Source organism: Citrobacter sp. Awk 4, assembly GCF_028069725.1.
Classification (GTDB): Bacteria; Pseudomonadota; Gammaproteobacteria; order Enterobacterales; family Enterobacteriaceae; genus Citrobacter_D.
Map to the genome: position 1 here is coordinate 1 of NZ_JANEWG010000013.1, position 57,671 is coordinate 57,671.

Annotated in this window: 50 protein-coding genes and 1 pseudogene (1 of these 51 running past the window's edge); 12 read left to right on the top strand and 39 right to left on the bottom strand. The window is 52.7% G+C overall.

All coding sequences use genetic code 11. From position 1 onward, the window contains the following. Positions 1-180: 180 nt before the first annotated feature. The gene (locus tag NNO04_RS07520; protein WP_271444129.1) at positions 181-351 is read right to left on the bottom strand and encodes a hypothetical protein; all 171 of its coding nucleotides are present in this window, start codon (positions 349-351) and stop codon (positions 181-183) included. A 144-nt stretch (positions 352-495) separates the two neighbouring features. Between NNO04_RS07520 and mutS the strand changes: the two genes are divergently transcribed. Next, positions 496-3,057 carry a DNA mismatch repair protein MutS gene (gene mutS / locus NNO04_RS07525; protein ID WP_271444130.1) on the top strand — a complete coding sequence of 854 codons (2,562 nt, stop codon included), beginning with the start codon at positions 496-498 and terminating at the stop codon, positions 3,055-3,057. A gap of 112 nt (positions 3,058-3,169) precedes the next feature. Here mutS and rpoS read toward each other — a convergent pair whose 3' ends face one another. The 13 genes from rpoS to cysG all read right to left on the bottom strand — a co-directional run bounded on the left by rpoS (position 3,170) and on the right by cysG (position 14,313). Beyond that, the gene (gene rpoS, locus NNO04_RS07530; protein ID WP_000081498.1) at positions 3,170-4,162 is read right to left on the bottom strand and encodes an RNA polymerase sigma factor RpoS; all 993 of its coding nucleotides are present in this window, start codon (positions 4,160-4,162) and stop codon (positions 3,170-3,172) included. A gap of 62 nt (positions 4,163-4,224) precedes the next feature. After that, positions 4,225-5,358 carry a murein hydrolase activator NlpD gene (gene nlpD / locus NNO04_RS07535; protein WP_271444131.1) on the bottom strand — a complete coding sequence of 378 codons (1,134 nt, stop codon included), beginning with the start codon at positions 5,356-5,358 and terminating at the stop codon, positions 4,225-4,227. A 140-nt stretch (positions 5,359-5,498) separates the two neighbouring features. Then, positions 5,499-6,125 carry a protein-L-isoaspartate(D-aspartate) O-methyltransferase gene (locus NNO04_RS07540; protein ID WP_192613265.1) on the bottom strand — a complete coding sequence of 209 codons (627 nt, stop codon included), beginning with the start codon at positions 6,123-6,125 and terminating at the stop codon, positions 5,499-5,501. After that, positions 6,119-6,880 carry a 5'/3'-nucleotidase SurE gene (surE, locus tag NNO04_RS07545; RefSeq protein WP_271444132.1) on the bottom strand — a complete coding sequence of 254 codons (762 nt, stop codon included), beginning with the start codon at positions 6,878-6,880 and terminating at the stop codon, positions 6,119-6,121. The genes NNO04_RS07540 and surE overlap by 7 nt, the downstream gene beginning before the upstream one ends. Further along, positions 6,861-7,910, bottom strand: a complete 1,050-nt coding sequence (gene truD / locus NNO04_RS07550) for a tRNA pseudouridine(13) synthase TruD (protein WP_271444133.1) — start codon at positions 7,908-7,910, stop codon at positions 6,861-6,863. The genes surE and truD overlap by 20 nt, the downstream gene beginning before the upstream one ends. Then, positions 7,907-8,386, bottom strand: coding sequence for a 2-C-methyl-D-erythritol 2,4-cyclodiphosphate synthase (gene ispF / locus NNO04_RS07555; protein WP_003034167.1), 480 nt, complete (start codon positions 8,384-8,386; stop codon positions 7,907-7,909). Before ispF ends, truD begins: the two co-directional genes overlap by 4 nt. Beyond that, positions 8,386-9,096 (bottom strand): 2-C-methyl-D-erythritol 4-phosphate cytidylyltransferase, encoded by a 711-nt coding sequence (gene ispD / locus NNO04_RS07560; RefSeq protein WP_271444134.1) that lies wholly within the window; start codon positions 9,094-9,096, stop codon positions 8,386-8,388. Before ispD ends, ispF begins: the two co-directional genes overlap by 1 nt. Before the next feature lie 17 nt (positions 9,097-9,113). Then, positions 9,114-9,425, bottom strand: coding sequence for a cell division protein FtsB (ftsB, locus tag NNO04_RS07565; RefSeq protein ID WP_271444135.1), 312 nt, complete (start codon positions 9,423-9,425; stop codon positions 9,114-9,116). A 205-nt stretch (positions 9,426-9,630) separates the two neighbouring features. Continuing rightward, complete coding sequence (locus NNO04_RS07570; protein ID WP_271444136.1) at positions 9,631-9,954, bottom strand: DUF3561 family protein; 324 nt, start codon at positions 9,952-9,954, stop codon at positions 9,631-9,633. Positions 9,955-10,003: 49 nt separating this feature from the next. Next, a complete protein-coding gene (gene cysC, locus NNO04_RS07575) occupies positions 10,004-10,609 on the bottom strand; it encodes an adenylyl-sulfate kinase (RefSeq protein WP_271444137.1) in 606 nt (201 codons plus the stop codon). Next, complete coding sequence (gene cysN, locus NNO04_RS07580) at positions 10,609-12,036, bottom strand: sulfate adenylyltransferase subunit CysN (RefSeq protein ID WP_271444138.1); 1,428 nt, start codon at positions 12,034-12,036, stop codon at positions 10,609-10,611. Before cysN ends, cysC begins: the two co-directional genes overlap by 1 nt. A gap of 9 nt (positions 12,037-12,045) precedes the next feature. Continuing rightward, positions 12,046-12,954 carry a sulfate adenylyltransferase subunit CysD gene (cysD, locus tag NNO04_RS07585; RefSeq protein WP_271444139.1) on the bottom strand — a complete coding sequence of 303 codons (909 nt, stop codon included), beginning with the start codon at positions 12,952-12,954 and terminating at the stop codon, positions 12,046-12,048. Between the two features lie 9 nt (positions 12,955-12,963). Then, positions 12,964-14,313 (bottom strand): siroheme synthase CysG, encoded by a 1,350-nt coding sequence (gene cysG, locus NNO04_RS07590; protein WP_271444200.1) that lies wholly within the window; start codon positions 14,311-14,313, stop codon positions 12,964-12,966. 247 nt (positions 14,314-14,560) lie between these two features. Between cysG and NNO04_RS07595 the strand changes: the two genes are divergently transcribed. Beyond that, positions 14,561-15,604, top strand: a complete 1,044-nt coding sequence (locus tag NNO04_RS07595; RefSeq protein WP_271444140.1) for an aminopeptidase — start codon at positions 14,561-14,563, stop codon at positions 15,602-15,604. A gap of 136 nt (positions 15,605-15,740) precedes the next feature. Here the strand turns inward: NNO04_RS07595 and NNO04_RS07600 are convergent, their stop codons facing one another. Then, positions 15,741-16,319: a DUF3828 domain-containing protein gene (locus tag NNO04_RS07600; RefSeq protein WP_271444141.1), complete on the bottom strand. Its 579-nt coding sequence runs from the start codon at positions 16,317-16,319 to the stop codon at positions 15,741-15,743. A gap of 394 nt (positions 16,320-16,713) precedes the next feature. Between NNO04_RS07600 and NNO04_RS07605 the strand changes: the two genes are divergently transcribed. Continuing rightward, a complete protein-coding gene (locus NNO04_RS07605) occupies positions 16,714-16,959 on the top strand; it encodes a hypothetical protein (RefSeq protein WP_271444142.1) in 246 nt (81 codons plus the stop codon). 82 nt (positions 16,960-17,041) lie between these two features. Here the strand turns inward: NNO04_RS07605 and cysH are convergent, their stop codons facing one another. The 3 genes from cysH to cysJ all read right to left on the bottom strand — a co-directional run bounded on the left by cysH (position 17,042) and on the right by cysJ (position 21,387). Beyond that, positions 17,042-17,776 (bottom strand): phosphoadenosine phosphosulfate reductase, encoded by a 735-nt coding sequence (gene cysH / locus NNO04_RS07610; RefSeq protein ID WP_271444143.1) that lies wholly within the window; start codon positions 17,774-17,776, stop codon positions 17,042-17,044. A gap of 99 nt (positions 17,777-17,875) precedes the next feature. Beyond that, on the bottom strand, positions 17,876-19,588 hold the full coding sequence (gene cysI, locus NNO04_RS07615; protein ID WP_271444144.1) for an assimilatory sulfite reductase (NADPH) hemoprotein subunit: 1,713 nt from the start codon (positions 19,586-19,588) through the stop codon (positions 17,876-17,878). Continuing rightward, complete coding sequence (cysJ, locus tag NNO04_RS07620; protein ID WP_271444145.1) at positions 19,588-21,387, bottom strand: NADPH-dependent assimilatory sulfite reductase flavoprotein subunit; 1,800 nt, start codon at positions 21,385-21,387, stop codon at positions 19,588-19,590. Before cysJ ends, cysI begins: the two co-directional genes overlap by 1 nt. A 305-nt stretch (positions 21,388-21,692) precedes the next feature. Here cysJ and queD point away from each other — a divergent pair, with 305 nt between their 5' ends. Next, complete coding sequence (queD, locus tag NNO04_RS07625) at positions 21,693-22,055, top strand: 6-carboxytetrahydropterin synthase QueD (RefSeq protein ID WP_203360183.1); 363 nt, start codon at positions 21,693-21,695, stop codon at positions 22,053-22,055. 96 nt (positions 22,056-22,151) lie between these two features. On the opposite strand, the gene queE is transcribed toward queD, so the two are convergent. The 3 genes from queE to NNO04_RS07640 form a co-directional block, all read right to left on the bottom strand. Next, a complete protein-coding gene (gene queE, locus NNO04_RS07630) occupies positions 22,152-22,823 on the bottom strand; it encodes a 7-carboxy-7-deazaguanine synthase QueE (RefSeq protein ID WP_271444146.1) in 672 nt (223 codons plus the stop codon). Positions 22,824-22,894: 71 nt separating this feature from the next. Continuing rightward, positions 22,895-23,584, bottom strand: coding sequence for an N-acetylmannosamine-6-phosphate 2-epimerase (locus tag NNO04_RS07635; RefSeq protein ID WP_271444147.1), 690 nt, complete (start codon positions 23,582-23,584; stop codon positions 22,895-22,897). Continuing rightward, a complete protein-coding gene (locus NNO04_RS07640) occupies positions 23,581-25,140 on the bottom strand; it encodes a PTS transporter subunit EIIC (protein WP_271444148.1) in 1,560 nt (519 codons plus the stop codon). Before NNO04_RS07640 ends, NNO04_RS07635 begins: the two co-directional genes overlap by 4 nt. A 165-nt stretch (positions 25,141-25,305) precedes the next feature. Between NNO04_RS07640 and NNO04_RS07645 the strand changes: the two genes are divergently transcribed. Further along, entirely contained in the window at positions 25,306-26,130 is an 825-nt protein-coding gene (locus tag NNO04_RS07645) for a MurR/RpiR family transcriptional regulator (RefSeq protein WP_271444149.1), read from the top strand. Between the two features lie 56 nt (positions 26,131-26,186). On the opposite strand, the gene eno is transcribed toward NNO04_RS07645, so the two are convergent. From eno to rlmD, 5 genes are all read right to left on the bottom strand, one after another. After that, positions 26,187-27,482, bottom strand: coding sequence for a phosphopyruvate hydratase (gene eno / locus NNO04_RS07650; RefSeq protein WP_271444150.1), 1,296 nt, complete (start codon positions 27,480-27,482; stop codon positions 26,187-26,189). 87 nt (positions 27,483-27,569) lie between these two features. Further along, positions 27,570-29,207 carry a glutamine hydrolyzing CTP synthase gene (pyrG, locus tag NNO04_RS07655; protein WP_271444151.1) on the bottom strand — a complete coding sequence of 546 codons (1,638 nt, stop codon included), beginning with the start codon at positions 29,205-29,207 and terminating at the stop codon, positions 27,570-27,572. A gap of 227 nt (positions 29,208-29,434) precedes the next feature. Beyond that, complete coding sequence (gene mazG / locus NNO04_RS07660; RefSeq protein WP_271444152.1) at positions 29,435-30,226, bottom strand: nucleoside triphosphate pyrophosphohydrolase; 792 nt, start codon at positions 30,224-30,226, stop codon at positions 29,435-29,437. Positions 30,227-30,338: 112 nt separating this feature from the next. After that, positions 30,339-32,576 (bottom strand): GTP diphosphokinase, encoded by a 2,238-nt coding sequence (gene relA, locus NNO04_RS07665; protein WP_271444153.1) that lies wholly within the window; start codon positions 32,574-32,576, stop codon positions 30,339-30,341. A gap of 50 nt (positions 32,577-32,626) precedes the next feature. Then, complete coding sequence (rlmD, locus tag NNO04_RS07670) at positions 32,627-33,925, bottom strand: 23S rRNA (uracil(1939)-C(5))-methyltransferase RlmD (protein ID WP_271444154.1); 1,299 nt, start codon at positions 33,923-33,925, stop codon at positions 32,627-32,629. Positions 33,926-33,982: 57 nt separating this feature from the next. On the opposite strand from rlmD, the gene barA reads away from it, so the two are divergent. After that, on the top strand, positions 33,983-36,739 hold the full coding sequence (barA, locus tag NNO04_RS07675; RefSeq protein WP_271444155.1) for a two-component sensor histidine kinase BarA: 2,757 nt from the start codon (positions 33,983-33,985) through the stop codon (positions 36,737-36,739). 83 nt (positions 36,740-36,822) lie between these two features. Here barA and NNO04_RS07680 read toward each other — a convergent pair whose 3' ends face one another. The 6 genes and pseudogenes from NNO04_RS07680 to syd all read right to left on the bottom strand — a co-directional run bounded on the left by NNO04_RS07680 (position 36,823) and on the right by syd (position 41,019). Then, positions 36,823-37,965 carry a glycerate kinase gene (locus NNO04_RS07680; protein WP_271444156.1) on the bottom strand — a complete coding sequence of 381 codons (1,143 nt, stop codon included), beginning with the start codon at positions 37,963-37,965 and terminating at the stop codon, positions 36,823-36,825. 89 nt (positions 37,966-38,054) lie between these two features. Beyond that, positions 38,055-38,150: pseudogene (locus tag NNO04_RS07685) on the bottom strand (hypothetical protein); the annotation flags it as partial. A gap of 110 nt (positions 38,151-38,260) precedes the next feature. Continuing rightward, positions 38,261-38,710: a flavodoxin gene (locus NNO04_RS07690; protein WP_271444157.1), complete on the bottom strand. Its 450-nt coding sequence runs from the start codon at positions 38,708-38,710 to the stop codon at positions 38,261-38,263. A gap of 18 nt (positions 38,711-38,728) precedes the next feature. Beyond that, positions 38,729-39,511 carry a tRNA pseudouridine(65) synthase TruC gene (gene truC / locus NNO04_RS07695; RefSeq protein ID WP_271444158.1) on the bottom strand — a complete coding sequence of 261 codons (783 nt, stop codon included), beginning with the start codon at positions 39,509-39,511 and terminating at the stop codon, positions 38,729-38,731. Beyond that, positions 39,511-39,840 carry a YqcC family protein gene (locus NNO04_RS07700; RefSeq protein ID WP_271444159.1) on the bottom strand — a complete coding sequence of 110 codons (330 nt, stop codon included), beginning with the start codon at positions 39,838-39,840 and terminating at the stop codon, positions 39,511-39,513. The genes truC and NNO04_RS07700 overlap by 1 nt, the downstream gene beginning before the upstream one ends. Positions 39,841-40,473: 633 nt before the next feature. After that, a complete protein-coding gene (gene syd, locus NNO04_RS07705) occupies positions 40,474-41,019 on the bottom strand; it encodes a SecY-interacting protein (protein ID WP_271444160.1) in 546 nt (181 codons plus the stop codon). A 68-nt stretch (positions 41,020-41,087) separates the two neighbouring features. Here syd and queF point away from each other — a divergent pair, with 68 nt between their 5' ends. From queF to xni, 5 genes are all read left to right on the top strand, one after another. After that, positions 41,088-41,936 carry an NADPH-dependent 7-cyano-7-deazaguanine reductase QueF gene (queF, locus tag NNO04_RS07710; RefSeq protein ID WP_271444161.1) on the top strand — a complete coding sequence of 283 codons (849 nt, stop codon included), beginning with the start codon at positions 41,088-41,090 and terminating at the stop codon, positions 41,934-41,936. Between the two features lie 114 nt (positions 41,937-42,050). Next, complete coding sequence (gene ppnN, locus NNO04_RS07715) at positions 42,051-43,415, top strand: nucleotide 5'-monophosphate nucleosidase PpnN (RefSeq protein WP_271444162.1); 1,365 nt, start codon at positions 42,051-42,053, stop codon at positions 43,413-43,415. A 537-nt stretch (positions 43,416-43,952) separates the two neighbouring features. Next, the gene (locus NNO04_RS07720) at positions 43,953-45,242 is read left to right on the top strand and encodes an HAAAP family serine/threonine permease (protein WP_271444163.1); all 1,290 of its coding nucleotides are present in this window, start codon (positions 43,953-43,955) and stop codon (positions 45,240-45,242) included. 59 nt (positions 45,243-45,301) lie between these two features. Then, complete coding sequence (gene sdaB, locus NNO04_RS07725; RefSeq protein ID WP_271444164.1) at positions 45,302-46,669, top strand: L-serine ammonia-lyase II; 1,368 nt, start codon at positions 45,302-45,304, stop codon at positions 46,667-46,669. Between the two features lie 118 nt (positions 46,670-46,787). After that, positions 46,788-47,543, top strand: a complete 756-nt coding sequence (xni, locus tag NNO04_RS07730; protein ID WP_271444165.1) for a flap endonuclease Xni — start codon at positions 46,788-46,790, stop codon at positions 47,541-47,543. A 105-nt stretch (positions 47,544-47,648) separates the two neighbouring features. Here the strand turns inward: xni and fucO are convergent, their stop codons facing one another. The 7 genes from fucO to NNO04_RS07765 all read right to left on the bottom strand — a co-directional run bounded on the left by fucO (position 47,649) and on the right by NNO04_RS07765 (position 55,829). After that, on the bottom strand, positions 47,649-48,797 hold the full coding sequence (gene fucO, locus NNO04_RS07735; RefSeq protein ID WP_271444166.1) for a lactaldehyde reductase: 1,149 nt from the start codon (positions 48,795-48,797) through the stop codon (positions 47,649-47,651). Between the two features lie 27 nt (positions 48,798-48,824). Next, positions 48,825-49,472, bottom strand: coding sequence for an L-fuculose-phosphate aldolase (gene fucA, locus NNO04_RS07740; RefSeq protein ID WP_271444167.1), 648 nt, complete (start codon positions 49,470-49,472; stop codon positions 48,825-48,827). Positions 49,473-49,618: 146 nt separating this feature from the next. Further along, the gene (locus NNO04_RS07745; protein WP_271444168.1) at positions 49,619-50,617 is read right to left on the bottom strand and encodes a LacI family DNA-binding transcriptional regulator; all 999 of its coding nucleotides are present in this window, start codon (positions 50,615-50,617) and stop codon (positions 49,619-49,621) included. Between the two features lie 64 nt (positions 50,618-50,681). Then, positions 50,682-52,262, bottom strand: coding sequence for an FGGY-family carbohydrate kinase (locus NNO04_RS07750; RefSeq protein WP_271444169.1), 1,581 nt, complete (start codon positions 52,260-52,262; stop codon positions 50,682-50,684). 56 nt (positions 52,263-52,318) lie between these two features. Then, positions 52,319-53,269 (bottom strand): ABC transporter substrate-binding protein, encoded by a 951-nt coding sequence (locus NNO04_RS07755; protein ID WP_271444170.1) that lies wholly within the window; start codon positions 53,267-53,269, stop codon positions 52,319-52,321. Between the two features lie 73 nt (positions 53,270-53,342). Then, the gene (locus NNO04_RS07760; protein ID WP_271444171.1) at positions 53,343-54,326 is read right to left on the bottom strand and encodes an ABC transporter permease; all 984 of its coding nucleotides are present in this window, start codon (positions 54,324-54,326) and stop codon (positions 53,343-53,345) included. Between the two features lie 3 nt (positions 54,327-54,329). Beyond that, a complete protein-coding gene (locus tag NNO04_RS07765; RefSeq protein WP_271444172.1) occupies positions 54,330-55,829 on the bottom strand; it encodes a sugar ABC transporter ATP-binding protein in 1,500 nt (499 codons plus the stop codon). 451 nt (positions 55,830-56,280) lie between these two features. On the opposite strand from NNO04_RS07765, the gene fucI reads away from it, so the two are divergent. Further along, positions 56,281-57,671, top strand: partial view of an L-fucose isomerase gene (gene fucI / locus NNO04_RS07770; RefSeq protein ID WP_271444173.1) — the 5' portion only. It continues 385 nt past the right edge of the window; 1,391 of the gene's 1,776 nt are visible here — the first part of the coding sequence; it begins with the start codon at positions 56,281-56,283; the stop codon falls past the right edge of the window.

Below are 57,671 nucleotides of genomic sequence, written 5' to 3' on the forward strand. Positions count from 1 at the left end.
CATGAACATTTTGTTGCATTTTAACGGCATGTTTAATTTATGTTTCATTAGCTATTAGACACAATTAAAACCAATGATTAGCGACATTAAATTTACGGACTGAAATTATATTACACAGTGGCAAAATGATTCCCCGCGCAGCGGATATATCATGCCAGACAGATTATTCATCCGGACAAGTTAACCAGTCAGTGGGAGTGTATAACGGTAAAAGAAAGGCGCCATGTTGGTTGTATCACGAGACATATGCCAGCGCCGATTTTCGCTCACCGCAACGTTACGCTTATCCTCTGACGTCATCATTTCTGCCGTTTTAAGCGACACAGACTCTGCCTCTTGTTTTCCTGCCATAAAGAGTCCGCTATCATGCTCTCTATGTAGCCATGAACAGATAATGTAGATGTTCATGAGATCCAATGAGACGCCGTGAAACTTAATGAGAACAACAAAAATCACTCACTCATTAAAATTAAAGAAAATGGACATCACAAACCAATGACTTCAATAGCAAATTTAGATTCCCATACCCCCATGATGCAGCAGTATCTCAAGCTGAAAGCACAGCATCCGGAGATCCTGCTGTTTTATCGTATGGGCGATTTTTACGAACTGTTTTATGACGATGCCAAGCGTGCGTCTCAACTGCTCGACATCTCACTGACCAAACGCGGCGCCTCGGCAGGCGAACCGATCCCGATGGCAGGCATCCCGCATCATGCGGTAGAAAACTACCTCGCCAAATTGGTCAATCAGGGCGAGTCCGTGGCGATTTGCGAACAGATTGGCGATCCGGCGACCAGCAAAGGTCCGGTTGAGCGTAAGGTCGTACGCATTGTGACGCCTGGCACCATCAGTGATGAAGCGTTATTGCAGGAACGTCAGGACAACCTGTTGGCCGCTATCTGGCAAGACAGTAAAGGCTACGGCTACGCCACGCTGGATATCAGTTCCGGGCGTTTTCGCGTAAGTGAGCCCGCTGACCGTGAAACGATGGCGGCTGAGTTGCAACGTACCAACCCCGCCGAACTGCTCTACGCGGAAGATTTCGCTGAAACGGCGCTGATCGAAGGTCGTCGCGGGTTGCGTCGCCGTCCGCTGTGGGAATTTGAAATCGATACCGCTCGCCAGCAGCTAAACCTGCAATTTGGCACGCGGGATCTGGTCGGTTTTGGCGTGGAGAACGCCCCGCGCGGCTTATGCGCTGCGGGCTGTCTGTTGCAGTATGTAAAAGATACCCAGCGTACTTCGCTACCGCATATTCGTTCTATCACCATGGAACGCCAGCAGGACAGCATCATCATGGATGCGGCCACACGCCGCAACCTGGAGATCACGCAAAATCTGGCAGGGGGCGTGGAGAATACACTGGCTTCCGTGCTTGATTGCACCGTCACCCCGATGGGCAGCCGAATGCTCAAACGCTGGCTGCATATGCCGGTGCGCGACACCAAAATTCTGACCGAACGCCAGCAAACCATTGGCGCATTGCAGGATGCCACCAGCGAACTGCAACCAGTACTGCGCCAGGTGGGCGATCTGGAACGTATTCTCGCTCGTCTGGCGCTACGCACCGCCCGCCCACGCGATCTCGCCCGTATGCGTCACGCCTTCCAGCAATTGCCGGAGCTGCGCACTCAACTGGCAACGGTGAACAGCCATCCCGTACAGATGCTGCGTGAAAAAATGGGGGAGTTTACGGAGCTGCGCGAATTGCTGGAGCGAGCGGTTGTCGATGCGCCGCCAGTGCTGGTTCGCGACGGTGGCGTCATTGCTCCGGGTTACAATGAAGAACTGGACGAATGGCGTGCGCTGGCAGATGGCGCAACCGACTATCTCGACCGTCTGGAAATTCGCGAGCGTGAACGGACAGGGCTGGACACCCTGAAAGTGGGCTATAACGCGGTACACGGTTATTACATTCAGATCAGCCGTGGGCAGAGCCATCTTGCGCCAATCAACTATGTGCGCCGCCAGACGCTGAAGAACGCCGAGCGCTACATTATCCCTGAATTGAAAGAGTACGAGGACAAAGTTCTCACCTCGAAAGGCAAAGCACTGGCACTGGAAAAACAGCTGTATGACGAGCTGTTTGACCTGCTGTTGCCACACCTGGCAGACCTGCAACAGAGCGCGGCTGCGCTGGCTGAGCTGGACGTACTGATCAATCTCGCCGAACGCGCGTACACGCTGAATTACACCTGCCCAACCTTCACGGATAAACCGGGCATTCGGATTATCGAAGGTCGCCATCCGGTGGTGGAACAGGTGCTCAGCGAGCCGTTTATCGCCAACCCGCTAACGCTCTCTCCGCAGCGTCGGATGTTGATCATTACCGGCCCCAATATGGGCGGTAAAAGTACCTATATGCGCCAAACTGCGTTGATTACGCTGCTGGCCTACATCGGCAGCTATGTACCAGCGCAAAGCGTGGAGATCGGTCCTGTCGACCGTATTTTCACCCGCGTCGGCGCGGCGGACGATCTGGCTTCCGGTCGTTCAACCTTTATGGTGGAGATGACCGAAACCGCCAATATCCTGCACAACGCCACCGAAAATAGCCTAGTGTTAATGGATGAGATTGGCCGCGGCACCTCTACCTACGACGGCTTGTCGCTGGCATGGGCGTGCGCGGAAAATCTGGCAAACAAGATCAAAGCGTTGACGTTGTTTGCCACCCACTACTTCGAACTGACGCAACTGCCGGAGAAAATGGAGGGTGTTGCCAACGTCCATCTGGATGCGCTGGAGCACGGTGAAACTATCGCGTTTATGCACAGCGTGCAGGATGGCGCAGCCAGCAAGAGCTACGGCCTGGCGGTTGCCGCGCTTGCCGGAGTGCCAAAAGAGGTGATTAAACGCGCGCGCCAGAAGCTGCGTGAACTGGAAAGTATTTCACCGAATGCCGCCGCCACGCAGGTAGACGGTACACAGATGTCTCTGCTGTCGGTCCCGGAAGAGACCTCCCCTGCTGTTGAAGCGTTGGAAAATCTGGATCCGGATTCCCTGACCCCGCGTCAGGCGCTGGAGTGGATTTATCGGTTGAAGAGTTTGGTGTAAGACGTATTGCCTGATGGCGCTGCGCTTATCAGGCCCACAACTCTTCAGGACGGGTTACGCAAAAGAAAAAGGCCAGCCTCATTGAGGCTGGCCTTTCTTGATATAACTTTGCTTACTCGCGGAACAGCGCTTCGATATTCAGCCCCTGAGTCTGCAGGATTTCACGCAGACGACGCAGGCCTTCAACCTGAATCTGGCGAACACGTTCACGTGTAAGACCGATTTCACGGCCCACATCTTCCAGTGTCGCAGCTTCATATCCCAGCAGACCGAAACGACGTGCCAGCACTTCACGCTGTTTGGCGTTCAGTTCGAACAGCCATTTGACGATACTTTGTTTCATATCATCATCTTGCGTGGTGTCTTCCGGACCGTTTTCCTTTTCATCGGCCAGGATATCCAGCAACGCTTTTTCGGAATCGCCACCCAGCGGGGTGTCTACCGAGGTAATGCGCTCGTTAAGACGAAGCATACGGCTAACGTCATCAACCGGTTTATCCAGTTGCTCTGCAATCTCTTCCGCACTCGGTTCGTGGTCCAGTTTATGCGACAACTCACGCGCAGTACGCAGATAGACGTTCAGCTCTTTAACAATGTGAATCGGCAGTCGAATCGTACGGGTTTGGTTCATAATCGCCCGTTCAATCGTCTGGCGAATCCACCAGGTTGCGTATGTTGAAAAGCGGAACCCACGCTCAGGGTCAAACTTCTCGACGGCACGGATAAGCCCCAGATTGCCCTCTTCAATCAGATCCAGCAATGCCAGACCACGATTGCCATAACGGCGGGCAATTTTCACCACCAGACGCAGGTTACTTTCAATCATCCGACGGCGAGAAGCGACATCTCCACGCAGTGCGCGACGCGCAAAATAAACTTCTTCTTCGGCCGTTAGCAGTGGTGAATAACCAATCTCACCAAGGTAAAGCTGAGTCGCGTCCAACACACGCTGGGTGGCACCCTGCGATAACAGCTCTTCTTCAGCCAGGTCGTTATCACTGGGTTCCTCTTCACTCAAGGCTTTTTCATCAAAAGCCTCTACTCCGTTCTCATCAAATTCCGCGTCTTCATTTAAATCATGAACTTTCAGCGTATTCTGACTCATAAGGTGGCTCCTACCCGTGATCCCTTGACGGAACTAGCAAGTGAAAGCCTGGTTCCGACGCTTTATCGCTGCGGCAAATATTGCAGCGGGTTTACGGATTTCCCCTTGTAACGAATTTCAAAATGCAAGCGTGTTGAACTGGTTCCGGTGCTACCCATGGTAGCGATTTTTTGCCCCGCCTTGATGTCTTGTTGTTCCCGGACCAGCATCGTATCGTTATGGGCGTAGGCACTCAGGTAATCATCATTGTGTTTGATGATAATTAAATTACCGTAACCGCGCAGCGCATTACCGGCATATACAACGCGTCCATCTCCGGTCGCGACGATTGCCTGTCCTTTACTGCCTGCAATGTCGATGCCTTTATTGCCACCCTCGGTAGCCGCGAAGTTTTCGATCACTTTGCCGTCCGTCGGCCAGAGCCATTTAGAGATTGGCGCACTGGTAGACATACTGCTTGCAGTCGGTTGGGTTGTGCTCGTTGTTGATGCCGTTACAGGGGCTGTGACAACCGTCCCAGCTGGCTTGTTGTTCGGCAACATTTTATTAGCACTCTGTTCACCTGAGTCCTCAGAATACGTAATTGTCGGTTTGGACGCAACAGCAACGGTGGAATTTTGTGCAGGGTTGGTCACAACTCCTTGCTGTGCTGCATCCGCCTGGGTGATGGCATTTCCACCCGTAATTGGCGCACCGGATGCATTACCTACCTGAAGTGTTTGTCCTACGTTCAATGCGTAGGGAGCTGCAACATTGTTGCGCTGAGCAAGGTCACGGAAGTCGTTACCGGTGATCCAGGCAATATAGAAAAGAGTGTCGCCTTTCTTAACGGTGTAAGTGCTGCCGCCAGTGTAGCTGCCTTTCGGAATGTCCCCGTATTTTCGGTTGTATACAATACGGCCGTTTTCCGTCTGCACGGGCTGTTGCGCGACAGGCTGGATTTGCGCAGGTTGGGTGATCTGGGGCTGCTGCTGCACGGGCTGAATTTGCGGCGTTGATTGCGCCGTCGCCGTTGTCCCCATTTTTGGCGGAGGCGTGATCAGCATGCCTGAGTTGGTGCTCGATGGTGCGCTGCCATCAACAGAGTTGACGGGTGCAGGCGGATTAGACGTGTTGGAACAACCTGCCAGCCACAGCGAAACCAGTGACAATGCCGCAATGCGGCTAACGGTGAATTTTGGGCTTCCCGCGCTCATTTATCCCCCAGGAAAATTTTGGTTAATAACCAGTGACGTAATAACCGTGCAAAGCATCAGGCTGAACACTGGAAAACGTGTTCACCATACGCTTACCCATTGCAAAATAACCAGGAAAAATCCAGGTATTCAGGAATGCGCTACGCCAGTTCACCTTTAACTAAAGGAACAAAGCGAACGGCTTCCACGGTATCGATAATAAATTCGCCTCCCCGACGACGCACCCGTTTCAAATACTGATGCTCATCTCCCACAGGCAAGACGAGAATACCGCCTTCATCCAACTGTGCCATTAACGCAGTAGGAATTTCTGGCGGCGCAGCCGTCACAATGATGGCATCAAACGGGGCACGAGCTTGCCAGCCTTGCCAGCCATCGCCATGACGGGTCGAAACATTGTGTAAGTCGAGCTGCTTGAGGCGGCGACGCGCCTGCCATTGCAGCCCTTTGATACGCTCGACGGAACAGACATGATGCACCAAATGCGCCAGTATCGCCGTCTGGTATCCCGAACCTGTCCCTATTTCCAGCACCCGGGATTGCGGCGTCAGTTCCAGTAACTCCGTCATTCGCGCCACCATATAAGGCTGCGAAATCGTCTGTCCCTGGCCAATCGGCAGTGCAATGTTTTCCCAGGCTTTGTGTTCAAACGCTTCATCAATGAATTTTTCGCGCGGGACCGCAGCAAGTGCGTTCAGCACCAGCTCATCGCGGATCCCCTGAGCGCGCAATTGTTCAAGAAGGGTGTGTACGCGTCTGCTTACCATTGCGTGTCAACTCCCACGCTCTCTAACCATGTTGAAACAACATCATGCGCGTTGTATGCGGTTAAATCCACATGCAGGGGCGTAACGGAGACATAGCCTTCATCTACCGCAGCAAAATCGGTGTCCGGCCCGGCGTCGCATTTATCGCCCGGCGGGCCAATCCAGTACAACGTATTGCCACGGGGATCTTGTTGCGGAATCACTTTATCCGCCGGATGGCGGCTTCCGCAACGCGTCACACGAATGCCTTTGATTCTTTCCAACGGAAGATCCGGTACGTTGATATTCAGAATGCGGCCAGTTCGCAGAGGTTCACGACGTAGAGCACGTAAAAGAGTGCAGGTGATCGCAGCGGCGGTATCGTAATGTTTATGACCATCCAGTGAGACCGCCAGCGCAGGATAACCGAGGTGACGCCCTTCCATCGCTGCTGCGACGGTGCCGGAATAGATGACATCATCACCCAGATTAGGGCCAGCGTTAATCCCTGACACCACAATGTCCGGACGCGGACGCATCAATGCGTTGACCCCGAGATAGACGCAATCCGTTGGCGTGCCCATTTGGACGGCGATATCACCGTTATCAAAGGTAAAAGTGCGAAGCGAAGATTCCAGCGTCAACGAGTTAGACGCACCGCTGCGGTTACGATCGGGGGCAACCACCTGTACGTCAGCAAACTCACGCAGGGCATTTGCCAGCGTTTGTATACCAGGCGCGTGAACCCCATCATCGTTACTCAGCAATATGCGCATAATCACCCAATGTGTTGATAAGTTCCCTTACAACACTGGTGGCAAAACTCCCTGCCGGTAGCCAAAAGCTTAACTCGACGGTTACGTCATCCCACCAGTTCCAGCTTAATTGTTGCGGATACAACAACATAGCGCGGCGTGAAGCCTCCACCTTTTCCCGCAACAACAGCGATTGCAGCTCCGTTTCACTGGCGATGGCGGCTTCTTCAAACGCCAGCGCTTCACGCTGGGTTCCCCACTCACCGCTGCCAGGTAACGCAGCTGTAATCATTAACTCTTTATCATCGACGCGGCGTTGTAATTCGGCCTGTTCTTCCGTTGTGGCGACAAACCAGCTGCCGCGCCCCGCTAATTGTAGCGCATCGCCGTCAACAACTTGATTAAAGTCTGTTTTTTTCAAACGTTCATCGACAATTTGATTAAACAACGCACTGCGGGCTGCCGACAACCAAAAACTGCGTTTATTGCGATCGCGTACCGGTGCATCGCTTTGCGCCCAACGCAGCGCTCCCTGCAGGTTACTGCCGCCAATGCCGAAGCGCTGGGCGCCAAAATAGTTCGGTACACCCCGTTCGCTAATCACCTGCAGACGCGCTTCAACGTCATCACGGTGGCTCACTTCGCGCAAAACCAGCGTAAATGCGTTGCCTTTCAGGGCCCCTAACCGCAGCTTACGCTTGTGGCGGGCGTATTCCAGTACTTTACAACCTTCTAACTGAAATGCGCTCAGATCGGGCAGATCTTTGCCCGGCACGCGCGCGCACAGCCACTGTTCCGTGACCGCATGTTTGTCTTTCTGCCCGGCAAAGCTGACTTCACGGACATGAATTTTAAGGAATTTTGCCAGCGCGTCAGCGACAAAACGGGTGTTGCAGCCGTTTTTCAGAATACGCACCAGAATATGCTCACCTTCCCCGTCGGGCTCGAAGCCTAAATCTTCGATAACCACAAAGTCTTCCGGGTTTGCCTTCAACAAACCGCTCCCTTGTGGTTTCCCGTGGAGGTAAGTCAGGTTTTCAAACTGTGTCATTTCGTTGCCTTAATGAGGAGCGCCACCGCTTCACAGGCAATCCCTTCCCCACGTCCGGTAAAACCGAGTTTTTCCGTGGTGGTCGCTTTTACGTTAACGTCATCCATATGGCAGCCGAGATCTTCGGCAATGAACACGCGCATTTGCGGAATATGCGGCAACATCTTCGGCGCCTGGGCAATGATGGTTACATCAACGTTACCCAGGGTGTAGCCTTTGGCCTGAATACGACGCCAGGCTTCACGCAGCAGTTCGCGGCTGTCTGCCCCTTTAAAAGCCGGATCGGTGTCAGGGAAAAGCTTACCGATATCCCCCAGCGCCGCTGCGCCTAGCAACGCGTCGGTTAACGCATGCAGCGCGACATCGCCATCCGAATGCGCCAGTAACCCTTTTTCATACGGTATACGTACGCCACCAATGATAATTGGGCCTACGCCACCAAAGGCGTGTACGTCAAAACCGTGTCCAATTCGCATTATGCATTCTCCTGGTGGATGGTTCGGGTCAAGTAGAATTCAGCCAGTGCCAAATCTTCCGGACGGGTCACTTTAATATTATCAGCGCGTCCTTCAACAAGCGCAGGATGATAGCCACAATATTCCAGCGCTGAGGCCTCATCGGTGATCGTCGCGCCTTCATTGAGCGCGCGGGTCAGGCAATCATGTAGCAACTCGCGAGGGAAAAATTGCGGGGTGAGCGCATGCCATAAATCGGTACGCTCCACGGTATGCGCAATGGCGGTTTTACCCGGCTCGGCGCGTTTCATCGTGTCGCGTACTGGCGCGGCAAGGATGCCGCCCGTACGGCTGGTTTCACTGAGAGCCAGCAGGCGGGCAAGATCATCCTGATGCAGACAGGGTCTGGCGGCGTCATGTACCAGCACCCACTCGGCGCCGCCGACGGCCTGCAGCCCGGCGAGTACAGAGTCGGCGCGCTCATTACCGCCATCAACGACCATAATCTGTGGGTGTTGCGCCAGAGGCAGTTGTGCAAAGCGGCTGTCGCCGGGACTGATTGCAATGACAACACGCGTCACCCGGGGATGCGCCAATAACGCATGAACCGAGTGTTCAAGAATGGTTTTATCACCGATTGAGAGGTACTGCTTAGGACATTCCGTTTGCATCCGACGGCCAAATCCAGCAGCCGGCACCACGGCGCAAACGTCCAAATAAGTGGCTGCCATGTTAAATCCTTGGCTGTTTATCGATTATTTTGCCCCGCCGTCTGAGCGCGCTTAGAGGCGTCAGGCACCAGACGGAAAAATGTTTCGCCTGGTTTAGTCATACTCAATTCGTTGCGAGCACGCTCTTCAATGGCTTCCTGACCGCCATTAAGATCGTCAATTTCGGCAAAAAGCTGATCGTTACGCGCTTTAAGCTTCGCATTTGTCTCTTGCTGCGCGGTGACGTCATCATTGACGCGGCTATAGTCATGTAAGCCGTTCTTACCGAACCACAGTGAATACTGCAGCCAGACCAGTAAAGCCAGCAACAGCAGCGTTAGTTTACCCATCCTGCCCCCTGAAAAACGGCGCCATCATCCCATAACTTCCTCTGAGACTCTACTCAGAGGGCGGGAATGCCGCGACAACGCGGGCAAATGTATCACATTTATCCACCGATCCGCACACCTCGAACAGGGAGAACATAATCTAATTGTTGGTTACGGTTTGAATTATGACCACCCACAGCAGTCATCAAAAAAGAGGAAAAGCGACCTACCCCAGCAACCACAAGAACAAGGCGCCAAACATGGTGCCAACGGTTAACAAGGTTGAAATAACACTGAACAGCAGTTTGCCTTTCATCAGCGAATGCAGGGCGATCCCAACCACTACGGCAACAGGTATGAGCGCCAGAAAAAAGGGCCAGGTATAAAGAAAGAAAAACAACGTGTTAGAGCCATAAATGAGGAAAGGAAAACCCAACGCCAGCAACCACGACACGAAACCAACCACGGCCCCTGATAGCGACCAGGTGGTTTCGTCTTCGGCAGTGAACGTATCTGACGTTGTGATAGTAATGTTATGGCTGTTCCGCATATAAAATCCTGTGACCTTGACGAGCCAGGCATACAAGCCCGGTAGTGTCTCAGGATCTGATCATATCGCCCTCTCTCAGTAGATCTAATAATTGGCGGACTAAATTTGTTACTAATTGTTCACCATCCAGGTGAATTTCTGGTGATTCAGGCGCTTCGTAAACCGAGTCAATGCCGGTGAAATTACGTAACTCACCCGCCCGTGCTTTTTTGTACAAGCCTTTCGGATCGCGCGCTTCACAGGTGGTCAGCGGGGTATCCACGAAGACTTCAATAAAGCGTCCCTTGCCTACCCGATCACGCACCATCTGGCGTTCCGCACGATGCGGGGAAATAAACGCCGTCAGCACCACCAGTCCGGCATCGACCATCAGATTGGCGACCTCCCCCACCCGACGGATGTTCTCTTTACGATCGGCTTCGCTAAACCCGAGATCGCTGCACAACCCGTGACGTACATTGTCGCCATCCAACAGGTAGGTGCTCACACCGCGTTGATGCAGCGCTTCTTCCAGCGCCCCCGCCACCGTAGATTTACCCGAGCCGGAAAGCCCGGTAAACCACAGAACAACACCACGGTGGCCGTGGTGTTGCTCGCGCTGCTGCGGTGTCACAGGATGCGCATGCCAGACGACGTTTTCGTCGTGCAGCGCCATTATTGGCCTCCCAGCAAATCACGCGCACCCCAGTGCGGGAAGTGACGGCGCACCAGCGCATTCAGTTCCAGCTCAAACGCGCTGAATTCGGACGGTGTTGAGACAGATTCCGCGAGCGGTTGGCGTACCATACCTGCTCCAACGGTCACATTACTCAGGCGATCAATAATGATAAGCCCACCGGTCACCGGGTTTTGCTGATAGCTATCCAGCGCCAACGGTTCATCAAAGGTAAAATTCACCAGGCCAATGCCATTCAATGGCAGATTTTCAACCTCACGCTGGGTCAGATTATTGATATCCACCTGATATTGCACGTTATCCACGCGGGCGCGGGTCTTTTTCCCGGCAATCTTAATATCATAACTCTGCCCCGCCGACAGCGGTTGTTCCGCCATCCAGACCACGTCAATGGCGGCGCGCTGTACCGCAGGCAATGCTTCGCTGGCGTCAAGCAGCAGGTCGCCACGGCTAATGTCGATCTCATCCTTTAGCACCAGAGTGATGGCTTCACCCGCATGCGCTTGTGGTAAGTCTCCGTCAAAGGTCACAATGCGCGCCACGCTGGATTCAACGCCGGAGGGCAGCACTTTGATTCGCTGACCCACCTTCACGGTGCCAGACGCGAGCGTTCCGGCGTAACCGCGAAAATCCAGATTCGGGCGGTTCACATACTGCACCGGGAAACGCATCGGCTGGGTATCGACCACACGCTGGATGTCGACAGTTTCCAGCACTTCCAGCAGCGTCGGGCCGCTGTACCATCGCATATTCGCGCTCTGAGACGCCACGTTATCGCCTTCCAGCGCAGAGAGCGGAACAAAGCGAATATCCAGATTCCCCGGCAACTGTTCGGCAAACGTCAGGTAATCTTCGCGAATACGGACAAATGTCTCTTCGCTGAAATCCACCAGATCCATTTTGTTGATCGCGACCACCAGGTGTTTGATCCCCAGCAGCGTAGAGATGAAACTGTGGCGACGAGTTTGATCCAATACCCCTTTACGGGCATCGATCAGTAAGATCGCCAGATCGCAGGTTGAGGCGCCTGTCGCCATATTACGGGTGTACTGCTCATGCCCTGGGGTATCGGCAATGATAAATTTGCGTTTCTCGGTAGAGAAATAACGATAGGCCACGTCAATTGTGATCCCCTGCTCGCGCTCGGCCTGGAGACCATCCACCAGCAATGCAAGATCGAGCTTCTCGCCCTGCGTACCGTGACGTTTGCTGTCATTATGCAGCGAAGAAAGCTGATCTTCGTAAATCTGGCGCGTATCGTGCAGCAAGCGGCCAATCAGCGTACTTTTGCCGTCGTCCACGCTGCCGCAGGTTAAAAAGCGCAGCAGACTTTTATGTTGTTGGGCGACCATCCAGGCTTCGACGCCGCCTTCATTAGCGATTTGTTGGGCAAGTGCGATGTTCATAGCGGCTCCTTAGAAATACCCCTGACGTTTCTTCAGCTCCATGGAGCCCGCCTGGTCGCGGTCGATCACGCGCCCCTGACGTTCACTGGTGGTTGAAACCAGCATCTCTTCGATGATCTCCGGCAGCGTTTGCGCATTCGACTCCACCGCGCCCGTCAGTGGCCAGCAGCCCAGCGTACGGAAGCGCACCATCCGTTTTTTGATCATTTCGCCAGGTTGCAGATCGATCCGATTGTCATCGATCATCATCAGCATACCGTCGCGCTCCAGCACCGGGCGTTCAGCCGCCAGATACAGCGGGACGATCTCAATATTTTCCAGCCAGATGTACTGCCAGATATCCTGTTCGGTCCAGTTGGAGAGCGGGAAGACACGAATACTTTCACCTTTGTTTATCTGCCCGTTGTAGTTGTGCCACAGTTCCGGGCGCTGGTTCTTCGGGTCCCAGCGATGAAAACGGTCGCGGAAGGAATAGATCCGTTCTTTGGCGCGGGATTTCTCTTCATCGCGACGCGCGCCGCCAAACGCAGCATCAAAACCGTATTTATTCAGCGCCTGTTTCAGCCCTTCGGTCTTCATGATGTCGGTATGTTTCGCGCTACCGTGGACGAAGGGGTTAATCCCCATTGCCACCCCTTCCGGGTTTTTATGCACCAGCAATTCGCAACCGTAGGTTTTGGCAGTGCGATCACGGAATTCATACATCTCGCGGAATTTCCAGCCGGTATCAACATGCAGCAGCGGGAACGGCAGCGAGCCTGGATAAAACGCTTTACGCGCCAGATGCAGCATCACGCTGGAATCTTTACCGATGGAATACATCATCACCGGATTAGAGAATTCGGCGGCCACCTCGCGAATGATATGGATGCTTTCCGCTTCCAGTTGCCGCAGGTGGGTGAGTCGTTTTTGGTCCATAACCGTTCCTTAAGCCAGATTGATTACAGAAGAACCGAAGCCTTCTGTGTCTGTGGTGTGTTGAAACCAGGCGAGCGTGTCGTGAAGTTGTACGACTTCCCCCACGACAATCAGAGTGGGCATAGGGGCGTCTTTCGCAAGGATTGCAAGGTTGTGTAATGTGCCGGTAGCGACATGCTGATCGACGCGCGTTCCGCGAGAAATCACCGCCACCGGCGTTGTCGCATCGCGACCGTGTTGAATGAGTTGTTCGCTGATTTCCGCCGCTTTCATCGTGCCCATATAGATGGCAAGCGTCTGTCGGCTCTGGGCCAGATGCGCCCAATCAAACGGGAGGCTGTCAGCCTTGTAGTGCCCCGTCACAAACGTCACGCTCTGGGCGTAATCGCGATGGGTGAGCGGAATACCGGCATATGCGGTGACGGCGGATGCCGCCGTGATCCCCGGCACCACCTGGAACGGCACACCCGCTTCGGCGGCCGCCTGAAGTTCTTCGCCACCGCGACCAAAGATGAACGGATCGCCCCCTTTGAGGCGAACAACGGTTTTGCCTGCTTTTGCTGCCGCAATCAGCATCTGATTAGTTTCGTGCTGCGGCACGGAGTGTTCACCCGCCCGTTTGCCCACGCAGATCTGTTCCGCATCGCGACGAATCAACTCTCGCACGCCGTCGCTCACCAGATGGTCATAGAACACCACGTCGGCATCCTGCAGCACCTGCAGGCCGCGCAGGGTCAGCAACCCGGCATCTCCCGGCCCGGCGCCTACCAGAATCAGTTCCCCGGCGCTACTGCCTGGGTTATCCAACTCATCTTCCAGAATCTGCTGTGCGGCAGACTCGTTACCGGCATGCATCAGGCTGGCAAAACGGCCACGGAAAACGCGCTCCCAGAAACGACGGCGTTCGGTCACGCTGGTCAGCCTCGTTTTCAGATGGTTACGCCAGTAGCTGGCTTTTTCCGCCATGCGCCCCAGGCTCGTCGGCAGCAACGCTTCGATTTTTTCCCGCAGTACGCGCGTCAGAACCGGCGCGGTCCCACCGGAGGAGATCGCCACCAACAACGGTGAACGATCGACAATCGACGGGAAGATAAACGAGCAGTGCGGCGGATCGTCCACCACGTTGACCAGGCGATGGCGAGCTTGTGCGGCCATCGAGATCCGTTGGTTGAGTTCACGGTCACGGGTGGCGGCGACGACCAGCACCACGCTGTCGATTTGCGATTCCACAAAATCCGCGTCGCTGACTACCTGCACCTGCGCACCCGCACGCTGCAAGAATGCGACGTTGCGATCGGCAATCTCACCCGTACCGACAACCAGGACGGGTCTCTCTTTTATCGCAACAAATAAGGGCAAATAGTTCACAAGTTACAACTCGCTAGCAATCAGGAATAGAGTGACTATAGGGAGCGCGGGGGAACGAATGAAATTACGAATTGGAATGAGTAGTTCCTCAAAAGAATAACGATTTGAGAAAGCAAATATCAAAAAGTGCTTAACCCGCAGAAATTCGGGCATTTCGGAGCAAATGAAATTGTTTTACCCCTGTCACGGTTTCATACTAGGTGGGTAAAAATTTCTGCTTTGCATTTAAGGACTCACTATGTTTTCCGCATTGCGCCACCGTACCGCTGCCCTGGCGCTCGGCGTATGCTTTATCCTTCCCGCACACGCGACGTCGCCGAACACTGGCACTATTGCAAATACCCAGGCTCGACATATTGCGACCTTTTTTCCAGGACGAATGACCGGTTCACCCGCGGAAATGCTGTCGGCCGATTATCTTCGTCAGCAATTTGAACAGATGGGATATCGCAGTAATATTCGGACGTTTAACAGTCGTTATATTTATACCGCCAGGGATAATCGCAAAAACTGGCATAACATTACGGGAAGCACGGTTATTGCCGCGCATGAAGGTAAAGTGCCACAGCAGATTATTATTATGGCGCACCTGGATACCTACGCGCCGCAAAGCGATACGGACTCTGATGCCAATCTTGGCGGACTGACGTTACAAGGCATTGACGATAACGCCGCAGGTTTGGGCGTTATGCTGGAACTGGCGGAAAGACTGAAAGATGTTCCTACCGAATACAGTATCCGCTTTATCGCCACCAGCGGCGAAGAAGAGGGAAAACTGGGTGCCGAAAACCTGCTTAAGCGGATGAGCGCCACCGAGAAGAAAAATACGCTGCTGGTGATCAATCTCGATAATCTGATCGTCGGCGACAAGCTCTACTTTAATAGCGGGCAAAAAACCCCGGAAGCGGTGCGTAAACTGACGCGCGATCGCGCCCTGACCATCGCCCGCCATTACGGTATTGCCGCCAGTTCCAACCCCGGTTTTAACAAAAACTATCCAAAAGGAACGGGATGCTGCAACGATGCAGAGGTTTTCGATAAAGCGGGGATTGCCGTGCTCTCTGTTGAAGCCACTAACTGGAATCTGGGTAAAAAAGACGGTTATCAGCAACGCGCAAAAACCGCTTCCTTCCCTGCCGGAACCAGCTGGCACAATGTGCGACTGGATAACCAGCAGCATATCGACAAGGCGCTGCCTGGACGCATTGAGCATCGTAGCCGCGACGTGGTTCGCATCATGCTGCCGCTGGTGAAAGAGCTGGCAAAAGCCGAGAAAATATAGCGGTTATTCGTGTGACCTGACCGTTTCGCCTTTTATTATCGGTGTTCTCTTCTTATGTGGGGAACACCGGGGAGTCAGATGTACTCACGAGTTGCACTGCATCAGTGCCCTGCCCTCTCGTCTGTTACCCTAACAGTCAGTAAAAATCTCGGGCTGCGACGGATTGCACTTTCCAGATGCCGTCTTCTTTGACCATGCAGTCAATAACGGTGTGTTCTTTCTTCTTGCCAAACGCGATATAGACGTTCATGCAAACCGGATCGGTATCGCCAGCAACGACTGCAACAAAGTCGGCCCAGTCCTCGCCGATGTAGTTCGACTTTGTAAACATGTCTGCATCATAAAATTTTTCGTCAGCAAATTTTGGATCTTGTGCGTGGCGTAACTTTTTCAGTGTCTCAGCAGTGACGTATTCATCAATTTCATGGCCATCAGTTATGGGATAGCGATCCGCGTTAATCTGATTTATGTACCATTTATTGAACTCAACCGCCCGGAACTCAGGCTCGCTTGTGCCCGCCATAACGGTTACGGAAAAAAATAGTAATACAAAAAGAGACCTCATATTAGTTATGCCTGTAATAAACGACTCTCGGTTGTATTGTCCTGTAGCGCGGACCGGGGTACATGCCATGTTGAATAAAATCCGAATACCAGTTTCCTGCACCATCATAGATACAGGCATGGCCGTATTGACCGGTGCCAGGAAGCGCATCAATCACTGCTATATCCCCCTCAATTAGAGGGCCATGAACCAAGGTGAACCCGGCTCTTTCAAGCGATCTTCCAAGGTCTTTTGCGTTTGCGCCTTCGACTCTTACGCCCCCGGCACGGATGGCTGCTGCGACTGCGCGAGCGCAATAGTGTGTGGTTTGCATGCGTGCGTGGAGACGGGCGTAAGAAACAGCCTCATGGGGTTTCCATGACATGTTTTATGTCCTTATCAATTGACCGAATAATAAAGAATATTTTGCACCTGTTTTTGATGAATTTTTGTAATTGATAATGCAGCAATATTAACTACTATCCACGATAACCATATAAAGAAAATTAGATATTTACAGGTTAAATGTCTGCCAATTGAGCTGACTTTTTTACGAACTGAGGGAATGATGGAAAAGGCAAAAAAAACAGCAATTTTAGGGTTTTCTTCAGCAGTAAGGGGAGAAGATCGGATTGATCCTGATCGCTATCGTTGCAGCTGTCAGCTGCGCTATCTACCCAGAAACACAATACAGGGTGATATCAACCTGCGCCTATTTGCCGCTAAAGTACACGGAACAATTTTTGCCAATAAAATCGTGGGTATACCAGTTAACTCCGATGGTTTATCCCTGCTCACGCGGGAAACATAAAGGAAATCCCCACACGCCCTGCCAAATTGACCAGACAAGGTTCTGTTTTTTGCCAGACATGTGGGGATTAGCGGATGGTGGATTACCCTTCGTGCAGTCCGCACTCGCGTTTAAGTCCGAAGAAACGGGTTTCCTCTTCGGCCATTCCGGGTTCCCATTTGCGGGTTGTATGAGTATCGCCGACCGACAGATATCCCTGATCCCACAACGGATGATAGTTCAGGCCATGTTTTTGCAGGTACTGATAAACCGTACGGTTGTCCCAGTCGATAATCGGCAGCACTTTAAAAACCCCTCTCTGGATCGCGAGCACCGGCAAATGTGCGCGACTGCCCGACTGCTCGCGACGCAGACCGGCAAACCAGGTTTGCGCGTTAAGTTCTTTTAACGCCCGACTCATCGGTTCCACCTTGTTGATTTCATTGTATTTTTCAATGCCTTCAACGCCCTGCTCCCACAATTTACCGTAGCGTGCTTCCTGCCACGCGGCGCTTTCCGTTGCACGATAGACCTTCAGGTTCAGCCTGAGCTTGTCAGCTAACTCATCGATAAACTGGTAGGTTTCCGGGAACAGATAGCCGGTATCGGTGAGGATCACCGGGATATCCGGGCGGATCTGATTGACCAGATGCAGGCTGACAGCCGCCTGGATGCCAAAGCTGGAAGAGAGCACGTATTCGCCGGGCAGATTTTCCAGCGCCCAGGCCACGCGCCCTTCAGCGTCGAGCTTTTCCAGCTGGCTGTTGATTTGCGCCAGCGCCATCACCCGCTCAACTTTCGGCAGTTCGTTAAGCATGTTTAGATCAGGTTTAGACATCGTTACCTCACTGTTCGCCATGCCTGATGGCGCTACGCTTATCAGGCCTACACAATCCGTAGGCCCGGTAAGCGCAGCGCCACCGGGCAACAAACCGCACTATTCCCAGAAATCTCTCGCCGGATCGAGCACCGGACGAATGATGCCGGCACGTACGGTAAAATCACCGAAGCCTTCACCCGCTTCACGCTCTTTCACCCAGCGCCCAATCAGTTCATCAAGAGAGGCCAGAATCTCCGGCTCGGTGATATTCTCTTTGAACATCCGCGGGATGCGCGTTCCGATGCGATTACCGCCCAGGTGCAGGTTGTAACGCCCCGGCGCTTTCCCGACCAGGCCGACTTCTGCCAGCATGGCGCGACCGCAACCGTTCGGACACCCCGTCACACGCATCACAATATGTTCGTCGCTGACGCCGTGCTTCGCCATCAGCGTGTCGATATTATCGATAAACGTCGGCAGGAAACGTTCTGCTTCCGCCATCGCCAGTGGACAGGTCGGGAACGACACGCAGGCCATTGAGTTTTCGCGCTGCGGCGTGACTGAGTCCATCAGACCGCTGTCGCGCGCCAGTTTTTCGATCTTCGCTTTCTGGCTCTCAGGCACCCCGGCGATGATCAGATTCTGGTTGGCGGTGATACGAAACTCGCCTTTGTGGATCTTAGAAATCTCCAGCAGACCCGTTTTCAACGGACGCCCCGGATAATCCAGAATACGGCCGTTCTCAATAAACAGCGTCAGATGCCATTTATTGTCGATGCCTTTCACCCAACCGATACGATCGCCTCGTCCGGTAAACTCATACGGGCGGATCGGCGCGAATTTAATGCCTGCGCGGCGTTCCACTTCCGCTTTGAACGTCTCAACGCCTACACGTTCCAGCGTGTATTTGGTTTTCGCGTTTTTACGGTCGGTACGGTTGCCCCAGTCGCGCTGGGTCGTGACCACCGCTTCCGCCACCGCCAGCGTATGCTCCAGTGGAATATAGCCAAACTCGCTCGCCGTACGGGCGTAAGTTTTTTTGTTGCCGTGTTCGATGGAAAGCCCACCGCCGACCAGCAGGTTAAAGCCCACCAGCTTGCCGTTTTCGGCAATCGCCACGAAATTCATGTCGTTGGCGTGCAGATCGATATCGTTCTGCGGCGGGATCACAACCGTAGTTTTGAACTTACGCGGCAGATAGGTCTGACCGAGGATCGGTTCTTCATCGGTGGTCGCAACCTTCTCCTGATCAAGCCAGATCTCCGCGTAGGCGCGGGTGCGCGGCAGCAGATGCTCAGAGATCTTTTTCGCCCATTCGTAGGCTTCGGCGTGCAGTTCGGACTCATACGGGTTCGACGTGCAAAGCACATTACGGTTCATGTCGTTGGCGGTTGCCAGCGCGTCCAGCCCCACCGAGTGCAGCATTTGATGCACTGGCTTCACGTTCTTCTTCAAGATGCCGTGGAACTGGAAGGTCTGACGGTTGGTCAGACGGATGCTGCCGTAGATCGTATTGTCATGAGCGAATTTATCAATGGCCTGCCACTGTTTGGTGGTGATTACCCCACCCGGCAGACGGCAGCGCAGCAGCATCGCATGACGCGGCTCCAGCTTCTGTTCGGCACGCTCGGCGCGGATATCGCGGTCATCCTGCTGATACATGCCATGGAAGCGGATCAGCAGGAAGTTATCACCAGTGAAACCGCCGGTAAGCTCGTCTTTCAAATCCTCGGCAATGGTGCCGCGCAGATAGTTGCTTTGAAGCTTCATGCGCTCGGCATCAGTCAGTTTGCCTTCGACCACTAAAGGTCCTGGGTGTTTTTCGCTCATTAGTAGACATCTCGCTGATAACGGCGCTCTACGCGCAGCTCACTTAAAAATTCATCCGCTGCTTCGGCGTCCATACCACCGAATTCAGCAATCACATCCAGCAGAGCCTGTTCAACGTCTTTCGCCATGCGATTAGCGTCGCCGCAGACATAAAGGTGGGCACCGTCATTGATCCAGCGCCACAGCTCTGCGCCCTGTTCGCGCAGTTTGTCTTGTACGTATATTTTTTGTTTTTGGTCGCGGGACCAGGCCAGATCGATGCGACTCAGCACACCCTCTTTGACGTAACGCTGCCACTCCACCTGGTAGAGGAAATCTTCCGTAAAGTGCGGATTACCAAAGAACAGCCAGTTTTTGCCCGGCGCTTCATCCGCCGCACGCTGCTGCATAAAGGCACGGAACGGCGCGATACCGGTGCCCGGACCAATCATGATTATCGGCGTTTCCGGGTTGGCAGGCAGACGGAAGTTGTCGTTGTGTTCGATGAACACGCGCACTTCACCCTCTTCTTCGACGCGATCGGCGAGGAAGCTTGACGCCCCACCCGCGCGGGCACGCCCCTCGATGTCATAACGCACCGCACCGACCGTGATATGGACTTCGCTCTCCACCTCCGCCTGCGACGACGCGATGGAATAGAGGCGCGGCGTCAACGGACGCAGCAGGCCGATTAACACCCCGGCATCCAGTTGCGCTGGCGCGAAACGCACCATGTCCACAATCGGAGTCGTCGCGGCGTAATGCTGTAATTTGGCTTTATCACCCACCAGCGGCAGCAACGATTCGCTGCGCGTTAACGTGGCATAGTTTTCAACGATATTGGCGGTGTTGACCGTCAGTTCAAAATGCCACGCCAGTGCGTCTGAAAGCGGCAGAATTTTGCCTTCGACGGTGACGGGTTCATCCCCTTTCAGCCACAGCAGCTCAACAATCTCTTTGACCAGTTCAGGATCGTTTTGATACCAGACGCCCAGCGCATCGCCAGGCTGATAACGCAGGCCGGAATCGCCTAAATCGATTTCGATATGACGCACGTCTTTTTCGGAATCGCGGCCAGTAATTTTCTGATTAACGGAAAGGCTCGCGGAAAGTGGCGCTTCTTTGGTGTACGGGCTGGTATGAATGTCATTGACCGCCCCCGTCGCGACCGACACTGAAGGTGCGGCAACAGGCGCCCGCGCTTTCAGCACCTCGACCACCCGTGCGCGCCACTCGCTTGCGGCTGGCTGGTATTCCACATCGGCATCAACGCGGTCGAGCAGACGTTCGCCGCCGAGCTCCGCCAGTTTACTGTCAAAATCTTTCCCGGACTGGCAGAAAAACTCATAGGAGGTATCGCCGAGGCCAAATACGGCGAAAGCGGTGCCGTCGAGTTTTGGCGCTTTTTTCGAGAACAGGAATTTATGCAGTGCGACAGCTTCTTCTGCTGGCTCCCCTTCCCCCTGCGTCGACGCAACAACGATCAGCAGTTTTTCATTGGCGATCTGTTTGAATTTGTAGTCGCCCGCGTTGACCAACGTGACACGGAGTTTTGCCGCCAGCAGATCGTCGCGCAGAGCTTCGGCCACGCGGCGCGCATTGCCCGTCTGCGAGGCACAAATCAGCGTGATGCCCGGCATTTCAGCCGCAGGTGCGGGTGCCGTCGCCGTTGAACCGGGTTGCTGATTCAGCATGCCCCAGAAATAGCCGGAAACCCACGCAAGTTGCGTAGGCGTGAGATCGGTCGCGGCCGCCTGAAGGCGGGCCAGTTGCTCCGGGTTCAGCGGAAGCAAAGCGGAAGGTGGGGCCTGTGTCGTCATGCGTCGTTATGTTCCAGTAAGCGATGCGGATTTAAGCAATAAAACCCAAACTGATGATAAGGTTAACGGCGGGGATAGTAACAATTAAAGAAGGGATGGAAATAACAAATAACCAAATGGACTAACCTGTTTTAACTATACTTATTAACAGCAAAACCGATTATCTAATCACATGAAATTAAACATAATAAAAAAGTTAAGCGGGATAAATAACCTAATCAGTGGCTGAGCGCCGTTTTAGTTAATGATAAAAAATGTACTTTCCGGTACCCTACGGCGGTTTTTCGTATCATTGAGAGCTAATCATGACCACCACCCTGTTTAAAGATTTCACCTTCGAAGCCGCCCACCGCCTGCCGCATGTACCTGCCGGGCATAAATGTGGCCGTCTGCACGGTCATTCGTTCATGGTGCGCCTCGAAATTACCGGTGAAGTCGATCCACATACAGGTTGGATCATCGATTTCGCCGAACTCAAAGCGGCGTTCAAACCGACATATGATCGTCTGGATCACTACTACCTGAACGATATTCCAGGTCTGGAGAATCCGACCAGCGAGGTGCTGGCGCACTGGATTTGGGACCAGGTTAAACCTGTCGTCCCTCTGCTAAGCGCGGTGATGGTGAAAGAAACCTGCACGGCAGGCTGCATTTATCGCGGCGAGTGATTTTCGCTTTTTGCCGGGTGGCGGCTTCGCCTTACCCGGCCTACAAACTCGTCGCCCTTGTAGGCCGGATAAGCGCAGCGCCATCCGGCTTTTAAGTCACGCGATATTCAGATATTTGTGCGTCTGCATAGAGAGACGCCAGTTGCGGGCGATACAGGTTTCAATGCACAGACGCGTTGCGTCTTCTTTCTGACTGATAGGCTGCAGCGCAATGATACGCGGTTTATCATCGGTCAATGTGGCCAGCAGTTCATCCAGCGCTTCAATATCACGAACCCGCCCAACCGGATGTTTGATTTCATTGGCACGCTCCAGCGCCTGTGAAAGCACGTCATAGCCACCGCGCATATTCACTTTCGGAGAGACCGTCACCCAGGTATTGGGCGTACAACGGACTTCGTGGGTGCCGCTGGTCTCAATCTGGCAGCTGAAACCGTTCTTTTCCAGCAACTCGGTAAGCGGCGTCAAATCATGAATGCAGGGTTCACCGCCGGTAATCACCACATGACGCGCGGTATAACCCTGTCTGCCAATCACTGCCAGCAGATCTTCACTGCTCGCCGCGCCCCATTTGTCGCTCTCTTTGGTTTTTGCCAGGATGCTATACAGGGAAACTTCCCGATCCTCAAGCTTATCCCAGGTGTGTTTGGTATCGCACCAGGCACAGCCAACCGGGCATCCCTGTAAACGAATGAAAATAGCGGGGACACCGGTAAAATAACCCTCACCTTGCAGGGTCTGGAACATCTCGTTAATCGGGTACTGCATAATCATCTCAATGTGGGGATAAACGATAATTATCGCAGATCCCCGCCAAAGTATCATGCCCCATCGGTGCTTTAGGCTGTGATTGCCGCAATAAAGCGCTCCGTTATCTGCTGCGGACGGGTGATTGCGCCGCCCACCACAACGGTGTGTGCGCCTAACGCAAGGCAACGCGCTGCCAGTTCAGGCGTTTCGACATTACCTTCCGCCACCACCGGGACCGATACAGCAGCCAGTACATCGCGTAAAAAGCGACAGTCATTCTCCGGTAACCGGTGGCTTGCAGTCTCTGCGGTGTAACCATAGAGCGTGGTCCCTACGCAGTCGAACCCCAGCGCCTGCGCCGTGACCGCTTCTTCTACGCTGGCAATATCCGCCATCAGTAAAACCACCGGATAGCGGGAACGGATCTGCGCAACCAGCGCCTCCAGCGTTTGCCCACCAGGGCGCGGGCGCGCGGTGGCGTCGAGAGCAATAATTTCCGGACCCACGCTCATCAGCTCATCCACTTCTTTCATCGTGGCGGTAATGAAGACCTCGCTGTCCGGGTAATCACGTTTGATGATGCCAATCACCGGCAAAGAGACCTGCTGTTTGATGGCGGCAATATCCACCACACTGTTCGCACGGATCGCTACCGCTCCGCCCTGTGCTGCCGCCAGCGCCATGCGCGACATAATAAACGGGCTGTGTAGGGGTTCATGTTCCAGCGCCTGGCAGGAGACGACGAGTTTGCCTTTCAGGTTATCCAGTACAGTTTTCATTGCGATAATGTCTCTTCAATTTCATTTTTGATGATCGTGACGTGCGGGCCATAAATAACCTGGACACCGTTACCACGCAGGATGACGCCACGCGCGCCGGTCGCTTTCAACGCCGCTTCATCCACCTTTGCGCCCTCTTTGACCGTGACACGCAAACGCGTTGCACAGCAGTCCACTTCCTCAAGATTGTCTTTGCCGCCCAGTCCGGCAATCACTGCCGCCGCGCGTTCGCTTTGCGAAAGCACACTGTCCACCGTTGTCTCTTTCTCACGCCCCGGCGTCAGAAAACCAAAGCGGTTAATCAGGTAGCGGAACGTAAAGTAGTACAGGAAGAACCACGGTACGCCGACCAACGGTACGTACATCCAGTGCGTTTTAGCTTCGCCCTGCAGCACGCCAAAGAGAATGAAATCGATAAACCCTCCAGAGAACGTCTGACCGATCGTGATATGCAAAATATGCGCGATCATAAACGCCAGCCCATCGAAGAAGGCATGAATGACATACAGAACCGGCGCCACAAACAGGAAGGAGAACTCAATCGGCTCGGTGATCCCCGTGAGGAAGGAGGTCAGCGCAGCAGATAACAGCAACCCGGCAACCCGTTTTTTGTTCTCCGAGTTTGCCGTGTGATACATCGCCAGGCACGCGCCAATCAGGCCGAACATCATGGTGATAAAGCGACCGGACATAAAGCGCGAGGTACCAATGTAAAACTGTTGGACAGTGGGGTCAGCTAGCTGGGCGAAGAAAATACGCTGCGTGCCTTCAATCAGTTGACCATTGACGATTTCACTCCCTCCCAGTGCCGTCGTCCAGAAGGGAAGATAGAAGATATGGTGCAGACCAAACGGGCCGAGCATTCGCAGAATAAAACCGTACAGAAACGTCCCCAGATACCCTGTCGCATCCACCAGCCCGCCAAGGCCAAAAATCAGTTTCTGGAAATGCGGCCACACGACGGTCATTGCCGCACCCACCAGTATCGCCGCCAGCGAACTGATGATCGGTACAAAGCGTGAGCCGCCAAAAAAGCCCAGGAACTGCGGCAATGCAATTTTGTTGAAGCGCTGATGCAGTACACAGGTCACCAGACCAATAACCACACCGCCGAAGACCCCCGTTTCCAGGGTCTGGATGCCCAGCGTCATCCCCTGCCCAACCGCGCCAGGATTTTCGAGCGCCAGTGTATCGGTCAGGATCAGCAAGGCGTTGATCGTGGCGTTCATCACTAAAAACGCCAGCAGCGCCGCAAGCCCTGCGGTACCTTTATCGGTTTTCGCCAGCCCTACTGCGACCCCAACGGCAAACAGCACCGAGAGGTTAGCAAACACAATCGAGCCCGCGCTGCTCATGATCGTAAAAATGGCCTGTAGCCAGCCAATATCCAAAAACGGATAGGCTGTAATGGTATTCGGATTCGAGAGCGCGCCACCGATCCCCAACAACAAGCCCGCAGCAGGCAACACCGCAATCGGCAACATGAACGATTTACCGAACCGCTGCGCCTTTTCAAACCAGGCACCCGAGGAGGCACCACTGAATATTTGCATCATTTTTTCACTTCCCCATCAACAGATGAAAATTTTTACCATATAAATAAATTAAAGTGAAAATTATCACCATAAATCAGGAAGCGGATCATACTTTTTTAAAATGACTGGCGTCGATCCCCTGGTTTCCGCCACACTAGCCGCAGAGAAACACATTAAGGATCTTGCATGTCAGAAAATGAAAATCTGCTGCTGAGGCTGCGCCAGGGGGTCTCCGGATACAGCCCGACTCAGCAAAAGTTGGGAGAGTTTGTCCTGAACGACCCGGCCAGAGTGCTTTACCTGACGATTACCGAACTGGCGCGTGAGAGTGAGACCAGCGAGGCGAGCGTGACGCGCTTATGCCGCACGCTGGGATGTAAAGGCTATAACGAATTTAAGATGGCGCTGGCGCTGGATATTCAGCAGGGGCAACCCGCTCATCAGAGCGGCGATGAGATTGATAACGTCGTCAGTGAGTCTGTGCAGGCATTGCAGGACACGGCAAAATTACTCGACAGAACAATGCTGGAAAAAGCCGCGCTTGCGCTGCATCAGGCACACTCTGTGCAGATCTATGGCGTTGCCGCCAGTGCGATTCTTGGGGAATATTTGCATTACAAGCTCCTGCGACTCGGTAAACCTGCGCAGTTGTTCAGCGATATGCATCGTGCCGCCATGAATGCCGCGACGCTGTCAAATGAGGCGCTGGTGGTAGCGATCTCCAGTTCAGGCTCGACCCGCGATTTGCTGCATGTGGTTAAACTTGCCCGCAAACGCGGAGCTCCGGTGCTGGTCCTGAGTAATACGCCGCGTAGCCCGCTGGGCTCATTGAGTGACTTCCAGTTGGTGGCCGCCAAACCTGAAGGGCCTCTGAGCGCCGGGGCGCTGAATGCCAAAGTCGGGGTCATGCTGTTAGTTGAACTGCTCACCACGTCGCTGATTGCGCTGGACGAGGGTTATAGCAATGTAAGCCAACAAACAGCCAGCGCGACGCTACCGCTGCTGCTGTAGTGCAGAGATAAAAAAACCCGCCGAAGCGGGTTTTTTCTTAAGAGGTAAGGTTCAGATTACTGACCTTTGATCTCTTTACGACCGTTGTACGGTGCTTTTTCACCCAGCGCTTCTTCGATACGAATCAGCTGGTTGTATTTAGCAACACGGTCAGAACGGCTCATAGAACCGGTTTTGATCTGGCCAGCAGCAGTACCAACAGCCAGGTCAGCGATGGTCGCATCTTCAGTTTCGCCAGAACGGTGAGAGATCACAGCGGTGTAGCCAGCGTCTTTCGCCATTTTGATCGCAGCCAGAGTTTCGGTCAGAGAACCGATCTGGTTGAATTTGATCAGGATGGAGTTAGCGATACCGTTGTCGATACCACGTTTCAGGATTTTGGTGTTAGTTACGAACAGGTCGTCACCAACTAACTGAAGTTTGTCGCCCATAACTTTAGTCTGGTATGCGAAACCATCCCAGTCAGACTCGTCCAGACCGTCTTCGATGGAAACGATCGGGTACTGTTTAGTCAGGTCTTCCAGGAAGTGGGTAAATTCTTCAGAGGTGAAAGATTTGTTGCCTTCGCCAGCCAGAACGTATTTACCGTCTTTGTAGAATTCAGACGCTGCACAGTCCATCGCCAGAGTGATGTCGGTGCCCAGCTCGTAACCTGCTGCTTTAACCGCTTCAGCAATAACTGCCAGCGCTTCGGCGTTGGAACCCAGGTTCGGCGCATAGCCGCCTTCGTCGCCAACAGCAGTGTTCATGCCTTTAGCTTTCAGCACTTTCGCCAGGTTGTGGAACACTTCAGAACCCATACGTACGGCTTCTTTCAGGGTTTTCGCACCAACCGGCTGAATCATGAATTCCTGGATATCAACGTTGTTGTCAGCGTGCTCACCACCGTTGATGATGTTCATCATCGGAACCGGCATAGAGTATTTGCCCGGAGTACCGTTCAGCTCAGCAATGTGCTCGTACAGCGGCATGCCTTTAGCGGCAGCAGCAGCTTTGGCGTTAGCCAGAGACACAGCCAAAATAGCGTTCGCACCGAAGTTGGATTTGTTTTCAGTACCGTCCAGGTCGATCATTATCTTGTCGATGCCAGCCTGATCTTTGGCGTCTTTGCCAAGGAGAGCCTGAGCGATCGGGCCGTTAACCGCGCCAACAGCTTTCAGAACGCCTTTACCCATGAAACGGGATTTGTCGCCATCGCGCAGTTCCAGCGCTTCGCGGGAACCAGTAGAAGCACCTGACGGAGCAGCTGCCATACCTACGAAACCACCCTCCAGGTGTACTTCGGCTTCAACAGTCGGGTTACCACGGGAGTCGATGATTTCACGACCGATGACTTTAACGATTTTGGACATTAGATTTTCCTCAGTACAAGTTAAACTAAAACTCCAGACAAACAACGCGTACCTAAGGTACGCGTTGCCGTTCTAACTTTTTACTTCTTACTTCGCCTGACGCTTCTGATGCTCGCTGGCGGCTTTCACAAAGCCCGCAAACAGCGGGTGGCCATCACGTGGCGTGGAAGTAAATTCCGGATGGAACTGACAGGCCACGAACCACGGATGATTCGGTACCTCAATGATCTCGACCAACTGATCATCACCGGAACGGCCTGCAACGCGCAGACCCGCAGCTTCAATTTGTTTCAACAGCATATTGTTGACTTCATAGCGGTGGCGATGGCGTTCAACAATCGTCGGCGCACCGTACAGCTTACGCACCAGACTCTCGTCGTCCAACTGACACTGCTGCGCGCCAAGGCGCATCGTGCCGCCCAGATCGCTCTTCTCGGTACGGACTTCAACGTTACCGTCTTCGTCACGCCATTCGGTAATCAGGGCCACCACCGGGTACTTACAGTCTGGCACAAATTCCGTCGAGTTGGCGTTCTCCATACCGACGACGTTACGCGCAAACTCAATCAACGCAACCTGCATACCCAGGCAAATGCCCAGATAAGGAATATTGTTCTCACGCGCATAGCGTGCGGTAGCGATCTTACCTTCTACACCACGGTAGCCAAAGCCGCCAGGGATAAGAATAGCATCCAAATCTTTCAGAATTTCGACGCCACGCGTTTCAACATCCTGCGAATCGATAAGCTTGATGTTGACGGAGACACGATTCTTCAGACCACCGTGTTTCAATGCTTCGATAACCGACTTATAGGCGTCCGGCAGTTCGATGTACTTGCCGACCATACCAATCGTCACTTCGCCTGCCGGATTGGCTTCTTCATAGATAACCTGTTCCCATTCTGACAGATTAGCTTCCGGACAGTTCAAGCTGAATCGTTTACAAATATAATCGTCCAGCCCCTGAGATTTCAACAGGCCTGGAATTTTATAGATGGAATCGACATCTTTCAGAGAAATCACCGCTTTTTCCGGTACGTTACAGAACAATGCAATCTTCGCACGTTCATTCGCCGGTACAGCACGATCGGATCGGCAAATCAGGATATCTGGCTGAATACCGATAGAAAGCAGCTCTTTTACAGAGTGTTGAGTCGGTTTAGTTTTGACTTCGCCTGCCGCTGCCATATACGGAACCAGCGTCAGATGCATAAACAGCGTATGCTCGCGGCCAATCTCTACGGCCATCTGCCGAATCGCTTCAAGGAACGGAAGTGATTCGATATCACCCACCGTACCGCCGATTTCGACCAGTACAACATCATGACCTTCGCCGCCTTCCAGAACGCGCTCTTTAATCGCATTCGTGATGTGCGGGATAACCTGTACGGTTGCGCCAAGATAATCGCCACGGCGCTCTTTACGCAAAACGTCGGAGTAGATACGACCTGTGGTGAAGTTGTTGCGGCGGCTCATTTTGGTGCGGATGAAACGCTCGTAGTGCCCCAGGTCCAGATCGGTTTCAGCGCCGTCTTCAGTAACGAACACTTCCCCGTGTTGGATTGGGCTCATCGTGCCCGGATCGACGTTGATATACGGATCCAGTTTCATCATGGTCACATTGAGACCACGGGCTTCAAGAATGGCTGCGAGGGAGGCTGCGGCAATGCCTTTTCCCAGAGAGGATACAACCCCGCCGGTCACAAAAATATAGTTCGTTGTCATGCTGAACCTGAGAAGTTAGGTTTAAAAGACGATGGAATAACCAGGACGGGAAAGCAGTATACCCGAACATGACGTACGCCACAAACTTTCATTATTCCTCCTCTTCATCAGGCTCACATTCATATTGGGAGTGAGAAAATAGCCCCTTTGGGCTAAATGTTTTTGACGCAAATCAAGAGCTTGTTATTTAAAAAATCACACAAAACGCCCTTGACCGCTTAAATTCCTTAGAGATCAATTTCCTGGCGTTTTACCTGCTGCCAGACCTCTTCCATGGTTTCCAAATCTACCCCAGTCATTTCCAGACCTCGGGCTGCGACAATGCGTTCAACCTCCCGAAAGCGACGTTCGAATTTTTCGTTCGCTTTTTGTAACGCCGTCTCCGCTTTGGTGCCTAAATGGCGAGCCATATTCACTGTAGCAAACAGCAAATCGCCCATTTCCTCCTCCAGTTTAGCCTGGTCTACAACGGCCTGCCGCGCCTCAAACATGACCTCGTCAATCTCTTCGTAAACCTTGTCGACGACCGGTCCGAGCGTAGTCCAGTCAAAGCCAACATTTGAACAGCGTTTCTGAATTTTTTGCGCGCGCATTAATGCCGGTAAACTGCGGGGAATATCATCCAGTGCCGAAAGCTGTGCTTTACCGGCGCGTTCTTCCGTTTTGATCTGCTCCCAGCGGGTAAGCACTTCAGTACTGGTATTGGCGCTCGCATCGGCAAACACATGCGGATGGCGGCGTTCAAGTTTGTCGCTAATGGCGGCGCAAATATCGTTAAAATCGAATCGCCCCTCTTCCTGCGCCATCTGGGCGTAGAACACCACCTGAAATAACAGATCGCCCAATTCACCGCGCAGATCGTCAAAATCTTCGCGGGCAATGGCATCCAGCACTTCGTAAGTTTCTTCCAGCGTATGCGGCGCAATGGTGGCAAAAGTTTGCTCTTTATCCCACGGACAGCCATTTTCCGGGTCACGCAAACGCTTCATGATGCCGAGCAGGCGGTCTATTTGATTCATGTGAGATCCTGAGAGTTGTAACCCATGTTGGCCTGACAAAACGTCTCGCGTCGCCATCAGGCAAAAAAATGCCGGATAGCGGCTAATGCCTTATCCGGCCTAAAGATTAAAATTAACTTCCGTGCAAACGACGTGCGTCGATCACATCCGGCACCTGGTTCAGCTTACCGAGCACGCGGCCCAGTACCTGCAGGTTGTAAATCTCGATGGTCATATCAATGGTGGCAAGCTGTTGCTTCGTATCACTGCGACTGGCAACGCCCAGTACGTTCACTTTTTCGTTCGCCAGAATGGTGGTGATGTCGCGTAACAGCCCGCTGCGATCGTTGGCCTGAACACGCACAACCAGCGAATAACCAGCGGAATAACTTTCGCCCCAGACCGCATCGACAATCCGCTCCGGCGCGTGGGAACGCAGTTCCGTCAACTGCTCGCAGTCCGCACGGTGTACGGAAATGCCGCGCCCCTGGGTGATGAACCCGACGATCTCGTCGCCCGGAATCGGCTGGCAGCAGCGGGCAATGTGGTGCATCAGATTCCCTACACCTTCCACCACCACCCGACCATCATCTTTGCGACGGTTCTGCGGCGCATGCGCTTTCTGCTGCAGCTGTTTCAGCGCGGCAGCATCCTGTTCGGCGGCACTGGGTTTATTGAACTGTGACTGCAGGAAGTTCACCATCTGGTTCAGACGGATATCCCCTCCGCCAATGGCCGCCAACAGTTCATCCAGCTCGTTAAAGCTGTAGCGTGGCAGCAGATGCTTTTCCGCTTCTTTCAGGCTGATGCCCAAATGTTCCAGTTCGTCGTCAAGGATCTGACGACCCGCAAGAATGTTTTTGTCCCTGTCTTGCTTGCGGAACCAGGCATGAATTTTTGACCGGCCACGGCTGGTAGTGACATAGCCCAGGTTCGGGTTGAGCCAGTCACGGCTGGGGTTTGGCTGCTTCTGGGTGATGATTTCTATCTGATCGCCCATCTGCAACTGATAGGTAAACGGCACAATACGACCGCCGATTTTCGCCCCAATGCAGCGGTGCCCTACATCACTGTGGATATGGTAAGCAAAGTCGAGCGGCGTAGAGCCTGCGGGCAAGTCCACCACATCGCCTTTCGGGGTAAAGACATACACCCGGTCATCAAAGACCTGGCTGCGTACTTCGTCCAGCATTTCGCCGGAATCCGCCATCTCTTCCTGCCAGGCAATCAGCTTACGCAGCCAGGCGATCCGGTCTTCGTGACCAGAACGAGCTGCCGCCCCCGAAGCAGTTCCCTCTTTGTACTTCCAGTGCGCTGCGACGCCCAGTTCAGCATCTTCATGCATCTGTCGGGTACGAATCTGGATTTCTATGGTTTTTCCACCCGGCCCAAGCACAACGGTATGGATAGACTGATAACCATTGGGTTTCGGATTGGCGACGTAGTCGTCAAATTCATCGGGGAGATGGCGATAGTGCGTGTGCACAATCCCCAGTGCGGCGTAGCAATCCTGTAAACGCTCCGCCACGATGCGTACGGCACGCACATCGAACAGTTCATCAAACGACAACTGCTTTTTCTGCATTTTGCGCCAGATGCTGTAGATGTGTTTCGGGCGACCGTACACCTCCGCTTTCACGCCTTCGGTCTTCATTTCCGCACGCAGATGACCGACAAACTCGTCGATGTAGTGTTCGCGGTCAATGCGCCGTTCATGCAGCAGTTTGGCAATGCGTTTGTATTCTGCCGGGTGCAGATAACGGAAGCAGTAATCTTCCAGCTCCCATTTCAGCTGCCCGATCCCTAAGCGGTTCGCCAGCGGCGCGTAGATGTTGGTGCACTCTTTTGCCGCCAACACGCGTTCGTCTTCCGGCGCGTCTTTCACTTCACGCAGATGCGCAATACGTTCCGCCAGCTTGATGACTACGCAGCGGAAATCATCCACCATCGCCAGCAGCATCCGGCGAACGTTATCAACCTGTTCAGAGGAGACGGAATCGGTGTGCGTCGCTTTAAGCTGGCGGATTGCCGCCATGTCGCGTACACCATGAATAAGATTAACTATGGACTTACCTACGCTCTCACGCAGAACATCTTCACTAACAACATTGCCATCCGCCAGAGGGAACAACAGCGCAGCCCGCAACGTGTCGATATCCATACTCAGCATGGAGAGAATTTCCACCATCTCCACGCCACGCCACAGCAACAACTCGGCATCCGGGTGTCCCTGTGTCTGTTGCAGGCAATACGCCCAGGTTTCGGCTAAGCGCTCACACGACGACTGGCTGGTGATTCCCAGACTCGCGATCCATTTTTTCGGATCAAATTCACCCGCTTTATTAAGATGTGCACTTCTTACCGCAACCATTGCCTCTCCTTAAGGGACCCGGTCTGCCAACGTCGGCAAACCGTGATTCATTACAACTGCTCAAACAACACCATCGACTCCAGGTGCCCAGTGTGAGGGAACATGTCGAGCATAGCCAGCCGCTGAATTTGATAACCTGCGCTCAACAACGCTTCGCTATCACGAGCCAACGTGGCTGGGTTACAGGATACATAAACAATGCGGTCAGGGTTCAATTTTATAATATGTTGCATCACGCCTGCAGCCCCAGCGCGAGCTGGATCAAGCAAGATTTTGTCGAAACCTTCAGCCGCCCACGGCTGCTGAGTAACATCGTCTTCGAGATTCTCGTGAAAGAATGTCACATTGTGTAATCCGTTGCGCAACGCATTTTCACGCCCTTTTTCTACCAACGCGGGCACGCCTTCTACCCCCACCACGTGACGCGCGCGCGTTGCCAATGGCAGGGTAAAATTGCCCATGCCGCAGAAAAGATCTAACACGCGATCTTGAGGCTGGATATCCAGCCACTCCAGCGCTCGCGCGACCATCAGTTGGTTTACCCCGGCGTTAACCTGGATAAAGTCACGTGGACTGAAGGTTAAGCGTAGCCCGTTTGAATCGTACCAGGGCGCCTCCCCGGAAATCGGCTCAAGTATGTCGCTTTGAGGCGCCAGAAACAGAAACAGTCCCTCAGAATGCGAAAAGCGTTCCAGTTTTTCTTTGTCTGCCGCGCTTAATGGTCCGGTATGACGCAGGATCATCAACGTGCCATTCTCTGCCTGTACCAGCTCAACATGGCCAAGATGGCGAATGGCCTGTAGATCGGCAAGGCATGCCCTGAGACTGGGCAACAATGCCTCTAGCTGGGGCACCAAAACCGGACACTGCGTCACTTCAACAATGTCACTGGAATTGGCTTTGCGAAATCCCATCTGGAGATGCTGCGTTTTGGGTTGATAGTTCAGGCTCAGCCGCGCGCGACGACGATAATTCCACGCAGAACCGGCAATGACTTCAGAAACCTCATTTTTCATTAAACGCGCGAGCGCCGCACTTTTGCTTTGCTGTTGCAGGGCAATGCTGGCATGTTGTTGCTGACATCCGCCGCAGACGCCAAAATGCGGACAGCGTGGTGTTTCACGCTCCGGACTCTCTTTCAGACGACGTTTAACCTGGGCGCGGGCGTACTGTTTTTTCTCTTCGGTAATAACGACTTCAGCGCTTTCTTGCGGCAGTAATCCCTGGATAAACAAGGCTTTACCGTTGTGGCGAGCAACGCCCTGGCCAAAGGGATCCAGGTCATTGACTGTAACGGTTATGATCTGACGCGTCGTCACGCGTCGTTTTGCAGAGTAGAATTGCGCCATCGACGAGATTTTTCTCAATTTAACAGTGTGACCCTAATTGTCCCATAACGGAACTCCATGACCAACTACAGCCTGCGCGCACGCATGATGATTCTGATCCTGGCACCGACTGTCCTTATTGGTTTACTGCTCAGTATCTTTTTCGTCGTGCATCGCTATCACGACTTGCAGCGTCAACTGGAAGATGCCGGTGCCAGCATTATCGAACCCCTTGCGGTCTCCAGCGAATATGGCATGAATCTGCAGAACCGCGAATCCATCGGCCAGTTGATCAGTGTCCTGCATCGCCGTCATTCCGATATTGTGCGGGCGATTTCGGTCTTTGATGAAAACAACAGGCTGTTTGTCACCTCGAATTTTCACCTCGACCCGACAGACATGCAGCTCGCCACTGGCACACCGTTCCCCCGCAGGCTGAGCGCGATCCGCCACGGGGATATTATGATTCTCCGCACGCCTATTATTTCCGAGAGCTATTCGCCGGATGAGTCTGCGGTAAGTGACGCCAAAAACACCAAAAACATGTTGGGGTATGTGGCGCTGGAACTGGATCTCCGCTCGGTGCGACTACAGCAGTACAAAGAAATCTTTATTTCCAGCGTCATGATGCTGTTTTGCATCGGCATCGCGTTAATTTTCGGCTGGCGGCTGATGCGCGACGTCACCGGGCCTATTCGTAATATGGTGAATACCGTTGACCGGATCCGCCGGGGGCAGCTCGACAGTCGCGTCGAAGGGTTCATGCTGGGCGAGCTGGATATGCTGAAAAATGGCATCAACTCGATGGCCATGTCGCTTGCGGCTTATCATGAAGAGATGCAGCACAACATTGATCAGGCGACCTCGGACCTGCGTGAAACGCTGGAGCAGATGGAGATCCAGAACGTTGAGCTGGACCTGGCGAAGAAACGTGCCCAGGAGGCTGCGCGCATTAAGTCTGAGTTTCTGGCGAACATGTCCCACGAGCTGCGCACACCACTCAATGGCGTGATTGGCTTTACACGTCTGACGTTGAAAACCGAGCTAAATCCGACCCAGCGCGATCACCTGAATACCATCGAACGTTCGGCGAATAACCTGCTGGCGATCATTAATGATGTGCTCGACTTCTCCAAGCTGGAAGCAGGCAAACTGATACTGGAAAGTATTCCCTTCCCGCTGCGTAATGCGCTCGATGAAGTCGTGACCCTCTTAGCCCACTCCTCGCACGATAAAGGGCTGGAGCTAACGCTCAATATTAAAAATGACGTGCCGGACAACGTCATTGGCGATCCGCTACGTCTACAGCAAGTGATCACCAATTTGGTGGGGAACGCCATTAAATTCACCGAAAGCGGTAATATCGATATTCTGGTGGAGAAACGCGCGCTCAGTAACACCAAGGTGCAGATTGAAGTGCAGATCCGCGACACCGGCATTGGTATTCCTGAACGCGATCAGTCGCGGTTGTTCCAGGCGTTCCGCCAGGCAGACGCCAGCATTTCGCGCCGCCACGGGGGAACCGGGTTAGGACTGGTGATTACGCAAAAACTGGTCAACGAAATGGGCGGGGATATCTCGTTCCACAGCCAGCCTAATCGCGGCTCTACCTTCTGGTTCCATATCAATCTCGATCTCAACCCTAACGTTATCAGCGATGGCCCCTCGACCCGCTGCCTGGCGGGGAAACGTCTGGCGTATGTCGAACCGAATGCCACCGCCGCGCAATGCACACTGGATCTGCTGAGTGATACACCGCTTGAAGTGATTTATAGCCCGACATTTTCGGCCTTACCGATCGATCACTACGATATTCTGCTGCTGAGCGTGCCGGTTACGCTCCGCGAGCCGCTCACCATGCAGCATGAAAGACTGGCAAAAGCAGCATCAATGACCGATTTCCTGCTGCTGGCGCTGCCTTGCCACGCCCAAATCAACGCAGAAGCGCTCAAACGGGGCGGAGCGGCCGCCTGTCTGTTAAAACCGCTGACCTCCACCCGTTTGCTGCCTGTATTGAGCGAATATTGCCATCTGAACCAAAGCGCCGAGTTACTGCCCGTTAATGAACGTAAAATTGCGATGTCGGTCATGGCGGTGGATGATAACCCCGCCAACCTGAAGCTTATCGGCGCTTTGCTGGAAGATAGCGTGCAGCACGTTGAGCTTTGCGACAGCGGCCATCAGGCGGTGGATCGCGCCAAACAGCTACAGTTTGATTTGATCCTGATGGATATTCAGATGCCGGATATGGATGGCATTCGCGCCTGCGAACTGATTCATCAACTTCCCCACCAACAGCAAACGCCGGTTATTGCCGTCACCGCACATGCTATGGCGGGGCAAAAAGAGAAGTTGCTGAGTGCTGGGATGAACGACTATCTGGCTAAACCGATTGAAGAAGAGAAGCTTTACAACCTGCTGCTGCGCTACAAGCCAGGAGTGGGAGTGACGAACCGAGTACAGGCGCCCGAACCGGTCGAATTTATCTTCAACCCGGATGCCACGCTCGACTGGCAACTGGCGCTCAGGCAGGCGGCGGGAAAATCCTCCCTGGCGCGAGATATGCTGCAAATGTTGCTCGACTTTTTGCCGGAGGTTCGCAATAAGATTGAAGAACAACTGGTCGGGGAGAACCCGGAAGGCCTTGTTGATTTAATCCACAAATTGCATGGTAGCTGCGGTTACAGCGGCGTACCGCGCATGAAAAGTCTTTGTCAGTTCATTGAGCAACAGCTGCGTAACGGAATCAAAGAAGAAGAGCTGGAGCCGGAACTGCTGGAGCTGCTCGATGAAATGGATAACGTCGCGCGGGAAGCCAAAAAGATGCTGGGATAAAACGTTAAGTCTGAATGGCAATGCGTCTTATCTGGCCTGGGCATGTAAGCCATCAGGCCAGATGAGCCAGCCTCAACAGACAATCAGCGTACCCGTTGCCCCAATCTGATGGTCGCAGCCACGTTTCGCGCGGTCATCCGCACATTCTCGGCAGCATTTTTCAGCGCATCGTCCAGAGTGCAAATGTTATAAATCACGCTAAATACGGCATCGATGCCATGTTGGTGCACCACGCCGACGTCTGCCGTTAAACTCCCGGCAATGCCTATCACCGGCTTATTGTAACGTTTCGCGATGCTGGCGACGCCAACGGGGACTTTGCCATGAATTGTCTGGCTGTCGATACGCCCTTCCCCGGTGATCACCAAATCCGCATCAATGACACAGGCATCCAGATGCAGAGCATCAGTCACTATCTCAATCCCACTACGTAATTCAGCGCCACAAAACGCGTACAGGGCGGCCCCCATCCCCCCCGCAGCACCACCACCAGCAAGCTCAGAGACATCAACATCCAGATCGCGGGCAATCAACTGCGCATAGTGCGCCAGTGCCTTATCCAGGCGAGAGATCATTTCCGGCGTCGCCCCTTTCTGTGGGCCAAATACAGCCGACGCCCCCTCGTTTCCGGTTAATGGGTTAGTCACATCGCACGCCACGTCAATGTGGCACGCGGCAAGGCGTGTATCCAGTTGACTGATATCGATCTGTGCCAGTGCTTCCAGCGCTGCGCCGCCCGCCGCTATCTCGTTTTGTTGAGAATCCAGTAATCTTGCGCCCAGCGCCTGCATCATGCCCGCGCCGCCATCATTCGTGGCGCTACCGCCAAGGCCAATTATGATGTGTTCGACGCCTGCATCTAAGGCGTAGCGAATAAGCTCACCCGTCCCCCACGAAGTCGTTTTGAGCGGATCGCGCAGTCCTGGCGGGACGTGTTCCAGACCGCTGGCGGCAGCCATTTCGATGAAGGCTGAGCGCTCATCGCCAGACAACCCGTAAAATGCGTCAACAGGCTTACCCAGAGGTCCCGTCACCTTAACATGTACAATTCGCCCCGCCGTCGCCTCAACCATAGCCTCGACCGTCCCTTCTCCACCGTCAGCAACCGGAATCTTCACGTAATCCGCGTCAGGCCAGATTTCGCGAAACCCCTGCTCAATGGCGGTCGCCACTTCAAGAGCACTCAAACTTTCCTTATATGAGTCCGGCGCGATCACTATTTTCATAAAGCATCCTTAATACAGGTCGACTCTGTTAAGCATACACTTGGTTTAGTGATAAAAACTGCCGGTTCCCTTCGAAACCGGCACCTTGCTTAACGCACCATGCACGGGCGCTTGTTGTCGAATGTCCAGTTAGGGATCAGGTACTGCATCGGACCGGCGTCATTACGCGCACCACCCGCAGCTTTTGCTGCAGATGTTTAACGCTCGCGCAAACTGAACGTCACAGGCATCATCCGGTGCATAACGTTTTGTTGAATGGCAAAAGACAGGAGACCCCCTCATTAGGGGTCTGGATTCAGGAAAGTAGCGTGCCCCAGTGTTCAACCCAGGGATTTGATTCGCTTTCGGGTTCCGGATGTTCGCCAGCATCAATCAGCAACATTTCTCCCACCCGTTGCGCGCTTTGTTCCTGCAATAACGCGTCAAATTGCTTACCGCCGTTACAGAAATTGGTGTAGCTACTGTCACCCAATGCAATCACGCCATAGCGCAGATTTGGCTGAAAGCCGAGACTCTCTTTGATGCCCTGGAACAACGGCACAATACTGTCGGGAAGATCGCCCTGACCTGTCGTTGAGGTGACCACCAGAACGACTTTATCCTGATACGGCTGCCAGTCGGTCAACTCGGGATCTTCAAACACCTTAGCCTTATGACCCTGCGCGGTAAGGATAGCTTCCGCCTCCTCCGCAACCAGCAACGCGTTTCCATACATTGTGCCGACAAAAATACCAATTTCCGCCATGACGATTTTCTCCCTGAATTAAACCTGATGATGCTCATCCTGACTGGACGGCTCACTAAACTCAACCCTTTCATTCTCAGGGAGAAGTCCGCGCCAGCCAAACTGTGATAATGCCTGCATCCAGACCGCATCCAGCCCGGCACGAATCGTCAGCGGTTCGCCAGTGAATGGATGTGTCAGCGCAAGCTGGCTCGCATGCAGCATCAATCTCTGGCAACCAAAATGCTCTGCCGCACTGCGGTTCTGGCGCAAATCGCCGTGTTTGCTGTCACCAATAATGGGATGGCGCAAATGCGCCAGATGGCGTCGGAGCTGGTGCTTGCGACCTGTTTTGGGATCAAGCTCGACTAAACCATAACGGGTCGTGGGGTAACGCCCGGTCGCCACCGGCATTTCAACAGTCGCCAGACCACGATAATGCGTCACCGCAGGCTGCGGGCCTTTATCATCACGGGCAAACTTATCGGCAATTTTATCCAGCTCTTCCACCAGCGGGTAGTCCAGTACAGCGTCATCCATTAACCAGCCACGGACAATCGCATGGTAGCGTTTCTGAATTTGGTGCTGTTCAAATTGCTGCGCAAGCCGACGCCCGGCTTCGCTGGATAACCCCATCAGCAGTACGCCGGAGGTGGGTCTGTCGAGTCGATGAGCGGTAAAGACATGCTGACCAATCTGGTCACGCACCGTTTGCATCACCACGACTTTTTCATCGCGATCCAGCCAGCTACGGTGCACTAACCAACCGGAGGGCTTATTCACAGCAACCAGCCACTCATCCTGGTAAAGAATTTCCAGCATCAGGCTTTATCGCTCGTGAACAACGCATCCAGTTCCTGCAACGCCTGCAGGAGTATTTCGCGCTGCGGATGATCGGCCTCCAGCGCCATTTCATAATAAGGGGCGATAGCAAAAGCGTCCGGGAGCGGCTGCGCGTCGTCGATCAACGCATGCATACGGGGGATTAGCACCCATTGCAACCATTCGACAGGCGCCATGGTATCCATACAAAAAGGCTGTGTGCTGGTAAACAGGTGAGATTGTGGTTCATCCATTCTCCAGTGTTGATGTTCACGCAGTAAAGCTTCAAGCGCATGTAACTGCTGGCGCACACGTTCATGAGTCGTCACGATAAAAACCTCATTGATGAAAAACTGGCGCGAAGAATAGCATTTATAGACGGGCAAATAAAAAAAGGGAGCACTGTAAAAACAGTGCTCCCGGTTCGTTTCGCAGCAATCCAGCTACTTTTGGTGCTCCCTGCTCATCCATGACAACTTTTCCTGTGGTCTTACGACCTGTTCATCCTGAACATTAGCATCCTGCTTCACACCACCCCGGTGCGATCAACTTCATCCTGAAGTTTCCCGGTCATCCTAACCCACCGAACGTCCCGACCGGCTCTCGTTCTCCCTCCTGGAGGTGTCCTTTAACGCATCCTGCGCTATCCTCTTCACTTCATCCTGAAGCCTTTCCTTGCTACACCGTCCTGGTGTGTCCTGTTGAAGTGTCATCATCCTGATGTTCACTTCGGTGTGCGACTCCTTGTCGACGGACATAGAATCGCCTGTTTCGTCATGTCTTACAAGGCGCTTACAGGCAATACCTTAAGGATATTTTCATTTGAAAGTGAGCAAAAAATAAATAAGTTATTGATTAATATTTATTTAATAAAGTTTTATAGGGTTAAGTATTTACTTATATCCTGGCGATCTCTTACAGGGTTTGTAAGAGATCTCTCACAAAGAAATGGGCGACAGGGATTACAGAAGAGGCTTAAGTTGAGTGAGAAATTCCGCAAGAGAAGCGGCCAGCACGTGGCGATTACGCGTGCCCAGCGTCTCTTTGCATACTTCTCCAGAAAGATTGCACACTGAAATGACCTCGAGTTCATTTTCCAGGGTGGCAATAAAAAGCGTCGGTGATAACTTGAGACGTTTCTGTGTGACCAGATGACCGATCAGGTTTTCCTGAACTCGTCTGAAATCATCCACACTCCAGGTTTGCAACAGCGTCAATGTCTGATCGGCAAATTGCGCGTGCATATCCCCGGCGAACTGGGTGGTATAAAACGAATGAATTGCTGGTTGTATCACAATATCAAAAGCCCGTTCAACGGCGTTTACATTCGCCTCTCCTTCAAAAGGTTGCGGCTGCCAGTACACCGCCTCACCGGTTGAAGAAATAACACAAGGTGAAGGAACGCCGTAGAGTTCTTCGCTCAACGGCCAACTGTCATGTTTTTCATGCCATGCATCACAATAGCGTGTTGTAAAGGCCTTCAGGGCCTGTGCTGTCTGTTCGTCCACCGATTTCTCTCTTAACAAAAGCCAGGATACACTTGACGCATAGTGTATCTGGTTTATGACGGTGAAACATGTCTTCTTATGAAAACCATCAGGCGCTTGACGGCCTGACTCTCGGTAAATCAACAGATTATCGGGATATTTACGACGCAAGTTTGTTGCAGGGCGTCCCGCGCAGCCTGAATCGCGATCCGCTGGATTTAAAAGCAGATAATCTGCCTTTTCACGGCGCGGATATCTGGACGTTGTATGAACTGTCATGGCTGAATGCGAAAGGGTTGCCGCAAGTCGCCGTGGGTCATGTCGAGCTGGATTACACCAGCCTCAATCTGATTGAATCAAAAAGCTTTAAGCTCTACCTGAACAGCTTTAACCAGACACGCTTTGAGCGTTGGGAGGATGTCCGCCGAACGCTGGAAAACGATCTGCGCGCCTGCGCCCAGGGCGATGTCAGCGTTGCGTTGTACCGGCTTGATGAACTGGAAGGACTACCCATCGCTCATTTCCACGGTAGCTGCATCGACGATCAGGATATCGCTATTGATAACTATCAGTTCAGCACCGACTATCTGGAAAATGCCGCCAGTGGCGAAAAAGTGGTAGAAGAGACGCTGGTCAGCCACTTGTTGAAATCTAACTGCCTGATCACTCACCAGCCAGACTGGGGCTCCATACAAATTCAGTATCGCGGCCGAAAAATTGATCGTGAGAAATTGCTACGTTACCTGGTCTCTTTCCGCCATCACAATGAGTTCCACGAACAGTGTGTGGAGCGGATTTTCAACGACATTTTGCGCTTCTGCCAGCCGGAGAAACTGAGTGTCTACGCGCGCTACACACGACGCGGCGGCCTGGATATTAACCCCTGGCGTACCAACACTGATTTCGTGCCTGCCATCGGAAGACTGGTCCGTCAGTAATCTTTTTTTCTCAATTTTGCGCGCCGGATTCCGCGCGCAAGGTTGTGAAAGGTCATAAGCCAGCGCTATTGTAATCATTAGGGAATGACGTGTTGCGTCCCATAAGGAGTTTACTTGATTACACATATTAGCCCGCTTGGCTCAATGGACATGTTGTCGCAGCTGGAAGTCGATATGCTTAAACGCACCGCCAGCAGCGACCTTTATCAACTGTTTCGTAACTGTTCTCTTGCTGTACTGAACTCCGGCAGTTTGACCGACAACAGCAAAGAGCTGCTGTCTCGTTTTGAAAATTTCGACATCAACGTACTCCGTCGCGAGCGTGGCGTGAAGTTAGAATTGATTAACCCACCTGAAGACGCTTTTGTTGACGGCCGTATTATCCGTGCTCTGCAGGCCAACCTGTTTGCCGTGCTGCGCGACATTCTTTTTGTAAACGGCCAGATGCATAACGCAGGCCGTTTGCAGCGTCTTAATCTCGACAGTTCTGTCCACATCACCAACCTTGTGTTCTCCATTCTGCGTAACGCCCGTGCGCTGCACGTCGGGGAAGCGCCGAATATGGTGGTGTGCTGGGGCGGTCACTCCATTAACGAAAATGAGTACCTGTATGCGCGCCGCGTTGGCACCCAGCTAGGTCTGCGTGAGCTGAACATTTGCACCGGCTGTGGACCGGGCGCGATGGAAGCCCCAATGAAAGGTGCCGCAGTAGGCCACGCGCAACAGCGCTATAAAGACAGTCGTTTTATCGGTATGACAGAGCCGTCCATTATTGCGGCGGAACCGCCTAACCCGCTGGTCAATGAACTGGTCATCATGCCCGATATCGAAAAACGGCTGGAGGCGTTTGTTCGTATCGCGCACGGTATCATCATCTTCCCAGGCGGCGTCGGCACGGCGGAAGAGTTGCTGTATCTGCTGGGAATACTGATGAACCCGGCGAATAAAGATCAGGTTCTGCCGCTGATCCTTACCGGACCCAAAGAGAGTGCGGACTACTTCCGCGTGCTTGATGAGTTTATTGTGCATACGCTGGGCGAAGAAGCGCGACGTCATTATCGCATCATCATTGATGATGCGGCGGAAGTGGCGCGACTGATGAAAAAAGCGATGCCGCTGGTCAAAGAGAACCGTCGTGATACCGGTGACGCCTACAGCTTCAACTGGTCCATTCGTATTGCGCCGGATCTGCAACTGCCGTTCGAACCATCGCATGACAACATGTCGAACCTGAAACTGTATCCCGATCAACCGGTTGAGATCCTGGCGGCAGACCTGCGCCGCGCCTTCTCTGGAATCGTTGCGGGTAACGTTAAAGAAGTCGGCATTCGCGCCATCGAAGAGTTTGGCCCGTATAAAATCCACGGCGATCGCGAGATGATGCGCCGTATGGATGACCTGCTACAGGGCTTTGTCGCGCAACACCGCATGAAGTTGCCTGGCTCCGCCTATATCCCCTGCTATGAGATTTGCAGGTAATTCTCATGCCCGGCAGCGCCAGCTGTCGGGCCTTACTCCTCTCCCGAAAATCCAGTTTTTTTAGTGATACCAGTCACATAGAAAATCTCTATTCGTTAATTCCGCTTACCTTTCCGCTAAAACCCAGAAAAAAGCAAACGTTTACTTTACGAGTGAAACCGCGATTTATCACAATAAACCATCATTCTCCGCGAGAATTCACCAGGATCAGTGCAATTTATAGCCAAATATGGGTGTCTCATGACCTGTCATTTCTGGATGCATCTCGTTAATAGTATCTTTCTCAACCATAAATCCGTCTTGATGATTTTTTGACAGATTAATGGTCCAAATTTATCCACACAAAAGGTGGATTATTGCATTTGAGATCGCGATCACTGATACATTCATAACTTAAATGTATCTTTCCGCCCTCAAATTATTACGGCGAAAAATTATATAAAAATCGTCGCTTAACAAATTTCATTTTACGGTCAGGCTTCTTTTTTATTGGTTAAGACCAAAAACCTGACATTTAAATTCCTCCAGGAGAAATAGATGGAAACCACCCAAACCAGCACTATCGCTTCGGGCCAGACCCGTAGCGGATGGCGCAAGACGGACACCATGTGGATGCTCGGTCTGTACGGCACCGCAATCGGCGCAGGCGTTCTGTTCCTGCCTATTAACGCCGGCGTTGGCGGTATGATCCCGCTGATCATCATGGCTATCCTCGCCTTCCCGATGACCTTCTTTGCCCACCGTGGCCTGACCCGCTTCGTGCTGTCCGGTAAAAACCCGGGCGAAGACATCACAGAAGTAGTTGAAGAACACTTCGGCGTTGGCGCAGGTAAACTGATTACCCTGCTCTATTTCTTCGCTATCTACCCGATTCTGTTGGTCTACAGCGTTGCGATCACCAACACCGTTGAAAGCTTTATGACTCACCAGTTACAGATGACAGCACCGCCGCGTGCGATTCTGTCGCTGATCCTGATCGTCGGTATGATGACCATCGTTCGTTTTGGCGAGCAGATGATCGTGAAGGCGATGAGTATTCTGGTATTCCCGTTCGTTGCAGCCCTGATGTTGCTGGCACTTTACCTGATCCCTCAGTGGAGCGGCGCGGCGCTGGAAACCCTGTCCTTTAGCTCTGCAACCACGACCGGTAATGGTCTGTGGATGACTCTGTGGCTGGCAATCCCGGTGATGGTTTTCTCCTTTAACCACTCCCCGATCATCTCCTCCTTCGCGGTCGCAAAACGTGAAGAGTACGGTCAGGAAGCTGAGAAGAAGTGTTCTAAAATCCTGGCGTGCGCACACGTGATGATGGTACTGACGGTCATGTTCTTCGTCTTCAGTTGCGTACTGAGCCTGACCCCAGCAGACCTGGCTGCCGCGAAAGCACAGAACATCTCTATTCTGTCCTACCTGGCAAACCACTTTAACGTATCGTTTATCGAATGGATGGCACCGATCATTGCGATGATTGCTATCACCAAATCCTTCCTTGGCCACTACCTGGGCGCACGTGAAGGCTTTAACGGGATGGTTATCAAGTCACTGCGTGGTAAAGGTAAATCCATTGAAATCAATAAACTGAACAAAATCACGGCGCTGTTCATGCTGGTTACCACCTGGATCGTGGCAACCCTGAACCCAAGCATCCTGGGCATGATTGAAACTCTGGGCGGCCCCATCATCGCGATGATTCTGTTCCTGATGCCGATGTATGCAATCCAGAAAGTACCTGCAATGCGTAAGTACAGCGGCCACATCAGCAACGTATTCGTTGTCGTGATGGGTCTGATTGCTATCTCTGCGATTTTCTACTCTCTGTTCAGCTAAGTTCTTAAGCGCCGCTTGCGGGCGGCGCCTGTTTCCGACACAACCGCAATGGATGCCTTATGATTAGCGTATTCGATATCTTCAAAATCGGCATTGGCCCTTCCAGTTCCCACACTGTCGGACCAATGAAAGCGGGCAAACAATTCACGGATGACCTGATTGCACGCAACTTACTCACTGATGTCACCCGCGTAGTGGTGGATGTTTACGGTTCACTGTCATTGACGGGGAAAGGCCACCACACCGACATCGCCATTATTATGGGCCTGGCGGGAAATCTGCCGGACACCGTCGACATCGATTCAATTCCTTCCTTTATTCAGGATGTGAATACCCACGGGCGTTTGCTGCTGGCAAATGGTCAGCATGAAGTTGAATTCCCGGTAGATAAGTGCATGAATTTTCATGCCGACAACCTGTCTCTCCATGAGAACGGGATGCGTATTACGGCACTGGCAGGCGAAAAGGCCATTTACAGCCAGACTTACTATTCCATCGGCGGTGGTTTCATCGTTGATGAAGACCATTTTGGTATGCCGAACAGTGCGCCGGTTAACGTACCGTATCCGTATAAATCGGCTGCCGACCTGCAAAAACACTGTCAGAAAACGGGATTGTCGCTTTCCGGTCTGATGATGCAAAACGAGCTGGTGCTACACAGCAAAGAAGAACTGGAACAGCACTTTGCCAACGTCTGGGAAGTGATGCGCGGCGGTATTGAGCGCGGTATCACCACCGAAGGCGTACTGCCGGGTAAACTGCGCGTTCCACGTCGTGCCGCAGCACTACGTCGTATGCTGGTCAGCAGCGATAAAACCACCACCGACCCGATGGCGGTCGTTGACTGGATCAATATGTTCGCACTGGCCGTTAACGAAGAAAACGCCGCCGGTGGACGCGTGGTCACGGCGCCAACCAACGGCGCCTGCGGTATTGTTCCGGCAGTGCTGGCGTATTACGACAAGTTTATTCGCGAAGTAAACGCTAACTCACTGGCGCGCTACATGCTGGTCGCCAGCGCGATTGGTTCTCTGTACAAGATGAATGCCTCTATTTCCGGTGCGGAAGTGGGTTGTCAGGGTGAAGTCGGCGTGGCGTGCTCTATGGCCGCAGCAGGTTTAGCCGAGTTGCTGGGCGGTAGCCCGACTCAGGTGTGCATTGCCGCAGAAATCGGCATGGAACACAACCTCGGTCTGACCTGCGATCCGGTTGCCGGTCAGGTACAGGTTCCTTGTATTGAGCGTAACGCGATCGCCTCTGTGAAAGCGGTCAATGCCGCCCGCATGGCGCTACGTCGTACCAGTGAGCCGCGTGTGTGCCTCGACAAAGTGATCGAGACCATGTACGAAACCGGTAAAGACATGAACGCCAAATACCGTGAAACCTCTCGTGGCGGTCTGGCCATGAAGATTGTCACCTGCGATTAATCTTTAATCTCCCCAAAGGGCTTCGTTTTGCGAAGCCCTTTCCCATTTTCGCCGCTGTTAATAGCCTGACTTTGCCGTGAATGTTACCCTTAGCGCATGATCTATCAGGGAGAACACCGTGGCCGTCCATCTGCTTATTGTCGATGCTCTTAATTTAATTCGCCGTATTCATGCGGTTCAGGGTTCTCCCTGCGTCGAAACCTGTCAGCGCGCGCTCGATCAGTTAATCATGCACAGCCAGCCAACACACGCTGTCGCCGTGTTTGATGACGAAGCACGCAACGATAGCTGGCGCCACCAGCGACTCCCGGATTACAAAGCGGGCCGCCCGCCAATGCCTGACGACCTGCATCGCGAAATGCCCGCGTTACGCGCCGCCTTTGAACAGCATGGGGTATCCTGCTGGGTCTCCGACGGGAATGAGGCCGATGATTTAGCGGCTACCCTCGCCGTAAAAGTCACCCAGGCCGGGCACCAGGCCACCATCGTCTCGACCGACAAAGGCTACTGTCAGCTACTTTCTCCCACATTGCGTATTCGTGATTATTTCCAAAAACGGTGGCTGGATGCCCCTTTTATTGAAAAAGAGTTTGGTGTGCTGCCTCAGCAGCTACCCGATTACTGGGGACTGGCGGGAATCAGCAGTTCGAAAGTACCCGGCGTCGCCGGGATAGGCCCGAAAAGCGCCACCCAACTGTTGATTCAGTTTCAGACGCTGGAAGGGATCTATGCGCATTTAGACGACGTACCGGAAAAGTGGCGGAAAAAACTTGAAGCGCATAAAGAGATGGCGTTTTTATGCCGTGACATTGCCCGCCTGCAAACAGATTTACATCTCGATGGAAATTTACAGCAGCTTCGGCTGGCGCGGTAACGGTGCTGCCGGATAGCGGTACAAACACCGTATCCGGCCAACAAAATGCCCCACACTGTAAGCCGGATATGCGCAGCACCATCCGGCGATTTTTACCCCGCCCAATTACCAGGCAGTATGGTACAACTCGACGATATCGGACAGACTCGCTTCACGCGGGTTACCGCCAGTGCAAACATCGTCAAACGCAGCCTGTGCCAGCGCCGGAATATCCTCTTTAAGCACACCGACGTCGCGCAGATGCAACGGGATACCGACATCGCGGTTGAGGGCAAAGACGGCATCAACCGCTGCATTGCGTGCCTCTTCCAGGCTCAGGCGTTCTACGTTTACTCCCATGACTCTGGCAATATCACGGAATTTTTCCCCGGTAAATTCCGCGTTATAGCGCATGATATGGGGCAGCAGAATCGCATTGGCGACACCATGAGGCGTGTTATAAAACGCGCCGAGCGGATGTGCCATCCCGTGTACCAGTCCCAACCCGACATTGGAAAAACCCATGCCGGCAACGTACTGCCCCAACGCCATGGCTTCTCCTGCCTCACGTTCTCCGGCAACAGACCCCCGCAGCGCGCCAGCAATAATTTCAATCGCTTTAATATGCAGTGCATCGGTCAGAGCCCAGGCGGCACGCGTAATATACCCCTCAATAGCATGCGTCAGCGCATCAACGCCGGTTGCCGCTTTGAGCGCTGCAGGCATACCGTCCATCATGTCGGCATCAATAAACGCGACCTGAGGAATATCATGCGGATCCACACAGACAAACTTGCGCCGCTTTTCTTCATCGGTGATCACGTAGTTAATCGTGACTTCGGCCGCTGTACCCGCCGTGGTAGGGATCGCCATAATCGGCACGCTCGGGTGGCGTGTCGGTGACAGCCCTTCCAGGCTGCACACGTCGGCAAACTCCGGGTTATTGCTGATAATACCGATTGCCTTGCAGGTATCCTGTGGGGAACCACCGCCGACAGCAATGAGATAATCCGCCCCGCTTTGCTGGAATACGCTCAGCCCCTCTTTGACGACACCGATAGTCGGATTTGGGATCACGCCGGAATAAATCTCCCAGGCCAGCCCTGCTGCATCCATCTTATCGGTGACTTTCGCGACCACGCCGCACTGCACCAGCGTTTCATCGGTCACAATCAGTGCCTTAAGGTAACCACGGCGCGTCACCTCGCCGGTTAACGCCTCGACCGCCCCACGGCCAAACCATGCCGTTTCATTCAGAATCATTCTGTTCGCCATCGTCCGTCTCCTTTTCGCCTTGCGAAATTACTCTTCAATACGTAACCCGTAGGTTTTAAATTTCTCCAGTACCACGGCAATTTCTTCATCATCCAACACCGGTACAGGGTCGGTAATCGCCAGCGTACTGAGGTAAAGCTGCGCCAACACTTCCACTTCATGTGCCAGCCACAGGGCTTTTTCCAGATTAACTTCACAGGCGATGAGTCCGTGATGTTGTAACAGCGTTGCTTTGCGATCTTTTAACGCCGTTACGACGAATTCGGACAGGGCCTGCGTTCCAAATGTGGCATACGGAGCACAAGGAATAGAGTTTCCGCCTGCGGCGGCAATCATGTAGTGGATCGCCGGGATAGGACGGTTGAGGATCGAGACAGCTGTACAATGAATGGCGTGATTATGTACCACAGCATTGGCATCGGGCCGCGTCTGGTAGGCCGCAAGATGAAAACGCCATTCGCTGGAGGGTAGCTGCCCTTCTGCATATTTCCCATTGTTATCAACATACACGATCATATTTTCAGTTAGCCGCTCATAAGGAATTCCGCTCGGCGTAATTAACATACCTTGTTCATAGCGGGCGCTCACATTACCTGCGGTGCCTTGATTTAAACCAAGGCGCGTCATTTCAAGACAGGTTTCAATTATTTCACGAGATAAACGAGTTCTTTCCATCTTTATTCTCCGGGTACAGTCCCCCTCGTCTTTATCGCAAAAAAGCACAACCGCAAATAAAGACGGGTCAGGTTTCAGGTAAGGGCAGCCACTGAATAATTTTATTCTGCTTCATATGGCTGTTTTATTTATATTACTGCTGTGTATTATTTTTGTCGTACACGCTTGATAAGTTTCATTTCAACTTTTACCGTCTTTTTAATTGGCCGTTCCTCAATAGCACTCAACATCATTTCGAATGCTTTTTCCGCCCAGGCATTTTCATCCTGTTGCATCGACCATACATTATTGGACAGAAACCCCAGCATGGGGTGTTCATCGAATGTGCCAATGTTAATCTCCGGTGGAACCACACCGAAACGATCGCGAATCGCGCTGACAGCCCCCTCCAGTACCGGCAACGATGAGGCGATAAACGCCTGCGGGCAGCCCCATTCACTGATCAACCGCTCCATAATCAGATAGCCACCTTCAGGTGTATTAACGGGGCCTTCGCGAACCCATTCCCGATGGCAAACACCGTGTTTTTCCAGTGCGTTAAGATAACCGGTAATACGGTCGCTAATACTGGGTAACCCGGCATCGCCAACTAAAAGCCATACTGGCGATTTACCGGCATCCAGTATGCTTTGCGTTAATTTTTCACCACCAGCAATATTGTGACTTTCGACCAGGGCGTTATCCGTATACTTAAAATCACGGTCAAGTAACACCATTGGTTTTCTGACCTGGCGTAAATGATGCTGTTGGTTTTCTAATGTTGACGGCACAATAAAAAGTCCGTCAACATTCCTGGCAATTAACGCTTTTGTTAATTTATTTTCGTAATCAACATCATCATAAGTACAACTAATCGTTAATTGATAACCCGAACGACGGCAGCGTTGTTCAAGTTTTTCAGCAAGCGTCGCAAAAAAGACGTTAGAAATATTGGGCACGATCAAACCCAACGTGTCCGTCTTATTAAGCTTCAGACTCCGGGCCGAATGATTAATCACATAACCATATCGTTCTACATACTCATTGATGCGCGTTTGTGTTTTGACGCTGATCCTATACTGTTCAGCTTTTCCATTTAGCACCAGTCTTACGGTTGTCACCGATAAATCCAGATCACTGGCTATCTGTTCTACTGTTTTAGCCATTTATGTGCCCCAGTACACTTCCAAACACCTATGTCCAATCATAAAAGTATTTTGAACATTTGTCTTACTGCATCAGTCGGTTAAGAGACTGCTGCTGTTCCCAGAGAGCGAGGTAAGCCTGATACTTACGTTCAAAAAAGTCCTGCCTTGCGGGGTTTGCCTTAATCACCTCGCCGGCCGCCACCATTTCCAGGCATGCGGATGAGAAATCTGGCCAACTGCCGCTTGCCACAGCCCCGGTGATCGCCGCCCCCAGCGTTACCGCATCCTCCTCTTGCATAAGATGGATGTCGCAGCCCGTGGCATCCGCATATTCACGCAGCCACAGCGGATTGTGCGTTGCGCCGCCGCATAATGTCAGCCGGGAGATCGTATGTCCGCTTTCGCGCATGGCATCCATAATATGTCGCGTACCACAGGCGATAGCCTGTAGCGTGGCAAGGTACAAACGCGCTACCTGAAGTTCTCCTCTCTCCAGCGTCAGGCCGCAAATGCTCCCCCTGGCATCCGGGCGCGCACGCGGCGAACGGTTACCATGATGATCGGCCAGTACATGCAGATAGCGAGTCGGTTCATGTTCTTTCTCTTCCAGCGCCGCCACCCACTCATTGACCAATTCAACCGGATGGCATCCCCGCTGTTTAGCCTTGCTAAACAACTCCGCACTGGCTCCGCTTTCCTGTAGCGTCCAGTCAACCAACGCCCCCGCCGCACTTTGCCCTCCTTCCGTCAGCCAGTAGCCCGGTAGCATCGCCGACCAGTAAGGCCCCCACACGCCCGCCGTGTGGATCTCCTGCTCGCTGCATAACATGTGACAGTTTGACGTTCCGCTGATCAGCGCCAGCGTCCCCGCAGGCTGTCCCCCCGCGAGCGCAACGCCGCCAGCATGGGCATCAATCATTCCGCTGGCCACCACAACGTCTGTCGTCAAGCCTAATGCCTGTGCAGCGTCAGGACTCAGCGTTCCAGCGGCAGCGCCAGGCGGGAGAATATGCTCAGGGATTTTTCGGAATAAGTCGTTCAGTCCGACAGCTTCCAGCAGGGAATCGCTAAAACGCTGCTCATGCGCTAAGTAGTTCCATTTACAGGTCAGTGTGCACAGCCCGGCAACATCATTGCCAGTGGCTTTCCACACCAGGAAATCAGCCAGATCGAAGAAGCGATGGGCCTGCTGCCAGGTTTCTGGAAGATGGTTTTTCAACCAGAGCACCTTGGGCAGTTCCATTTCAACGCTAACTTCGCCGCCAACGTAACGCAGAGCAGGATCCTGGGTAGCATTAATGCGTTCGGCTTCTGCGGTTGCGCGGTGATCCATCCACATAATAATGTCGTGATCGGAGAGTCCTTCAGGCGAGACTGCCAACCCTTTTCCCTGCTCATCCAGCGCAACCAGAGAGCAGGTTGCATCGAATCCTAACGAGCGAATCGCGGTGACAGGAATGCCAGCACTGGCCACAGCCCCTTTGACGACCAGGCAAACCTGCTGCCAGATTTCAGCAGAAGATTGCTCCACCCGCTCACCACCAGGTCGAAATTGAGAAATAGGCAGCGTTGCAAAAGACAGTCGCGTTCCTCTGGCATCAAATACCCCTGCCCTTACGCTTGCCGAACCGACATCCACACCGAGGAAATATCCACTACGCATAATGACTCCCTGACGCTGGCTTAAAAAAGGGGGGCAAAAAGGTTGCCCCCACGGGATTACTTCTTACCAAATGGGTGTAATAACTTCTCAATTTCCGGCGTATTAATGTTCTGCGCATTAACGAATTTCACCGGAATATCGATTTCTTTCGGTACGGTTTGGCCAGACAGCGAAGCGTTCAGCGTTTTGATCCCCTGATAGCCAATCTGGAAAGCGTCCTGGACGACGAAGCCCTGAATGACGCCTGAGTTCAGGAAATTGATAATGGCCTCAGTGCTGTCAAAACCAATGACTTTGATTTTGCCTTTCAGATTTTGACTATCAATTGCGTTCGCCACGCCCAACGTTGACCCTTCATTGGTGCCGTAGATCCCCGCCAGATCCGGGTTCGCCTGGATCATATCAATGGTTTTATCCATCGCTTTTTGCGGATCGCCATCACTGTACTGAACCGGCAGCACCTTGATATCAGGGTATTTTTCCTTCATGCGGGCGACAAATCCTTCCGAACGTTCAATCGCCGAAGAGGTTCCCGCCACGTGAGCAATAATGCCGACTTTCCCTTTATTATTGACTTGTGCGGCCAGCGCATCTGCGGCTTCGGCACCCGCTTTACGGTTGTTTGTCGCCACAAAGCTGACCGGAATATTGGAATTGACGCCAGAATCAAACGTCACCACCTTGATCCCGCGCGAATTGGCGGTTTCCACAAGCGGAGCAAGCGCATTGGCGTCTAACGCTGCCAGCAGCAATCCGTTTGGTTTTTGCGCCATCGCATTTTCAACCAGCTGGATTTGTTCAGCAATCTGGGTTTCATCCGCAGGACCAACATAGCTGGTTTTATCGCCCAGCTCTTTAGCTGCAGCTTCTGTCCCCATTTTTACGGTTTGCCAGAATTCATGCTGGAAACCTTTACTGACGACAGGAAGATTCAAATCTTTAGCCAACGCGCTGGATGTCATGCAAGCCAGCAGAGATAACGCATAGACAAAATGCCTGGTTTTCATTGTGGTACTCCGTTTTAAGTGAGTCACCCTTAACGTCAGGGTCATTGTTCCCCGTAAGTTCCGGGAGCGTAAATCAACGAATCTTTTTGCGTAATGTGTCGAGATAGACGGCAGCGACCACCACGATACCCATCGCTACCATTTGCCAGAACTGTGAAACTCCCATCAGATTCAGGCCGTTTTTCAGCACACTCATAATGAATGCGCCAATAATCGTGCCGCCAATGGTGCCAATTCCGCCCATCAGGCTGGTACCACCAATGACGACTGCCGCGATGGCTTCCAGCTCATAACCCACACCAACCGTCGGCTGTCCTGAGTTCAGACGCGATGCCAGGATGACCCCCGCGATCCCTGTCAGCAAACCACAGAAGGCGTAGACGAAAATTTTGACACGCTGAACTTTGATCCCGGAAAGGTGAGCCGCCACTTCATTGCTGCCGACGGCGTAAACATAGCGGCCAATAACGGTTTTCTTCAGAATGTAGCTGGCCACCAGCGCCACGATGACGAGGTAAAACACCGGATAGGGAAGTACATCGAATAAGCGTCCCTGCGCCAGCATTTTGAATGAGGGGTAGTCAGCAAAGTAAATCGCGCGACCATCGGTCATGACCATATTGATCCCCCTGATGGACATCATCAGACCCAACGTCGCAATAAAGGGAGGGATGGTTGCTTTCGTCACCAGCAACGCATTGGCGTAACCGCACAGCCCTCCCGCCAGTACTCCCGCCAGAATGCAGACAGGCAGCGGCATACCAAAACTGGCGCAAATCCCGACGGCGACGCCGGAAAAAGCCACCACCGATCCCAGCGAAAGATCGATCCCGGCAGTAATAATCACAAAAGTAACGCCAATGGCCATAATCCCGATCACCGACGTTTGCAGAGCAATCGTCATAATGTTTTCGGTATTAAAGAAAAAAGGTGAACTGAAACTGAAAAACACCACTAAAATAATCAGGCTAAAAAGTGGCGCAAGGCGCATCAAAAGTTCTTTATTAATTTTTATCTTCTTATTATTGCTGTCTGAAGAGGTTACAGAGATGGTCATAATTTAATCCTCTAACGTCGCATATTGCATGATTTTTTCTTGTGTGGCGTCATCAGAAGTTAACTCCCCGGTAATACGTCCATTACGCATCACTAAAATGCGATCGCACATACCCAGTACTTCCGGTAATTCAGAGGAAATCATAATAATTGATTTCCCTTTTGCCACAAGGCGATTCATTAATTCATAAATTTCCAGTTTGGCACCGACATCAATACCTCGGGTAGGCTCATCAAAAATGAGAATATCGGTATCCTTACACACCCAACGAGCAATAATGATTTTCTGCTGATTGCCACCACTTAAATTCAAGGCCGCTTGTTCCAGATGCGGGGTCTTAATTCTTAGCGCACTGACCTGCTCCTGGCTTGTGGTCTGGCAGCGTTTGCTGTCCACGTTGCCATAGCGATCGGAATATTCAGGGTAATTTCCCAGCATGATATTGCGTTCAACGGACAAACCTAATGCCAGACCTTCTTTTTTGCGGTCTTCCGTCAAATAGCTAATTCCCTGTTTTATCGCATCCGGGATATCTTTAATTACCGTCACTTTACCGTTGAGTTTGAGAGTGCCGGCATCAATTGGGTCTGCGCCAAAAATGGCTCTGGCCAGTTCCGTACGCCCGGCGCCCATCAGACCGGCAAATCCTAAAATCTCGCCACGATAAAGCGTAAAATCGATATTATTCAGGACGCCTTTTCGCGTCAGACCGCTAACTTCCAGCACGGGCGTCTGGTGAACCTGCGCTTCACGACGCGGATAGATGTTCCCCAGATCGCGTCCAACCATCATCGCAATCAGGTCACTGATATTGACCGCATCATAGTCGACGGTATCAATGTATTGCCCATCACGCATCACGGTGGCGCGATCGGCAATCAGCGCCAGCTCCTCCAGTCGATGCGAAATGTAGACAATTCCCGTCCCCTGCGATTTAAGCAAGCGCGTCACCTGAAATAAACTTTCTATTTCTGTTTCCGTCAGTGCCGCCGTTGGTTCATCCATAATCAGGATTTTGGCATTTACCGAAATTGCTTTCGCAATTTCGACCATTTGCTGTTGTGCAACAGTAAGGTCGGCAACCAGAGTATCCGGTGAAATATTCAGGTTCAACTTTTGCAAAATTTCCGTCGCAGCCTGTCGCTGTTGTTTTTCATCCAGCCGCCAGCGATTATTTTTGCAAAACTCCCTGCCAATAAATATATTTTCTTCAACTGTCAGTTCGGGGAAGAGATTAAATTCCTGGTGAATAATTGTAATACCAACCTGCTGCGCACTTAGCGGGCTTGAAAATGAAACGGGCTGATCTTCAAAAACAATATTACCTTCATCAGGTTGGTAAACACCTGATAAGATTTTCATCAGCGTCGATTTTCCCGCACCATTCTCACCTAATAGCGCATGAACTTCGCCTCTGCGTAAACTAAAATCCACATTACTCAACGCCAATACGCCGGGGAATCGTTTAGTAATATGACTCATTTGTAAAAATGTTTCGGACATTGCTGCTTTCCTCAATCATCAGAAATGGCAGTCAGTGAATCAGGCGCAGAACATGCCAGAGAACCCTCGTCACCGTTAATGCGAATACGTCCAGTTAAAACACCTTGTTTTGCTAACTCGAGTTAGCGATTGCCTTTTAAAGCTATTTTAGCCGCCAAAAATAACCAAATTATTTGGTTTGAAATTGTGACGCCGAACAAGCAATTTATTATAAGGCAGTGATTATAAAGGATTTAACCCCATGTAATCACTATTATTTGTTTGACGGAGATCGAATTTTAACCACTTCTCGTGAAGCCACTCACATATCCACAATAAAAAAGTTGTGTAAAAAACGCCACAATACCTAAGCTAACTCGAGTTAGCAAAAATGAGAAATTCAGCCGACTGCTGAGGTGGGGTCCAAACGTCACCAGAGCAGAGCGCCATAAAGTGAGATGAGGAACCACGAATGAAGAAAATCAGCCTACCGAAAATTGGTATTCGCCCGGTCATTGATGGACGCCGTATGGGCGTTCGTGAATCGCTGGAAACGCAGACCATGAATATGGCGAAGGCCACCGCGGCCCTTCTTACCGAGAAGCTCCGCCACGCCTGCGGCACCCCCGTTGAGTGCGTGATTTCGGATACCTGTATTGCAGGTATGGCAGAATCTGCAGCCTGTGAAGAGAAATTCAGCAGTCAAAATGTTGGCTTAACCATTACCGTCACCCCGTGTTGGTGCTACGGCAGTGAAACAATCGACATGGATCCCACACGACCCAAAGCCATTTGGGGATTCAATGGTACGGAACGCCCGGGTGCCGTGTATCTCGCCGCCGCGCTGGCCGCCCACAGTCAAAAAGGACTCCCTGCGTTTTCCATTTACGGTCAGGACGTACAGGATGCCAATGACACCTCGATTCCGGCCGACGTTGAAGAAAAACTGCTGCGCTTCTCCAGAGCGGGTTTAGCGGTCGCCAGTATGAAAGGCAAAAGCTATCTCTCGCTGGGCGGGGTTTCAATGGGCATTGCGGGTTCCATCGTCGATCACAATTTCTTCGAATCCTGGCTGGGTATGAAAGTACAGTCCGTCGATATGACTGAATTGCGCCGCCGCATCGATCATAAAATTTATGACGAAACCGAGCTGGAAATGGCGCTGGCCTGGGCCGATCAGCACTTCCGCTACGGCGAAGATAAAAATGCCCAGCAGTATCAGCGCAATGCTGAACAAAACCGGGAGATCCTGCGCGAAAGCCTGCTGATGGCGATGTGTATTCGCGACATGATGCAGGGTAACAGCAAACTTGCGGAAATCGGTCGCGTAGAAGAATCATTGGGCTACAACGCCATTGCAGCGGGCTTCCAGGGACAGCGTCACTGGACCGATCAATACCCCAATGGCGATACTGCCGAAGCGCTGCTGAACAGCTCCTTTGACTGGAACGGTGTGCGCGAACCGTTTGTCGTGGCGACCGAAAACGACAGTCTGAACGGTGTGGCGATGCTGTTTGGGCATCAACTCACCGGCACGGCACAAGTGTTCGCCGATGTGCGCACCTACTGGTCACCGGAAGCCGTACAACGCGTGACGGGACAACCGCTGACCGGGCTGGCGGAACACGGCATCATCCACCTGATAAACTCAGGTTCTGCCGCCCTCGACGGCACGTGCAAACAGCGTGATAACGAAGGTAGACCGACCATGAAACCTCACTGGGATATCAGCCCCAAAGAGGCGGATGATTGTCTGGCCGCAACCGAGTGGTGCCCGGCGATCCACGAATATTTCCGTGGCGGCGGCTACTCTTCGCGTTTCCTGACCGAAGGTGGCGTGCCGTTCACCATGACGCGTGTAAA

Bases quoted from the DNA above. Each gene is read 5' to 3' on its own strand.
- mazG (WP_271444152.1), bottom strand. From the start codon at position 30,226: ATGAATCAAATAGACCGCCTGCTCGGCATCATGAAGCGTTTGCGTGAC.
- NNO04_RS07745 (WP_271444168.1), bottom strand. From the start codon at position 50,617: ATGGCTAAAACAGTAGAACAGATAGCCAGTGATCTGGATTTATCGGTG.
- NNO04_RS07640 (WP_271444148.1), bottom strand. From the start codon at position 25,140: ATGATGCAAATATTCAGTGGTGCCTCCTCGGGTGCCTGGTTTGAAAAG.
- surE (WP_271444132.1), bottom strand. From the start codon at position 6,880: ATGCGCATATTGCTGAGTAACGATGATGGGGTTCACGCGCCTGGTATA.
- rpoS (WP_000081498.1), bottom strand. From the start codon at position 4,162: ATGAGTCAGAATACGCTGAAAGTTCATGATTTAAATGAAGACGCGGAA.
- eno (WP_271444150.1), bottom strand. From the start codon at position 27,482: ATGTCCAAAATCGTTAAAGTCATCGGTCGTGAAATCATCGACTCCCGT.
- relA (WP_271444153.1), bottom strand. From the start codon at position 32,576: ATGGTTGCGGTAAGAAGTGCACATCTTAATAAAGCGGGTGAATTTGAT.
- cysC (WP_271444137.1), bottom strand. From the start codon at position 10,609: ATGGCGCTGCACGACGAAAACGTCGTCTGGCATGCGCATCCTGTGACA.
- NNO04_RS07755 (WP_271444170.1), bottom strand. From the start codon at position 53,269: ATGAAAACCAGGCATTTTGTCTATGCGTTATCTCTGCTGGCTTGCATG.
- mutS (WP_271444130.1), top strand. From the start codon at position 496: ATGACTTCAATAGCAAATTTAGATTCCCATACCCCCATGATGCAGCAG.
- queE (WP_271444146.1), bottom strand. From the start codon at position 22,823: ATGCAGTACCCGATTAACGAGATGTTCCAGACCCTGCAAGGTGAGGGT.
- cysJ (WP_271444145.1), bottom strand. From the start codon at position 21,387: ATGACGACACAGGCCCCACCTTCCGCTTTGCTTCCGCTGAACCCGGAG.
- NNO04_RS07750 (WP_271444169.1), bottom strand. From the start codon at position 52,262: ATGCGTAGTGGATATTTCCTCGGTGTGGATGTCGGTTCGGCAAGCGTA.
- NNO04_RS07645 (WP_271444149.1), top strand. From the start codon at position 25,306: ATGTCAGAAAATGAAAATCTGCTGCTGAGGCTGCGCCAGGGGGTCTCC.
- NNO04_RS07760 (WP_271444171.1), bottom strand. From the start codon at position 54,326: ATGACCATCTCTGTAACCTCTTCAGACAGCAATAATAAGAAGATAAAA.
- ispD (WP_271444134.1), bottom strand. From the start codon at position 9,096: ATGGCAGCCACTTATTTGGACGTTTGCGCCGTGGTGCCGGCTGCTGGA.
- cysH (WP_271444143.1), bottom strand. From the start codon at position 17,776: ATGTCTAAACCTGATCTAAACATGCTTAACGAACTGCCGAAAGTTGAG.
- rlmD (WP_271444154.1), bottom strand. From the start codon at position 33,925: ATGGCGCAATTCTACTCTGCAAAACGACGCGTGACGACGCGTCAGATC.
- pyrG (WP_271444151.1), bottom strand. From the start codon at position 29,207: ATGACAACGAACTATATTTTTGTGACCGGCGGGGTTGTATCCTCTCTG.
- truD (WP_271444133.1), bottom strand. From the start codon at position 7,910: ATGACACAGTTTGAAAACCTGACTTACCTCCACGGGAAACCACAAGGG.
- queF (WP_271444161.1), top strand. From the start codon at position 41,088: ATGTCTTCTTATGAAAACCATCAGGCGCTTGACGGCCTGACTCTCGGT.
- NNO04_RS07720 (WP_271444163.1), top strand. From the start codon at position 43,953: ATGGAAACCACCCAAACCAGCACTATCGCTTCGGGCCAGACCCGTAGC.
- NNO04_RS07765 (WP_271444172.1), bottom strand. From the start codon at position 55,829: ATGTCCGAAACATTTTTACAAATGAGTCATATTACTAAACGATTCCCC.
- nlpD (WP_271444131.1), bottom strand. From the start codon at position 5,358: ATGAGCGCGGGAAGCCCAAAATTCACCGTTAGCCGCATTGCGGCATTG.
- barA (WP_271444155.1), top strand. From the start codon at position 33,983: ATGACCAACTACAGCCTGCGCGCACGCATGATGATTCTGATCCTGGCA.
- ispF (WP_003034167.1), bottom strand. From the start codon at position 8,386: ATGCGAATTGGACACGGTTTTGACGTACACGCCTTTGGTGGCGTAGGC.
- cysI (WP_271444144.1), bottom strand. From the start codon at position 19,588: ATGAGCGAAAAACACCCAGGACCTTTAGTGGTCGAAGGCAAACTGACT.
- fucA (WP_271444167.1), bottom strand. From the start codon at position 49,472: ATGGAAAGAACTCGTTTATCTCGTGAAATAATTGAAACCTGTCTTGAA.
- fucO (WP_271444166.1), bottom strand. From the start codon at position 48,797: ATGGCGAACAGAATGATTCTGAATGAAACGGCATGGTTTGGCCGTGGG.
- cysN (WP_271444138.1), bottom strand. From the start codon at position 12,036: ATGAACATCGCACTTGCCCAACAAATCGCTAATGAAGGCGGCGTCGAA.
- cysD (WP_271444139.1), bottom strand. From the start codon at position 12,954: ATGGACCAAAAACGACTCACCCACCTGCGGCAACTGGAAGCGGAAAGC.
- ftsB (WP_271444135.1), bottom strand. From the start codon at position 9,425: ATGGGTAAACTAACGCTGCTGTTGCTGGCTTTACTGGTCTGGCTGCAG.
- NNO04_RS07600 (WP_271444141.1), bottom strand. From the start codon at position 16,319: ATGCGCTTCCTGGCACCGGTCAATACGGCCATGCCTGTATCTATGATG.
- NNO04_RS07570 (WP_271444136.1), bottom strand. From the start codon at position 9,954: ATGCGGAACAGCCATAACATTACTATCACAACGTCAGATACGTTCACT.
- queD (WP_203360183.1), top strand. From the start codon at position 21,693: ATGACCACCACCCTGTTTAAAGATTTCACCTTCGAAGCCGCCCACCGC.
- NNO04_RS07635 (WP_271444147.1), bottom strand. From the start codon at position 23,584: ATGAAAACTGTACTGGATAACCTGAAAGGCAAACTCGTCGTCTCCTGC.
- NNO04_RS07690 (WP_271444157.1), bottom strand. From the start codon at position 38,710: ATGGCGGAAATTGGTATTTTTGTCGGCACAATGTATGGAAACGCGTTG.
- NNO04_RS07680 (WP_271444156.1), bottom strand. From the start codon at position 37,965: ATGAAAATAGTGATCGCGCCGGACTCATATAAGGAAAGTTTGAGTGCT.
- NNO04_RS07520 (WP_271444129.1), bottom strand. From the start codon at position 351: ATGGCAGGAAAACAAGAGGCAGAGTCTGTGTCGCTTAAAACGGCAGAA.
- sdaB (WP_271444164.1), top strand. From the start codon at position 45,302: ATGATTAGCGTATTCGATATCTTCAAAATCGGCATTGGCCCTTCCAGT.
- truC (WP_271444158.1), bottom strand. From the start codon at position 39,511: ATGCTGGAAATTCTTTACCAGGATGAGTGGCTGGTTGCTGTGAATAAG.
- NNO04_RS07540 (WP_192613265.1), bottom strand. From the start codon at position 6,125: ATGGTAAGCAGACGCGTACACACCCTTCTTGAACAATTGCGCGCTCAG.
- NNO04_RS07605 (WP_271444142.1), top strand. From the start codon at position 16,714: ATGATGGAAAAGGCAAAAAAAACAGCAATTTTAGGGTTTTCTTCAGCA.
- NNO04_RS07595 (WP_271444140.1), top strand. From the start codon at position 14,561: ATGTTTTCCGCATTGCGCCACCGTACCGCTGCCCTGGCGCTCGGCGTA.